Source organism: Catenulispora subtropica (assembly GCF_039531675.1).
GTDB classification, from domain to species: Bacteria; Actinomycetota; Actinomycetes; order Streptomycetales; family Catenulisporaceae; genus Catenulispora; species Catenulispora subtropica.
In genome coordinates, this window is the sequence record NZ_BAAAQM010000073.1 from 1 (window position 1) to 50,095 (window position 50,095).

Annotated in this window: 55 protein-coding genes; 29 read left to right on the forward strand and 26 right to left on the reverse strand. The window is 71.8% G+C overall.

What is annotated here, in order from left to right; translation table 11 throughout:
- Window positions 1–51: 51 nt before the first annotated feature.
- Together ABD466_RS39400 and ABD466_RS39405 are read right to left on the reverse strand one after the other, a co-directional pair.
- The gene (locus tag ABD466_RS39400; RefSeq protein WP_344662403.1) at window positions 52–840 is read right to left on the reverse strand and encodes a DNA-formamidopyrimidine glycosylase family protein; all 789 of its coding nucleotides are present in this window, start codon (window positions 838–840) and stop codon (window positions 52–54) included.
- A gap of 74 nt (window positions 841–914) precedes the next feature.
- Window positions 915–1,157, reverse strand: coding sequence for a hypothetical protein (locus ABD466_RS39405; RefSeq protein WP_344662404.1), 243 nt, complete (start codon window positions 1,155–1,157; stop codon window positions 915–917).
- Window positions 1,158–1,327: 170 nt separating this feature from the next.
- On the opposite strand from ABD466_RS39405, the gene ABD466_RS39410 reads away from it, so the two are divergent.
- Window positions 1,328–1,753, forward strand: a complete 426-nt coding sequence (locus ABD466_RS39410) for a low affinity iron permease family protein (protein ID WP_344662405.1) — start codon at window positions 1,328–1,330, stop codon at window positions 1,751–1,753.
- Here ABD466_RS39410 and ABD466_RS39415 read toward each other — a convergent pair.
- A complete protein-coding gene (locus tag ABD466_RS39415; RefSeq protein WP_344662406.1) occupies window positions 1,750–2,223 on the reverse strand; it encodes a DUF6328 family protein in 474 nt (157 codons plus the stop codon). The two genes, ABD466_RS39410 and ABD466_RS39415, sit on opposite strands and share 4 nt — an antisense overlap.
- A gap of 306 nt (window positions 2,224–2,529) precedes the next feature.
- Between ABD466_RS39415 and ABD466_RS39420 the strand changes: the two genes are divergently transcribed.
- Complete coding sequence (locus tag ABD466_RS39420) at window positions 2,530–2,823, forward strand: STAS domain-containing protein (RefSeq protein ID WP_344662407.1); 294 nt, start codon at window positions 2,530–2,532, stop codon at window positions 2,821–2,823.
- A gap of 36 nt (window positions 2,824–2,859) precedes the next feature.
- Here ABD466_RS39420 and ABD466_RS39425 read toward each other — a convergent pair whose 3' ends face one another.
- Entirely contained in the window at window positions 2,860–3,123 is a 264-nt protein-coding gene (locus tag ABD466_RS39425) for a hypothetical protein (protein ID WP_344662408.1), read from the reverse strand.
- Between the two features lie 14 nt (window positions 3,124–3,137).
- Between ABD466_RS39425 and ABD466_RS39430 the strand changes: the two genes are divergently transcribed.
- Window positions 3,138–3,641 (forward strand): hypothetical protein, encoded by a 504-nt coding sequence (locus ABD466_RS39430; protein WP_344662409.1) that lies wholly within the window; start codon window positions 3,138–3,140, stop codon window positions 3,639–3,641.
- A gap of 41 nt (window positions 3,642–3,682) precedes the next feature.
- On the forward strand, window positions 3,683–4,012 hold the full coding sequence (locus ABD466_RS39435) for a plasmid stabilization protein (protein WP_344662410.1): 330 nt from the start codon (window positions 3,683–3,685) through the stop codon (window positions 4,010–4,012).
- 47 nt (window positions 4,013–4,059) lie between these two features.
- On the opposite strand, the gene ABD466_RS39440 is transcribed toward ABD466_RS39435, so the two are convergent.
- A complete protein-coding gene (locus tag ABD466_RS39440; RefSeq protein ID WP_425558855.1) occupies window positions 4,060–4,284 on the reverse strand; it encodes a hypothetical protein in 225 nt (74 codons plus the stop codon).
- Between the two features lie 166 nt (window positions 4,285–4,450).
- Between ABD466_RS39440 and ABD466_RS39445 the strand changes: the two genes are divergently transcribed.
- From ABD466_RS39445 to ABD466_RS39455, 3 genes are all read left to right on the forward strand, one after another.
- On the forward strand, window positions 4,451–6,055 hold the full coding sequence (locus ABD466_RS39445; RefSeq protein WP_344662411.1) for an FMN-binding glutamate synthase family protein: 1,605 nt from the start codon (window positions 4,451–4,453) through the stop codon (window positions 6,053–6,055).
- A 120-nt stretch (window positions 6,056–6,175) separates the two neighbouring features.
- Entirely contained in the window at window positions 6,176–6,349 is a 174-nt protein-coding gene (locus tag ABD466_RS39450) for a hydrophobic protein (RefSeq protein ID WP_344662412.1), read from the forward strand.
- A 28-nt stretch (window positions 6,350–6,377) separates the two neighbouring features.
- Window positions 6,378–6,674 (forward strand): CsbD family protein, encoded by a 297-nt coding sequence (locus tag ABD466_RS39455; protein WP_344662413.1) that lies wholly within the window; start codon window positions 6,378–6,380, stop codon window positions 6,672–6,674.
- 117 nt (window positions 6,675–6,791) lie between these two features.
- Here ABD466_RS39455 and ku read toward each other — a convergent pair whose 3' ends face one another.
- The 6 genes from ku to ABD466_RS39485 form a co-directional block, all read right to left on the reverse strand.
- Window positions 6,792–7,781, reverse strand: a complete 990-nt coding sequence (gene ku, locus ABD466_RS39460) for a non-homologous end joining protein Ku (protein WP_344662414.1) — start codon at window positions 7,779–7,781, stop codon at window positions 6,792–6,794.
- A gap of 160 nt (window positions 7,782–7,941) precedes the next feature.
- Complete coding sequence (locus ABD466_RS39465; protein WP_425558856.1) at window positions 7,942–8,142, reverse strand: CDGSH iron-sulfur domain-containing protein; 201 nt, start codon at window positions 8,140–8,142, stop codon at window positions 7,942–7,944.
- Entirely contained in the window at window positions 8,129–8,782 is a 654-nt protein-coding gene (locus ABD466_RS39470; RefSeq protein ID WP_344662415.1) for a HemK2/MTQ2 family protein methyltransferase, read from the reverse strand. The genes ABD466_RS39465 and ABD466_RS39470 overlap by 14 nt, the downstream gene beginning before the upstream one ends.
- Before the next feature lie 102 nt (window positions 8,783–8,884).
- A complete protein-coding gene (locus tag ABD466_RS39475; protein WP_344662416.1) occupies window positions 8,885–10,006 on the reverse strand; it encodes a carboxylate-amine ligase in 1,122 nt (373 codons plus the stop codon).
- 175 nt (window positions 10,007–10,181) lie between these two features.
- A complete protein-coding gene (locus ABD466_RS39480) occupies window positions 10,182–10,700 on the reverse strand; it encodes an ATP-binding protein (protein WP_344662417.1) in 519 nt (172 codons plus the stop codon).
- A gap of 141 nt (window positions 10,701–10,841) precedes the next feature.
- On the reverse strand, window positions 10,842–11,336 hold the full coding sequence (locus ABD466_RS39485; RefSeq protein WP_344662418.1) for an ATP-binding protein: 495 nt from the start codon (window positions 11,334–11,336) through the stop codon (window positions 10,842–10,844).
- Window positions 11,337–11,638: 302 nt separating this feature from the next.
- Between ABD466_RS39485 and ABD466_RS39490 the strand changes: the two genes are divergently transcribed.
- The gene (locus ABD466_RS39490; RefSeq protein ID WP_344662419.1) at window positions 11,639–12,289 is read left to right on the forward strand and encodes an Hsp20/alpha crystallin family protein; all 651 of its coding nucleotides are present in this window, start codon (window positions 11,639–11,641) and stop codon (window positions 12,287–12,289) included.
- Between the two features lie 99 nt (window positions 12,290–12,388).
- On the opposite strand, the gene ABD466_RS39495 is transcribed toward ABD466_RS39490, so the two are convergent.
- From ABD466_RS39495 to ABD466_RS39515, 5 genes are all read right to left on the reverse strand, one after another.
- Window positions 12,389–13,105 (reverse strand): GNAT family N-acetyltransferase, encoded by a 717-nt coding sequence (locus tag ABD466_RS39495; protein ID WP_344662420.1) that lies wholly within the window; start codon window positions 13,103–13,105, stop codon window positions 12,389–12,391.
- A gap of 147 nt (window positions 13,106–13,252) precedes the next feature.
- The gene (locus tag ABD466_RS39500) at window positions 13,253–14,392 is read right to left on the reverse strand and encodes a transaldolase family protein (protein WP_344662421.1); all 1,140 of its coding nucleotides are present in this window, start codon (window positions 14,390–14,392) and stop codon (window positions 13,253–13,255) included.
- Between the two features lie 41 nt (window positions 14,393–14,433).
- Window positions 14,434–14,988, reverse strand: a complete 555-nt coding sequence (locus ABD466_RS39505) for a response regulator transcription factor (protein WP_344662422.1) — start codon at window positions 14,986–14,988, stop codon at window positions 14,434–14,436.
- A 163-nt stretch (window positions 14,989–15,151) separates the two neighbouring features.
- Window positions 15,152–16,168 (reverse strand): 1-acyl-sn-glycerol-3-phosphate acyltransferase, encoded by a 1,017-nt coding sequence (locus ABD466_RS39510; RefSeq protein WP_344662423.1) that lies wholly within the window; start codon window positions 16,166–16,168, stop codon window positions 15,152–15,154.
- Window positions 16,165–17,022, reverse strand: coding sequence for a patatin-like phospholipase family protein (locus ABD466_RS39515; RefSeq protein ID WP_425558857.1), 858 nt, complete (start codon window positions 17,020–17,022; stop codon window positions 16,165–16,167). The genes ABD466_RS39510 and ABD466_RS39515 overlap by 4 nt, the downstream gene beginning before the upstream one ends.
- 162 nt (window positions 17,023–17,184) lie before the next feature.
- Here ABD466_RS39515 and ABD466_RS39520 point away from each other — a divergent pair, with 162 nt between their 5' ends.
- The 3 genes from ABD466_RS39520 (at window position 17,185) to ABD466_RS39530 (ending at window position 18,720) form a co-directional block, all read left to right on the forward strand.
- A complete protein-coding gene (locus tag ABD466_RS39520) occupies window positions 17,185–17,565 on the forward strand; it encodes a hypothetical protein (RefSeq protein WP_344662425.1) in 381 nt (126 codons plus the stop codon).
- 99 nt (window positions 17,566–17,664) lie between these two features.
- Window positions 17,665–18,105 carry a large conductance mechanosensitive channel protein MscL gene (gene mscL, locus ABD466_RS39525; protein WP_344662426.1) on the forward strand — a complete coding sequence of 147 codons (441 nt, stop codon included), beginning with the start codon at window positions 17,665–17,667 and terminating at the stop codon, window positions 18,103–18,105.
- A 90-nt stretch (window positions 18,106–18,195) separates the two neighbouring features.
- A complete protein-coding gene (locus ABD466_RS39530) occupies window positions 18,196–18,720 on the forward strand; it encodes a hypothetical protein (protein ID WP_344662427.1) in 525 nt (174 codons plus the stop codon).
- Here ABD466_RS39530 and ABD466_RS39535 read toward each other — a convergent pair whose 3' ends face one another.
- Window positions 18,721–19,038 carry a CsbD family protein gene (locus tag ABD466_RS39535; RefSeq protein WP_344662428.1) on the reverse strand — a complete coding sequence of 106 codons (318 nt, stop codon included), beginning with the start codon at window positions 19,036–19,038 and terminating at the stop codon, window positions 18,721–18,723.
- Complete coding sequence (locus ABD466_RS39540) at window positions 19,025–19,474, reverse strand: hypothetical protein (RefSeq protein WP_344662429.1); 450 nt, start codon at window positions 19,472–19,474, stop codon at window positions 19,025–19,027. Before ABD466_RS39540 ends, ABD466_RS39535 begins: the two co-directional genes overlap by 14 nt.
- 154 nt (window positions 19,475–19,628) lie before the next feature.
- Here ABD466_RS39540 and ABD466_RS39545 point away from each other — a divergent pair, with 154 nt between their 5' ends.
- The 3 genes from ABD466_RS39545 (at window position 19,629) to ABD466_RS39555 (ending at window position 21,151) form a co-directional block, all read left to right on the forward strand.
- Window positions 19,629–20,324, forward strand: a complete 696-nt coding sequence (locus ABD466_RS39545; RefSeq protein ID WP_344662430.1) for a hypothetical protein — start codon at window positions 19,629–19,631, stop codon at window positions 20,322–20,324.
- Window positions 20,325–20,436: 112 nt separating this feature from the next.
- Entirely contained in the window at window positions 20,437–20,877 is a 441-nt protein-coding gene (locus ABD466_RS39550; RefSeq protein WP_344662431.1) for a sugar:proton symporter, read from the forward strand.
- Between the two features lie 25 nt (window positions 20,878–20,902).
- Window positions 20,903–21,151 (forward strand): hypothetical protein, encoded by a 249-nt coding sequence (locus ABD466_RS39555; protein WP_344662432.1) that lies wholly within the window; start codon window positions 20,903–20,905, stop codon window positions 21,149–21,151.
- Window positions 21,152–21,208: 57 nt separating this feature from the next.
- Here the strand turns inward: ABD466_RS39555 and ABD466_RS39560 are convergent, their stop codons facing one another.
- The 4 genes from ABD466_RS39560 to ABD466_RS39575 form a co-directional block, all read right to left on the reverse strand.
- On the reverse strand, window positions 21,209–21,640 hold the full coding sequence (locus ABD466_RS39560; RefSeq protein WP_344662433.1) for a DoxX family protein: 432 nt from the start codon (window positions 21,638–21,640) through the stop codon (window positions 21,209–21,211).
- A 93-nt stretch (window positions 21,641–21,733) separates the two neighbouring features.
- Window positions 21,734–22,876 (reverse strand): glycosyltransferase, encoded by a 1,143-nt coding sequence (locus tag ABD466_RS39565; protein ID WP_344662434.1) that lies wholly within the window; start codon window positions 22,874–22,876, stop codon window positions 21,734–21,736.
- Window positions 22,877–22,960: 84 nt separating this feature from the next.
- Complete coding sequence (locus ABD466_RS39570; RefSeq protein ID WP_344662435.1) at window positions 22,961–24,895, reverse strand: acyl-CoA dehydrogenase family protein; 1,935 nt, start codon at window positions 24,893–24,895, stop codon at window positions 22,961–22,963.
- Window positions 24,892–25,185 (reverse strand): hypothetical protein, encoded by a 294-nt coding sequence (locus tag ABD466_RS39575; protein WP_344662456.1) that lies wholly within the window; start codon window positions 25,183–25,185, stop codon window positions 24,892–24,894. Before ABD466_RS39575 ends, ABD466_RS39570 begins: the two co-directional genes overlap by 4 nt.
- Before the next feature lie 98 nt (window positions 25,186–25,283).
- Here ABD466_RS39575 and ABD466_RS39580 point away from each other — a divergent pair, with 98 nt between their 5' ends.
- On the forward strand, window positions 25,284–26,384 hold the full coding sequence (locus tag ABD466_RS39580; protein WP_344662436.1) for a transaldolase: 1,101 nt from the start codon (window positions 25,284–25,286) through the stop codon (window positions 26,382–26,384).
- Window positions 26,385–26,549: 165 nt separating this feature from the next.
- On the opposite strand, the gene ABD466_RS39585 is transcribed toward ABD466_RS39580, so the two are convergent.
- A complete protein-coding gene (locus tag ABD466_RS39585; protein ID WP_344662437.1) occupies window positions 26,550–28,073 on the reverse strand; it encodes an FAD-dependent oxidoreductase in 1,524 nt (507 codons plus the stop codon).
- Window positions 28,074–28,204: 131 nt separating this feature from the next.
- Between ABD466_RS39585 and ABD466_RS39590 the strand changes: the two genes are divergently transcribed.
- Window positions 28,205–28,873 carry a hypothetical protein gene (locus ABD466_RS39590; protein ID WP_344662438.1) on the forward strand — a complete coding sequence of 223 codons (669 nt, stop codon included), beginning with the start codon at window positions 28,205–28,207 and terminating at the stop codon, window positions 28,871–28,873.
- A 98-nt stretch (window positions 28,874–28,971) separates the two neighbouring features.
- Window positions 28,972–33,636 (forward strand): HAMP domain-containing protein, encoded by a 4,665-nt coding sequence (locus tag ABD466_RS39595; protein ID WP_344662439.1) that lies wholly within the window; start codon window positions 28,972–28,974, stop codon window positions 33,634–33,636.
- 142 nt (window positions 33,637–33,778) lie between these two features.
- On the opposite strand, the gene ABD466_RS39600 is transcribed toward ABD466_RS39595, so the two are convergent.
- Together ABD466_RS39600 and ABD466_RS39605 are read right to left on the reverse strand one after the other, a co-directional pair.
- Entirely contained in the window at window positions 33,779–33,967 is a 189-nt protein-coding gene (locus ABD466_RS39600) for a hypothetical protein (RefSeq protein ID WP_344662440.1), read from the reverse strand.
- A gap of 94 nt (window positions 33,968–34,061) precedes the next feature.
- Window positions 34,062–34,385, reverse strand: a complete 324-nt coding sequence (locus ABD466_RS39605) for an STAS domain-containing protein (protein ID WP_344662441.1) — start codon at window positions 34,383–34,385, stop codon at window positions 34,062–34,064.
- A gap of 141 nt (window positions 34,386–34,526) precedes the next feature.
- Between ABD466_RS39605 and ABD466_RS39610 the strand changes: the two genes are divergently transcribed.
- The 5 genes from ABD466_RS39610 to ABD466_RS39630 all read left to right on the forward strand — a co-directional run bounded on the left by ABD466_RS39610 (window position 34,527) and on the right by ABD466_RS39630 (window position 40,290).
- Window positions 34,527–35,351, forward strand: a complete 825-nt coding sequence (locus ABD466_RS39610) for an ATP-binding protein (protein WP_344662442.1) — start codon at window positions 34,527–34,529, stop codon at window positions 35,349–35,351.
- Window positions 35,348–37,783, forward strand: a complete 2,436-nt coding sequence (locus ABD466_RS39615; RefSeq protein ID WP_344662443.1) for a SpoIIE family protein phosphatase — start codon at window positions 35,348–35,350, stop codon at window positions 37,781–37,783. Before ABD466_RS39610 ends, ABD466_RS39615 begins: the two co-directional genes overlap by 4 nt.
- Before the next feature lie 97 nt (window positions 37,784–37,880).
- Window positions 37,881–38,318 (forward strand): ATP-binding protein, encoded by a 438-nt coding sequence (locus ABD466_RS39620; protein ID WP_344662444.1) that lies wholly within the window; start codon window positions 37,881–37,883, stop codon window positions 38,316–38,318.
- A gap of 10 nt (window positions 38,319–38,328) precedes the next feature.
- Window positions 38,329–39,150: a SigB/SigF/SigG family RNA polymerase sigma factor gene (locus tag ABD466_RS39625; RefSeq protein WP_344662445.1), complete on the forward strand. Its 822-nt coding sequence runs from the start codon at window positions 38,329–38,331 to the stop codon at window positions 39,148–39,150.
- Between the two features lie 195 nt (window positions 39,151–39,345).
- Window positions 39,346–40,290, forward strand: a complete 945-nt coding sequence (locus ABD466_RS39630; protein WP_344662446.1) for a LysR family transcriptional regulator — start codon at window positions 39,346–39,348, stop codon at window positions 40,288–40,290.
- 148 nt (window positions 40,291–40,438) lie between these two features.
- Here ABD466_RS39630 and ABD466_RS39635 read toward each other — a convergent pair whose 3' ends face one another.
- A complete protein-coding gene (locus tag ABD466_RS39635; RefSeq protein ID WP_344662447.1) occupies window positions 40,439–41,296 on the reverse strand; it encodes a hypothetical protein in 858 nt (285 codons plus the stop codon).
- A gap of 223 nt (window positions 41,297–41,519) precedes the next feature.
- Here ABD466_RS39635 and ABD466_RS39640 point away from each other — a divergent pair, with 223 nt between their 5' ends.
- The 7 genes from ABD466_RS39640 (at window position 41,520) to ABD466_RS39670 (ending at window position 49,919) form a co-directional block, all read left to right on the forward strand.
- The gene (locus tag ABD466_RS39640; RefSeq protein ID WP_344662448.1) at window positions 41,520–42,803 is read left to right on the forward strand and encodes an alpha/beta fold hydrolase; all 1,284 of its coding nucleotides are present in this window, start codon (window positions 41,520–41,522) and stop codon (window positions 42,801–42,803) included.
- 80 nt (window positions 42,804–42,883) lie between these two features.
- Window positions 42,884–43,846, forward strand: coding sequence for a LysR family transcriptional regulator (locus ABD466_RS39645; RefSeq protein ID WP_344662449.1), 963 nt, complete (start codon window positions 42,884–42,886; stop codon window positions 43,844–43,846).
- 198 nt (window positions 43,847–44,044) lie between these two features.
- Window positions 44,045–45,025: an ABC transporter permease gene (locus ABD466_RS39650; protein ID WP_344662450.1), complete on the forward strand. Its 981-nt coding sequence runs from the start codon at window positions 44,045–44,047 to the stop codon at window positions 45,023–45,025.
- A 99-nt stretch (window positions 45,026–45,124) separates the two neighbouring features.
- Window positions 45,125–46,885, forward strand: a complete 1,761-nt coding sequence (locus tag ABD466_RS39655) for an ABC transporter substrate-binding protein (RefSeq protein WP_344662451.1) — start codon at window positions 45,125–45,127, stop codon at window positions 46,883–46,885.
- A gap of 12 nt (window positions 46,886–46,897) precedes the next feature.
- Window positions 46,898–47,872, forward strand: a complete 975-nt coding sequence (locus ABD466_RS39660; RefSeq protein ID WP_344662452.1) for an ABC transporter permease — start codon at window positions 46,898–46,900, stop codon at window positions 47,870–47,872.
- Window positions 47,872–48,864, forward strand: a complete 993-nt coding sequence (locus ABD466_RS39665) for an ABC transporter ATP-binding protein (protein WP_344662453.1) — start codon at window positions 47,872–47,874, stop codon at window positions 48,862–48,864. Before ABD466_RS39660 ends, ABD466_RS39665 begins: the two co-directional genes overlap by 1 nt.
- A complete protein-coding gene (locus ABD466_RS39670) occupies window positions 48,861–49,919 on the forward strand; it encodes an ABC transporter ATP-binding protein (RefSeq protein ID WP_344662454.1) in 1,059 nt (352 codons plus the stop codon). Before ABD466_RS39665 ends, ABD466_RS39670 begins: the two co-directional genes overlap by 4 nt.
- The last annotated feature ends 176 nt before the right edge of the window (window positions 49,920–50,095 follow it).

A 50,095-nucleotide genomic window follows, 5' to 3' on the forward strand; every position in this document is an offset into this window, starting at 1 on the left:
CCCGGACAGCCGGGACACTCCAGGCTGCCCGTACTCACCTGCATTTTCCGGTTAGGGCTCCGGCTGACAGGCCGGGCACCAGTACACGACGCGGTCCTGCGGCGGCGTCCCCAGGCTCGACGTCCGAATCCGCGCGCCGCAGCGCCGGCACGGCTGCCGGGCCCGGCCGTAGACCCAGTTCCGGCGGTCCGGGTGGCTGTCACCGGTGGTCACGTGGCCGTGGCGGAGGCGGTTGACCGTCAGGAGCCGGTGCGCGGTGTCCACCACCTTCTCGGGGCGCGGCACCTCGCCGATCGGCCGCCAGGGTGGGACGCGGGCCAGGAAACTGAGCTCGTTGGCGTAGACGTTGCCGACGCCTGCCAGGTTGCGCTGGTCGAGCAGAGCCAGGGCGAGGGGGCGGGAGGGATCCGCGGTCAGGCGGCGCAGGGCCTCCTCGGCGTCCCAGTCCGGGCCCAGCAGGTCCGGGCCGAGGTGGCCGACGACGCTCGCCTCGTCGGCTGTGGGCAGCAGGTCCATCACGGGCAGGCGGTACCCGACGGCGGTGTTCCGGGCCGTGCCCAGGACGGCGCGGATCTGCCAGCCGGGACCGCCGGTCCAGCGCTCGCCGGCGGGGTAGACGGTCCAGCGGCCGTCCATGCGCAGGTGGGTGTGCAGGGTCAGGCCGCCGTCGAGCCTGGTCAGAAGGTGCTTTCCGCGGGAGGCGACCTCCAGGACGCGGCGGCCGGCCAGGTCCGACGTCGCGAGCGCCGGGACCCGCAGGTCGGCGACGACGAGCTCGTCTCCGGCCAGCGCCTGGTGAAGTCGGGTCGCCGTCCGGAAGATGGAATCACCCTCGGGCACCAGACCTCCCTGGGTGCGTGGAAACGCCCGACCGGGCCAGTTTAACGGCGCGCGCCGTCAGGGCTCGGTCTGGATCACGGTGCCGCGAGGAAGCGCCGGATTTCGGCGGCGAGGCGGGTCGGCTGGTCGAGGGGGGCGACGTCGCGCAGGCCGACGGCGTCCAGGAACTCGGCGACCAGTGCGGCGAGGCCGTGCGGCGACAGGTCCGCCTCGGCGCGCACACCCCTTCGGTGCGCGCCGAGCGGCAGGACCGGGACCACACAGCAGTGGTCCGCCGCCAGGTTGTCGCCGACGGCGCTCCACAGCGTCTCGTCCATCAGGACTCCGGCATGACGGCCTCCTGGTCGGTGCGACCACGGTCGCCCAAAAGTGAACCATCTGGTTCGCATTATCGTCCACTCGGGCGTTTGCCCCGCACGGCGTCGGGTACCCGGGCGCGGCGCAGGGCGCTGATGCGATGCGTATCGGAACGGCACAGGAGGTACCTATGACGACCACGCCGTCGAAGGCCAAGCGACCGCACATGCCGAGCGATGTGACGCCGGACCTGTCGTTGTTCGACCGGTTCGCCACCGGTGCGGCCCACTTCGCCTCGCGGGCGTGGTTCTTCGCCTTCTGCGTCGCCCTCGTGGTGCTCTGGGCGCCCACGTACTTCCTGGTCGGGACCGTGGACACCTGGCAGCTGATCATCAACACGATCACCACCATCGTCACCTTCCTGCTGGTGGCGCTGTTGCAGAACACCGAGACCCGCACCGACGCGGCCACCCAGGACAAGCTGAACGCGCTGGCGCAGGGGCTCAGCGAGCTGATGACGCACATCGCCGACATCCACGACCGGGAGGATCTGCGGGACGAGGTGGAGGAGCTGCGGATGTCCGTCGGACTGGAGGACACCGAGAGCGCCGACTAGCGGCGGCGCCGTACCGGCAGGCAGAACCACAGGACGGCGAACACCACCGCCACCGCGACGGTGATCGCGACGGCATAGGCCCGGCCGACCGCGATGTCGATGGCGAGCAGGATGCTGCTGAGTGCGGCGATCATCAGGGTCGTCATGCCGAGCAGGGTGAGCCGCACCGAGACCCGGATGACATCGGGCAGGTCCTCGGTGCGGTCGCCGAGGTGGTGGTGGCGGCGGTGATAGCTGACCGGGGCCAGGACCAGGGCCGTGGTCACCACGGCGGCGACCAGGCTCACCACGTAGACCGCCTTCTCGAAGCCGGTGGTCGACGTGAAGCGGTTGGTGAAGGGCAGGGTCAGCAGGAAGGCTGAGAGGATCTGGACCCCGGTCTGGACCACACGCAGCTCCTGGAGCGTCTGCTCCAGCTTGTGTTCCAGGTCGCGGCGTTCTTCCTCTTCGGGGTCGGTCTTCTCAGGCATCCAAAGCTCCTGGGGGTTCCGCTCCTTGTAGCCGGGGCCGGCCGGGGTAAACGCGGCGCCCGTCACATCAGCTGAAGCACGATTCAGGAAAAAAATGCCATCTCCGGTTGACAGGCGGACCGCGGGGGGTGAAGGCTTGCCGTAGGCGAAATGCGCGACGACGCCGGGCTCCGGCGGCAGCGATCTTGCGGGCTCAGACCCGATCGATTCATCCGTGCGCGATGTGATCAGCCTGGCGCCGTGCCATGACAGCAGGCTCTTTTTGTCGCCCCGTTCAGGGAGAAGGACATTGTGGAGTGCTGTTTCGTGGTCAGATGCCGGGACGGCCGCCAGGTCGTGAAGCTGCGCGGGGACTTCGATCTGGCCGTCGCCGACGACGTGCGTGCCGCGTTGCAGAGGCAGATCGCCTCGGGGGCCGTGCTGGTGGACTGCTCGGACGTCGACTTCATCGACTCACGCGGCCTGAGCGCCTTGATCTGCGCGCGCTACTCGGCCGTCAAGGCGGCGGTCAGCTTCCAGCTTCTGGACGTCCCCGAGCGGATGCACCGCACGATGCGCGCGGCCGGGATCGACGACCTGTTCGCCCTCGCCACGGGGTGAGGAGCGACCTCGACGCGCAGTCGAGGAACAACACTTTCACGACGCGGTCTCTGAGTCGTCCGCGCGGAGCCGGGGCAGGATCCGCTCGCCGTAGGCGGTGAAGAAGTCCTTGTACCGTGGTCCGATCTGGCTGATGTAGACCTCGTCGAAGCCGGCGTCGACGTACCGCTGGATGGCGGCCACGTGCCGGCCGGGGTCGTCGCCGCAGGTGAAGTTCTCCGCCGCCTGGAATGCGACAATCCGGCACTCGGAGATCCTCTTGTTTGGTCGCGGGCCGGTCGGGCACACGGAGCTCCTCAAGATCGGAGACCGTGATGAGCAGCACCCCTGTCCGCAGTCATGCCCGCCCGACACCGACGGCGCCTTGGATCCTGGTCGCGGCGGTCATCGCGGGGGCCGTGATCCTCGGTGCCGCCCTCATCGCGGGGAGCGTGCCGCTCCTGGCCGTCGGGGCGGTGGTGATCCTCGCCGCCGGCGTGTGCGCCGTCGCGCTCACCCGCCGTGGCGCGGCACCGTTCTCCTTCACCGAGGAGTTTCCGGAGCACACCTATGGCCCGCGCGCGACGGAGCACGGGGACTCCAGCCCGCCGATCGACACCGAGCCGCACCGCCCTCCGGGCCCGCCGCACTACCGGACCATGGAGGAAGTGGACGCCGGGCAGATGAGCGCACCGCCCGACGACCAGCGGGTCTTCCCGCAGTACAGCAACCTCCGTCCGGACGAACGGCTGCGCAACGTCGGAGGCCGGGAAGTCATCGAGCGCGCGGAGGTTCCGGAGCCGGACGAGAACGTCCGTGACACCGAGCCCGATTCCTGATCCCTGATTCCAGGAAACGTTCAAGGAGGAAGGAGGCCGCCATGCCTCGCGGCCAGTGGAGCAAGAAGCGCGAGCGCCAGTATGAACACATCAAGGAAAGCGCGATGGACCGCGGAGAGTCCGAGGACACCGCCGAGGAGATCGCCGCCCGGACGGTGAACAAGGAGCGCGCCCGGCACGGCGAGTCCAAGGAGTCCAGCAAGCTCTCGAAGCAGGACATCTCCTCCAGCCGACGGGGCGGTCTGCGCTCGCACAAGGGCGCTGGCGGCCGTACCTACGACCAGCTGTATGAGGAAGCCAAGGACCGGAACATCCACGGCCGGTCCAAGATGACCAAGAGCGAGCTGCAGAAGGCGCTCGGCGGACGGTGAGCTCCGGCCGGTGAACCGGAATCCCGCGGGCCGCCGCGATCTCGAATTCAGGTTTGGGACGCGGCGGCCTGCGCGTGCAGGTCCGCGAGCGCGAGTGGGCGGGCCGGCGGGTCGGGCAGTGCCACCTGGCTGGTGACACGCAGGTCGGGACCGACGCGGAGGAGCTCGCCGGGCAGCATCAGCCGCCACTGCGGATGCTCGTCGAGGCGCTCGCTGGCCACCACCACGGAGGGCAGGTCGGCGAGGGCCTCGGCCCGCGGCCCACTCGTCATGCCGAACAACCGACACATACGTGATCCTCCCCGGTCGTGGGCTCTTGTCGTGCCCGCGGACGCCGGGGCCAAACGCGGCCGGACATCGTTTCGCCCCCCGTGATCGCGGTTACGAGGGGCGCGGTCGTGCCGGTACCGGTCGCCGATGCGGAAAGAGGACGTGCTCATGCGTGTGCGCTTGTCGGTCTTCAGTGTCCCCACGATCCTGATCCTGGCCACGGCGGCCTGCGCGGGGGCGATGGCGGCGTGGTCGCTGTGGTGGCTGATCGCTGTCGTGGTGTTCGGGGCGCTGGCCCTCGTCGCCGCCTTCGACGTCGCCCAGCGGCGCCATTCGGTGCTGCGGAACTATCCGCTGCTCGGACACCTGCGCTATCTCCTGGAGACCATCCGCCCGGAGATGCAGCAGTACTTCGTCGAGCGCGACTACGACGGCCGCCCCTTCGACCGTGACACCCGCACCGTCGTGTACGAGCAGGCCAAGGGTATCCACGAGGAGACGTCCTTCGGCACCGAGCTGGACGTGATGGAGCCCGGTTACGAGTTCGTCGAACAAGCCACCGTCCCTCTCACACCCGGCGAGGACCAGCCGCGGGTGCGGGTGGGCGGTCCAGACTGCACCCAGCCCTACGACATGGCGATGCTGAACGTGTCCGCGATGAGTTTCGGCTCGCTGAGTGCGAACGCGATCCGTGCTCTGAACGCCGGCGCCGCGAAGGGCGGGTTCGCGCAGGACACCGGGGAGGGCGGCCTGACGCCGTACCACCTCGAAGGCGGCGGCGATCTGATCTGGGAGATCGGCAGCGGGTATTTCAGCGTCCGTACCCCCGAGGGCGACTTCGACCCGGCGCAGTTCCGGGACAAGGTGGCGCATCCGCACGTCAAGGCCGCGGAGCTGAAACTGAGCCAGGGCGCCAAACCGGGGCTCGGAGGAGTGCTGCCGGCCGCCAAGGTGAGCTCGGAGATCGCCCGGATCCGCGAGGTGCCGGAAGGTGAGAAGTGCATCAGCCCGCCGGCTCACCGGGTCTTCAGCACCCCGCGTGAGCTGGTGCTGTTCCTGGCGCGGATGCGTCAGCTGGCCGACGGCAAGCCGGTCGGGTTCAAGCTGTGCGTGGGGCGGCGCCGGGAGTTCCTGGCGATCTGCAAGGCCATGGCCGCCGAGGGCGTCACCCCGGACTTCATCGTCGTCGACGGTTCCGAGGGCGGGACCGGCGCCGCGCCGCTGGAGTTCCAGGACAGTGTCGGGATGGCCCTGACGCCGGGGCTCATGACGGTGCACAACGCCCTGGTCGGCACCGGACTCCGGGACCGGATCCGGATCGGCGTCGGCGGCAAGGTCGCCACCGGCATGGACATCGTCAAGCGCGTCGCACAGGGCGCGGACTACACCAACTCGGCCCGCGCGATGATGATGGCCGCCGGCTGCATCCAGGCCCGTCTGTGCCACACCAACCGCTGCCCGGTCGGCGTGGCCACCCAGGACCCGGCCCGCGCGCGGGCGCTGGACGTGGCGGACAAGACCGAGCGGGTGTGCCGCTACCAGCAGAACACCGTCGCCCAGGCGCAGCAGATCATCGCCGCGATGGGGCTGCGGACGCCGGACGAACTCCGGCCGGGGCACCTGCTGCAGCGCATCGACCACAACACCGTGAAGACCTACGCCCAGCTGTTCGACTGGCTGGAACCCGGCGAGCTGCTCGCCGAGCCGCCGCAGGACTGGGCCGACGACTGGCGCGCCGCTGACCCGGACCACTTTTCGGCCGCTCACAAATGATCCGAGAAGAAACATCTGTTTCATATGGTCCGTATCGGGTTAGGAGGACGCCTCAAGACGAAGTACCGGGCTCCGGGATCAAGTCCGACTCCCCACGCAGCCCGTGGAAAGGAGTGCGACATGGGCGTCATCTTGTTGGTCCTGCTAGTGGCCCTGGTACTGGGCGGCCTCGGCTTTGCTGTACACGCCCTGTGGTGGATCGCGATCGTCGTGTTCATCGCGTGGCTCATCGGCTTCGGCATCAGCCGCGGCGAGAGCGTCGGTGGCAGGCGCCGCTGGTACGGCCGCTGGTAAGTCGAGAACGTCGAAGAAGGGATCCACCATGGGTGTCGGCAACAAGACCAAGTACGCGGCGCAGGACGCCAAGGGCAAGGTCAAGGAAGCTGCTGGCAAGGTCAGCGGTAACGACCGTCTGCGGGCCGAGGGCCGGGGCGACCAGGTCGAGGCCCACGCCAAGCACGCCGCCGACAAGGCCAAGGACACGGCGAAGAACGTCGGCAAGGAAGCGAAGGGCAAGGCCAAGGAGGTCGCCGGCGCGGTGACCGGCAAGCAGGGCATGGAAGCCAAGGGCAAGGCCGAGCAAGTGGCCGCGCATGCCAAGCAGAAGGCGAACAAGTAGCAGTGGAGCCGCTCCGGGGCCGGCGGGCGCCGTGTCGCCCCGCCGGCCCCGGAGCCGGTCCGGGTGCGGCGGATGCCGCGTGGCGAGCGCGCCGACGGCCGGGTCAAGCAGCCATCGTCAAGCAGCCATCTCGGACTCGACGGCTTCGCGGAGCTCGTCGCGGTCCATCTTCGAACGGCCCCGGACGCCCAGCTCGGTGGCCCGTTCGTAGAGCTCGGCCTTGGTGAGGTCCGCCAACTTCCCCCGCTCGCCCTCGGCGGTGGCGGACTGCTTGTGGGCCTTGCCGTGCCGCGGCGTCGCCGGCTTCGGCTTCGAGCGTCCGGCACGGGCGTCGGCCACGCTGCGCTTCAGCGCGTCCAGCAGGTCCACCACGTTCGTCGCCTCGGCCTGCGGCTGCTGCGCCACGACGATCTCGTGCCCGGCGGCCTTCTCCTTGACGAGGTGCATGACCTGCTCGTTGTAGCTGTCGTGGTAATCCTCCGGGTTCCAATCCAGGGCCATGGTGGCGATCAACTGCTCCGCCATCTCGCGTTCCTGGGCCGAGACCGTCGTATGCCCGGTCGGCAGGTCCTTCACCTCCGCGCGGGGATCGCGGATCTCGTCGGCGTAGTGCATGGTCTGCAGCACCAGCGTGCCGTCCTGCGGCAGGACCGCGGTGACCCGGGTCCGGCCGCGCATCGTGAACGACGCGATCCCCGCGCGGCCTGAGTGCTCCAGCGCTTCGGTGATCAGCTTGTAGATCTTGGCGTAGGCCTCCTCGGCGGGCCCGAGGTAGTAGGTCCGGTCGAAGAAGATCGGCTCCACGTCCGCCAGGTCGACGAAGCCGTCGACCTCGATGGTCTTGGACCGTGTGGGTGACATCTCCTCCAGCTCGTCCGGATCGACCACCACGTACTCCCCGGGCGCGACCTCGTAGCCCTTCACGATGTCGTCGTAGTCGACGTCGTCGCCGGTGCGCTCGTTCACCCGCCGGTTCCGGACCCGGTCCGAGGTCCCGCGCTCCAGCTGGTGGAACCGCACGGAATGGTCCTCGACCGCCGTGTAGAGGCCCACGGGCAGCGCTACCAGGCCGAAGGTCAGCACGCCTGTCCAGACAGGTCTGGCCATGATCGCTCCTTTGTCCAGCCACCCTCATGACCTGGAAGGAAACCGACAAACGGGTGGATATCGACGGTTCGCTCCGGTTGGCGGGCCGACGCGCCGCCGACCACACAGTGGAGGCCCTGCGGGTCGTGCGCGAGAACTGAAGTTGGAGCCCTGGTGTTTCCTAGGACGGCCGGACACGCCGTCGGTGGCTGGTGTCGCAGAACGGATAGCGTTCGCTCATCCGGCACGTGCACAACGCCACGGTCGGGCGCTCACTGCGCACCACCGTGCCGTCGGGCAGCCGGACCGTCACCGGACCGCGGACCAGGATCGGGCCCTTGCCCCGCGGCATCGTGACATCAGCGTCCTCATTCGCGGGCACCGCGCACCACCACCAGATCCTCTTCGCGGGTGCCGGGGCCGATGAGACCCTGCTGTTCCAGCCACGGCGCGCGCCCCCGCATGACCGGCCCGAACCCGCCCCGGGAGCGGGCCACGACCTCCGCGCGCAGCCCGGACCGCCGCAACAGCGTGCACGTTCTCGCCACATCGGCCACCGAGGACTGCGCGATCAGCACGACACCGCCGGGGGCCAGCATCCGCCGGCTCTGGCGGCACAGCCGGTCCAGGACGTCGCGTCCCGCCGGTCCCGCGTCCCAGGACCGTGACCGGTCACCCAGAGTGGCGGATGGTGCGCCCGGGGCGGGGATGTAGGGCGGGTTGGAGACGATGAGGTCGAAGCTCCGGTCGCGTACCGGGGCGAACAGGTCGCCGCGGCGCACCTGGATGCGGCGGCCCCTCAGCAGACCGTTCAGGAACGCCGAGCACAAGGCTCTGCGGGAGACGTCCACCGCGGTCACGGCCGCGCCCCGAGCGGCGGCGGCCACCGCCAGGGCGCCGGTGCCCGTACCGAGGTCCAGCACGCGGGCGCCGGAGGGGACGTGCTCCGCTTCGAGGCTCGCCAGGAGGATCTCTGTATCCGGCCGGACCGCGTAGACGCCGGGCAGACAGACGAACATCATTTTCCCCGCTCCTTATTGTCGGTGTGCGTCGCAGCGTGCTGGTGGTGAACGGGTCCCCGAACTCCGCCCCGCGGTCTGTGCGCCTGCGCGGTCATGGTGCGATCACGCCAGCATCGTCCGCGCGGCGAGGTCGTCCACGACGTCCGTGAGGCGCCGCCGCCGCCGGTAGATCTCGCGCTGGCGGCGGTCGCCGGTGCCGCTCCGGGTCAGCCGGCGCAACAGGGTTCCGGTGAGCCGGGCCTCGCCGAGCGCCTCCAGGGCCGGCAGTGCCTGCTCGACGAGCGCCCGCAGAGCGGCGGACAACGGCATCGCGCGGCGCGTGAACGGGTGGGTCCACCTCCCGGCCAGGCCGTGCACGGCCGCCTGGCGGTGGGCCTCGCGGACGTCGGCCTCGCCCAGCCGCGGGCCCGGCTCGCCCCGCCGGGCCTCGGGGAGGAACACGGTCGCGAGCGCCCGGGTGAGCACCGCGACCAGCAGCGCGGTGTCGACGTCCGCGTTGACGTCGGGGACGCGGATCTCCAGGGTCGGCAGGTGTTCCGACGGTCGGGCGTACCAATAGATCATCTTCCGGTCCATCAGCACGCCCGACAGGACGAGGTCGTCGGCCAGGGTCTCGTACGTCTCGCCGGTGATCAGCGGGGCGGGGCCCACGGTCGGCCAGGCCTGCTGCTGGTAGTGCCGCCAGCTCGCGCAGTTCCGGAACTCGCCCGCGGCGAACGGCGAGTTGGTGGCCAGCGCCTGCAGAACGGGAAGCCACGGCCGCAGATGCCCGGCGAGCGCCATGGCCTCGCCGCGGTCCAGGTCGCCGAGGTGGATGTGGCAGCCGCTGGGCTCGCTGTCGATGTGGGCGGCGGCACCGGAGTAGCGCCGCCACATCCGCTCGTAGCGCGCACCTTCGCTGATGGGGAACGGCTTGCTGGTCAGGACCGCGGACCCGGAGGCGACCAGCAGACAGTCGGAGCGCGTGGCGGCCTCGGCCAGCACCAGCCGGTCCTCCACCAGGTCCCGGCGCAGCTCCGCGGCCCGGCGCGCGGGCCGGGTGTGGGCCTCGATCTGGCTGGCGTAGAGCTCGCGGGCCACCCGTTCGCCCAGCCGGTCGGCGGCACGTTTGCAGACGTCGGGGCCCAGCGGCACGGTGCTGCGGCTCGCTGGGTCGGTGAGGACGAACTCCTCCTCGACCCCGAGCGTCAGCGTCTCGAATCGGTGGGGGCTTGTCCGTGCCATGGCCCGTCTCCGTCCTTCACGGTGCTCCTCGGCACCGGTCGGTGGTGTTCCCACCGTGGTGCCGCCCGTGTGCCCAGGTCGGCCGGCGACAAACAGCCGCCACAGTGCGGCGGCCCGCCGGGGCCACGCGTCCACCTGCGCGAACGCCGTGCTCGTTCCGCTCGGCGAGAGGGGCTCAGCGGATGCCGGTCTGATGGCGGAGCGTCCGGTCCCGCACCGCGTTCCGCCGCCCCACCACGAACGAGACGGTCTTGCCGAGCCCCCCGGTCGCCACTCGCAGCCGGTCCACGGTGTGCCGTACCAGCTCCAGGCCGCGGCCGCCCACGTCGTCCGTGGCGGCGCGGCGTGCTTTGGGGAGCTGCGACGAACGGTCGGCGATCTCGCAGCGCGCGCCGGTGGGCGAGATCCGGGTGGCCACCGACACCGGGCCGACGCCGTGCACCACCGCGTTGGTCGCCAGTTCGCTGTAGGCGAGCACGAGACGGTCGGTGTCCTCGCCCTCGCCCCACATCTCGGTCGCGGCCGCTTCGAGCCAGCGCCGGGAAAAGGAGACGTCGGCGGGGGTGCCGGGGAACGACCAGGACAGGGAGCTGACACCGGGCGGTTCGGCCGGGGGGCGTTCGTGCCGGGTGGCGACGCTCCGCGGGTCCGCCGCGTGCGGTGCGATCGGACCGGTGGAACGGGACTGCTGCATGATGCGGCCTCGCAAGGTCGGGGATCCGGATGCGGCGGCCCAGCTGTGCGGTCCGTTTCGCGCAGCGGCGCTGACCCCCCTGGTGGGGACGGTCCGGCGTTCGCCGTCGTCAGTCGTTCGGAATGTCCCGGATCCGTGGGGCTAAACGCACCAGGTCGGTGGTTCCTGACCCACAGTGGTCTCCGGCCCACGGTGAGCCGGTCCGCCGCCGGGACGGCGCTTGAGGAGGCGCACCTCGGCCCGGCCCGCCTCCACGCTCCACCACAGCCTGTCCACCAGGGACTCCAGCAGCGACCAGCCGAACGTCCCGACCTGCTGCCCGGCGAAGTCGCCCGCGACCGGGGCCGAGACGCTGACCGCGACGGCGTCGGGCGACTCGGCGAACTCGCAGATCAGGGTCCGTCCGGCGTCCTGCCCGCGACCCACGACCAGGCAGCACGCCTCGTCGACGGCGAGCCGGAAGTCCTCGACGGCCTCCACCGACAGGCCGAGCCACGCCGCCAGATGCGCGGCGGCCGAGCGGGCCAGGACGATGTGGTCGCGGTCCGCCGGGAGGGCGAGCCGCACTGGTTCCTGCCGCGGGCCGGCCGGCGCGAACCGTTCGAGCACCGTCCCGTCCGCTGATTGTTCGAGCATTGATTCCTCGCCTCCGGTCACCGTCGCCGACGGGATCGCGGGGATACCCGGGCCCGGCGGGCCCAAACGGTCCGAACGGTGGCGGGGAAAGGGGGACGGAGGTGGCAGGGCCTCCGTCCCCCTTTCCTCCCCGGCCGATGCGGACCACCCCACGAGGCCCGGCCCCGGCCGGTGCACGCACAGTGACCCGGATCCGGATTCTCAAACGTCTCCCGGCCCGGGTTCCGTCCGGAATCCGGACTGTTTGGTGCGAGACGAACCGGATATACCGGGCCGGAACCCGGAAACGAGGGGAGCCTCCCATGAACGACATGTCTTCCAGCCGCCGGATCCCGGGCCTCGACCTGCCCGGCGGAGCGTGGGGCCTGCCCCGGGAGCTCGACGACCTCCTGGACCGCTTCGGCCGGTGGGCCGGCTGGGATGTCGGCGGGCGGGCCCAGCCCGCACACTGGATGCCGATCGCGGAGGAGGACGAGACCGCCGACGCCTACCGCGTCCGCCTGGAGCTGCCCGGGATACCGCGAGACCGGGTCCGCGTCGAGATCGAAGGCCGCCAGCTGTGCGTGCGCGGCGATCTCGGCGAGACCACCACACAGCAGGACAGCTACCTCACCCACCGCTCCGGCAGCTTCCTCTACCGCACCTCGCTGCCCGCCGACGCCGACAGCGACACCGTGCGGGCCGACCTGAGGGACGGGGTTCTGACGGTGCTGGTGCCGCGTTCGAGCTCGGCGGGCCGCCGGTCGGTGCCGATCGGCGGCGCGGCGGGGGAGGGGGAAGTGATCGCGGGGCAGACGATCGGCGCTTCCGGCAGCGGCGGTGACGTCGGCACTGGTACGGGAGCTGGCGGCACTAGGGCCGGTACCGGCGCACCGGGTACCGATGCGTCCGGCACCGCCGATGACTCGCGAATCGCCGGCCCGCCGATGGGTCAGCAGGTGGACGGCACGTGACCGCGCGCGGGCAGCCGCCAGGCAGGCGCCGTTCCAGGCGCCGCACGCCTGGAGCCGCGCCTGGAGCCCATGCCCTCCCGCCGGGGAATGCTCCGCCGATCAGCGTTGAGGGCCTTCCGCGCCACTCACCCGATAGGCGCTCGCGAAGGCGGTATGGGTCCGCCAGCCCAGCGCCTCGTACAGCGCCCGGCCCTGCGTCGTCGCGCCGAGAACGGCACGGCGCGCGCCGGCGGCGTGGGCGTGCTGTTGCAGGGCCCGCATGACGGCGGAGCCGAGGCCGCGGCGCTGGTGGGCCGGGGTGGTGATGATCTGGTCCGGAACGGCGACGTTCCCGGCCAGGCCCGCCTGCCCGCGGGCCGCGAGGGAGCCGTCCGGCGCGGCGATGAGGGCGCGGAGGACGCCGCCGCGCTCCCACGTACGCAGCTCGTAGCCGGGTGGCAGGGCGCCCGGCTCGGTCGGCGCGAGTTCGGTCGTCATCAGGAAGCCGGCGTCGTCGAACGCCCATTCCGGGCCGAGCCAGCTGCCGACCACGGCCTCGGGTCCGTCGTGGACCTCGGGCAGGAACACCTTCAGCCACCAGCCGTCCGCCCGCGCGAGGTCGGCGGCGGCGCGGACGCGTGCCTGGTCGGCGTCGACGATCACGTGGCGGGCCACGTGGGCCGGCTGGCCGACGTCGATCGTCCAGCCCCACGGCCGGGGTGCGGGCTCGGCGGCGCCCCGGGACGCCACCCAGCCGGAGATCCAGTCGGCGACGATGTCGGTGAGGTTCTCCGCGGGCTTCGCAGCGGCCGGCGATGTAATAGATGAGGTCGACATGGGCTCATTACATCAGCTGACGCTGACAGTGGCCACGGGGTATCGGCTTCCTCGTCGGCCTTCGGCCCGGCGCGCCGGGGCCTCCCGATGGGGGGAACCACGCCCCGGGCGAAGCCACGCCGAAGAGGTCTGTGCCTGAGGACCGCGCTACCACCGCAGCGCGGCCCCGGTCCCCAACAACGCCCGCTTGTCGTCGATCACGGCCCGCACATCGCGGAACGCCTCCACCCCGCGCCGAACGTTCTCCCGTTCCAACGCGTCCACGATCATCTTCGGGCTCACCCCGGCCCTGACATGCGCCGCGAGCGTCCGTCGCGCCGCCGGTACCCGCAGGTCCAGCGTCGCGCGCACCCGTCCGCCGGCCAGGAACGCCTCGGCGGTGTGCGGGCTCAGCAGTGCGACGGTGTCCGGCCCGACCAGTTCCTCCACGTACCGCACGTCCGACTGCCGGCCGTCGGTCACGGTGAGGCTGGACCACAGGCAGCGCTGAGGCGTCGCGCCCTGCGCCGCCAGCCGGCTCCAGCTGTCTCCGCTGAAGACCGACAGGTACTCCGCGCGGATCAGCTTGGCCGTGGCCAGGGCCAGGGTGCCGACCAGTTCGGGGTGCTCGCCCACGCAGCGCAGGCGCAGGTCCGCCTTCTCATCCAGCGCCGACATCGGTACCGAGGCCACCGAGCTCACGGTTCCCGGGTCGCCGCCCGCGTTCAGCAGCCGTTCCACGCCGCGCCGGTACGCCAGCGCCGTCTCGCGGTACCGGCCCGGCGAGTACACCGCCGTGGCCATCACCGACAGCCCGCGCGCCGTCGCCTCCTCGATCGCGGTCGGCCCGGCCTCGCCGGCGGTGATGCCGACCAGCAGGTTCGGGCGGGCGACGGCGTCGGCCAGCCGCTGCGCCTGGCTCACGGTCGCCGCCGGGTCGGCGGCGCAGTGCGGATCCACCTCCACCCCGACCCAGCCGTCCATGGGTCCCCAACCGTTCAGCGGGCGCGTCCCCTCCGCCGTCTCCAGCAGCAGGTCGCAGGCCTGTTGGGCGTCGACCCGGACCAGCTGGCGGCGGATGTCCTCGGCGTCGTCCAGCAGGGGGACCAGGGTGCGGATCTGCGCGTCGTAGGCGGAGGTGTGGGCCAGCGCCGTGGCCAGTGCCGCCGGGTTGGCCACGGCGCCGGAGACCCCGCTCCGGACGAGGCGGGGCAGGCCGTGCCGGTCGTCGAGGATCCAGTCGCGCGCCAGGTAGTGGATCCACGGGCTCTGTCCATGGTCGGCGAGTTGCTGAAGCGCTGTTCGCACCGTCATCTCCTCACGGATCGGCCGATGGGGGAGCGTGTCGCTCAGGCCCTCGGCCGGATGGGGCGGCCGCCCGTGTCGACGACCACGGCGAGCAGACGGCGGCGGATGGCCGCGTCCACGGCGTTCGCCCGGCAGCTGACCTCCAGCTTCCGGTAGATGCGCTGCAAGTGGGTCTTGACCGTCTCGCTGGACAGCGACAGGCACCAGGCCACCTGCGCCGAGGTCAGCCCGTGCGCCAGGCCGGCCAGCACCTGCCGCTCCCGCCGCGAGACGAACGGCCCCGGCGGCTGGAGCCGGGACGGGATCGCGCCGGAACCGTGCGCCAGCGCCACCGCGTGCGCGGCGTTGCGCGCCCCGAGCGCGCGGTAGATCCGCGACATGTGGCTGGCCACGGTGCGCGGCGCTATCCCCAGCTGACGGGACACCTCGTACTTGGTGCCGCCCGCCGCGACGAGCGTCAGCACCTGGATCTCCCGGAGTGTCAGCTCGCGCCGCTGGCTGTCGTCCGCCGCGACACGGAGACGGACGACCCCGGGCCGCAGATGCATGATCTGGGCGGGTCCGCCGTTCAGGCGTTCGGCACTCGTGATGGTCATCGCAGCGGGCTCCAGTTCTCGAGAAGGCGCGGGGTTTCCCGGCGTAAGTGCCGCGCCCTCATGTCCCGGTTGCCGTGGATCATGCACGCCGGTCATCGCGGACCACCGCCGGCCGGTGCCGGTCGGCATTGAGCGCCACCCGGCCGCCGCCGGTCGGCACACGTCACCCCGGAACCCGGTGCCGCGCGACCCACCGGTCGATCCGGGACCAGTTGTCCTCCAGCCAGCCGATCCGCGCCTCCTCCTGGCGCGGCACCTCCGTCGCGGGCACCCCCCACCAGGTCAGCACCACCGGTTCCCGCAGCGGCAGCGCGCGCCACACGTCCATCGCGGTCTGCAGGTGGTCCAGTCCGGTGTGCGCCACGAAGACCACGTCGGCCTCCGGCGCCGCGTCGAGCGCCGCGAACAGCCCGTCGGGGTGCGGCGGCAGCACGTGCTGCCGCCGCTCGGCGCGCGCCCCGGCCAGGGCCAGCCCGCGCCGGTGCAGCCGCCGGATCGCCCGCATCCGGCGGCGCGGGGTGAAGTTCCCGCCTTCGGGGAAGATCAGCAGCGCGTCGTCGGCGGCCATCCCCTCGGCGAGCGCGCCGATCCGGGCGGCGGTGGCGCCGCTGTCACCGGGCTGGGGGTCGATGTAGGCGTGTGGGATCCCGCTGAGCAGGGCGTCTATCAGCGGGTCCCAGGCGAGGGTCTGTTTCAGGACGACCCGCGGTAGACGGCCGTACTCGGTCAGCAGGAGATGGGTCAGCAGGAAGGCCCCGCCGACGCCGCCGTGGCGTCCGCACACGATCACCGGGCCGGGAGGCAGAATCGGTGGGCTCGTCTCGCGTCCCTCCACGGAGTCGGCGGCGAGCGCGACGTCGAGCCCGCCGAAGCGCTGCGTCGCCGTGCGCAGTGTGCGCAGCGACTTGTCCAGCGCGCGGACGCGGTCGCGCCGGTCCCGCGGCGCGTCGCGGTCGACGAGGTATCGGATCCGTCGCCCGGCCGCGGCCACCAGCCCGGATATCTCGATCGACGAGTAGACCACCGCGACGGCCAGGACCCGGCGGTAGCGGCCCAGCCGCGGACGCCAGGGCGCGGTGAGAAGGGTGAAGAGCGCGGCGCCGATCGCCAGCAGGTACACCACGACCGCGATGAGCAGGAGCGCACAGACCCCGAGGAAGCGACGTCCGATTCTCCTCACCGCTCGCGCCCCTGTTCATCCCCCTGTTCAAGCCCCTGCTCGTGCTTCGCGAGATACGCCGACGAAGCTTGGTACGCCCGCTCGATGCGCTCCCGCACCAGCCCCAGGCCGCGCCGTCCGTACCGGGGCCGCAGGTCCGTCGACGAGCCCGGCGTGCCGGTGGGCAGGACGTGCACCTCGACGCCCGCCACCGGGTTGTTCAGCGCGTGCACGAACCGGTGCCGGCGCGCGATCTCGAACGCCACCACGGCGACCTCCCGCGGCGTGCGCGGGGCCTGCAGAGGGTGGTCGATGCGGCCGACGTGCAGCACGTAGACCGTGGTGGCGCCGGACGCCAGCGCCCGCCCCACCGGCACGCTGTCCACCAGGCCGCCGTCCAGGTAGTGCTCGCCGCCGACCAGGACCGGCGGCAGCAGCCCGGGCACGGCCGAGGACGCCAGCACCGCCTCGACCAGCGGACCCCGGGTGAACCAGTGCTCCGAGGCCCGCTCGATCGACGCCGCGACGCACTCGTAGGGCACCGCCAGGTCCTCGATCCGCGTGCCGCCGAACTCGCGTTCCAGCAGCCCACGCAGGGCGGCGTTGGAGAACAGATGGGTCCGGCTCCGCAGCGCGGTCCCCATCTGCGCGAACAACGTGTCCGCGAAGACGCCGCGCTCGCGTAGCGAGACCCACAGGTGCTCCAGGCGGGCGACCGCCTCAAGCTGCGGGTCGGCGGCGACCATGGCTCCGTTGAGCGCTCCGACCGAGGAGCCGAGGACCAGGTCAGGCTGAATTCCCCGCTCCATCAGGGCTTTGAGCATGCCCACCTCGTACGCGCCCAGCGGGCCGCCGCCGCCCAGGACGAAAGCCACAGGTCCACTCACCGGCTCCGCCTACCCAGAGTCGCCGGAAACATGCGGAGGGTGCCGCTGGGGGTGCCGGGGACGGGTGCCGCGGGCCCGGCGTCCCGTGCCAACCCGTTTGGATCCCCGCTCCCGGGTATCAGGAAGCAGATCCCAAGGAGGTGCGGAACCATGGTGACCGTCCTTATGGTGATAGTCGTGGTCGGGCTCGCCGTGCTGCTCATCGGCGGTGCGGTGAAGGCGGGGAGGCTGGAGCGATCGGCCGCCCGCGCCCCGGAGACGAACGATCACCGCGAGCGTCTGACCGATGAGGACCGGCAGTACATCCAGGAGTCCCTGAGGCACGCCGAAGGTGTCTTCCCGCAGAATCCCGCCGTCGCCGTCGACATGGCCCACCACTCGGTGGCCACCGTGCTGCACGCCCGCGGCGTGGACGCGCGGATCCCGGCGCGCCGCGACGAGGACGAGGCGTCGCCGGAGGAGCTGCGCCGGCAGCTGCTCCAGTACGAGGACATCGTGGGCGAGCTGATCGGCGCCGGGCCGCGGGCGTGACGCCTGAAAGCACCGTTTGATTCCAGAACACCGGGTTACCAGGTGCATCGGCCCGCCGGCGTCCCCTGAGCCGGCGGGCCCCGTCTGGGAGGGCGTGGGGTGAAGAACAAAGGGTTCCGGCAGTTCATCCTGCGGGGCAACGTCGTCGACCTGGCGGTCGGCATCGTCATCGGGGCGGCGTTCTCCACGGTGGTGAACAATTTCGTGAAGGCGTTCCTGACGCCGCTGATCGGCGTCGCGACCGGGAACGTCGGCGATTTCAGCAACCGCACGATGCGGATCGGCAAGACCGACTTCCCCTACGGGGCCTTCATCAACGGCCTGATCGCCTTCATCCTCACGGCGGTGGTGCTGTACTACCTCGTGGTCATGCCGGCCAACCGGCTGATGACCCGTTTCCAGGGCGAGCCGGACGCCGCCCCGCCGCCCGAGGCGGAGTGTCCGGAGTGCCTGAGCTCGATACCCGCCGGAGCGCGGCGTTGTGCTTACTGCACCGCCGTCCTTCCGGAGGCGTTCGAGTCACAGCGCTCTGCGACCTGAGGGGTATCGGCTCTCTCCGCCGCCGGCATGATCGCGATCCCGCCCCGCGGCTGACGCGGGCGCGCGCACCCGTCCGCGAGGATCGGTGCCATGCACCGGATCTCCACTCTGCCCACCGTCGCGAACGTCCCGAACTGGGCCCGGACCGCGGCCTTCGTGGCCGTCCTGACCCCGCTGCCGTCCAGTCTGTGGCGGCTTCCGATGTCCTGGGGCTGGATGATGGGCTTCGCCGAGTCGGCCAAGCAGGAGCTGCACGTCCCCGGTTGGGGATCGCTCTACATCGTCGGCCTGACCGTCTTCTCCGAGCTCTTCGCCTTCCTGACGCTCGGCCTGATCCAGCCCTGGGGCGAGACCTGGCCGCGCTGGGTGCCCCGCGTCGGCGGCCGCCGGATCCCGATCAAGGCCGCGGCGATCCCGGCCCTGATCGGGGCCTTCCTGGTCATGTTCTACTCAGCGGGCCTGGTCCACAACATGTTCGTGAACCCGGCCCCCGACGCGCCGCACGGCGTGGCCGTGTTCGTCCTCGACCTCTGCTACGCGCCGATCGTGCTGTGGGGGCCGCTGTTGGTGGCGGTCACCGTCCACTACTGCCGGCGGCGCCGGGCCGCGGGATGATCACTTCGGGCGGCGCTCCTGGGCATTCGAGCGCTCCCGGACATTCGAGTCCTGCTTCGCCCTCTTCGCCTCGTCGGAGGCCTCGTGCAGCCGCTCGTGGAGCTCTCCGAGCTTCCGCATCGCCCGCTCCTTGAGCTGCTGCCCGACGTGGCGGGCGGCCTCGCCGGTCTTCGTCGCGGCCTGCTTGGCGTGGGCGGCGATCTGGTCGGCCTTGCCGCGGGCGACGAGGTCGTCGTCGCCGAAGACCTTGCCGGCGGTCTCCTCGACGTGGCCCTTCAGTTCCTGCGTGTCGTGTTCCAGGTTGCTATCGGTGTTCATGGGTCCTTTCCTCTTCCATTCCGGCGGCGCGGGCCGCCTCGGCGAGCCGGTCGCGGTCGGCGAGCACCTCCAGGGCGCGCGTCCGCTCCGCCTCGAACCAGGCCGCGCGCTCGCGTTCGGCGAAGCGGCGCAGGCCTTCGTGCCGCTCGCGGACGCGGCACAGGGCCTGTTGCGAGGCGGCCAGTTCCCGGTAGCTCTCGGAGAGGCGCTGGGCGTCGGACCCGGCCTTGGCCGAGCGGTAGACCTCGTAAGCGCTGTCGCGCATGTGCGTGCAGACCCGGCGGGCCGTGGCGGCCTGCCCTTCGGCCTCGACGAGGCCCGCCATCCAGGCCGCGCCGACTATCTCCTCGGCTTCGTGGACGGCTTCGCGTTCGGATATCTGCCGCACCAGCTGCCGGTACGCAGCCTGCCGTTTCCTGATCCACCGCTGTCCCATGGCCGCTCCTGATCGTCGCTCCGGTGGCCCCCGGGTACCCGGGCCGGTGATCGACTAACGCGGGCTGTTCCCGCGCCTGCCGCGCCCGCCTGCCGTTTGTCCGTCCCGGTCTTGGAGATACGTGGTGCTTACGACGGATGGAGAGGATTCCGAGATGCAGGACACCCTCGAATACGTGATCGGCAGCCGCGTCCGGTGCGCCGGGGACGAGTGCGGCGAACTCGACTTCGTGGTCGTCGACCCGGTGGCCGACAAGTTGACCCATCTCGTGGTGCGCCCGGACGATGCCGGCGGCAAGGCTCGGCTGGTGCCCGTGCACATCGCCGTGCCGGGACCGGACGGCATCGACCTGAACTGCACGCCCGCCCGGTTCGAGGAGTTCGAACCCGCGCTGCGGACCCGGTTTCTGCCCGGTGCCGAGGATCCGGCCGGGCCCGTCGGCCGCGACCGGGTGCTGGAGTGGCCGTTCTACGGGCTCGCGCTGACGCCCGCGCTGACCGGGATGGCGCCCGGCATCGATTTGCGGCCCGCCACGGTGACCCTGGAGCGGATCCCGGTGGGCGAGGTGAGCGTCCGGCGCGGTGAGCGGGTGCACGCCGCCGACGGCGAGATCGGCCGGGTCCGCGGTCTGGTCGTGGTGCCGCCGGACAGCGCGGTCACGCATTTTCTGCTGGACGAGGGCCACTTGTGGGGCCGCAAGCGGGTCGCCATCCCGATCCGCGCGGTGACCGGGATCGACGAGCGCGGCGTCGCCGTGAGCCTGACGAAGGACGAGATCAAGGATCTCCCGCCGGTGGATGTCGAAGGCCTGGAGGCCGAGCCGGCCGGCGCCGACGGCGAACCCGACTGACCGGGCGCCACCCCGTTTGGATCCCGGCAGAACGGCAAATCGTGATGAGCGGCGCTTTCCGGCCGATGGGAAGTCCCATCAGCCGTAAGGAGCCACATGGAGGTGACAACACATGGTGATGCACCATACGACGTCCCGCGTCGGACCGACCGGCGTGACATCCCGGATCCTGCTCACGGTGGTGGGCGCGGCCGGACTGATCGTCGGCGCGTTCCTGAACTGGACACGGGACCTGCAGGGCACGCACGTGTCCTGGCGGTCCGTCTACCAGGACACGTTCGGCAGCACGGACAACATCGTGCAGTCGATCGGCGGGGCCTCGATCCTCGTCGGCCTGATCGCCGTCCTCGGCCTGGCCGACGCCAGCGGCTGGCTGGTCCGGTTCGCCGGCGCGGTGGGGATCGTGGGCTCGGTCCTGTTCATCATCCAGGTCCAGCGTTCGTCGGACCACAGCCTGCAGACCGGTCTGTGGTTCGCCCTCGTGGGCTCGGTGCTGTGCGTGGCCGCCGGCCTGACCGGCTACCGCGGCGGAACCGTGATCGTGGACGAGTGACGCGCAATCAGAGGAGGGCTACGAGATGAACCACAGCATCAATGAGGGCGTCCAGGCCGTCCGTCACACCGGTCAGCGAGTGTTGGATCGCGTCGAGGCCGCGGCGGGCGAGGTCGCCCAGGAAGCACGCGAGATGGGCGGCCGTCTTACGCACCACGACGCCAAGGCCGGCAAGTCCCGCCACAAGACCGGCCGCATAGCAGGGGCTGCGGCCTCGGCGGTGGCGTTCATCGTCGCCCTGGTGGTGCGACGGCGGCACAAGCATGAGAGCTGATACGCGGCTGTGAACGACGGCTCCCGCAGACCTTGAACGGTCTGCGGGAGCCGGTCGTCACGAGCAACTCCACCGCGAGCGTTTCGTGCGCTTCTTCCGGTGCTCCGTCGCTGCGAACAGCAGGCCGCCGAACATCGCGAGGTTCTTCAGGAAGTGGATGCGTTGCTGCGCGCGATCCGCCGGATCCTTGATTTCCCAGAACGGGTGCCCGGCATACGTCGTCGGGACCAGCGTGCCGGCCAACGCCAGGGCGCTGGCCCGCGGCATGAGGCCGAGGGCCAGCGCCACGCCCGCGCCGAGTTGGACGGCGCCGTTCAGGCGTATCGCCGTCTCGGCGTCTTTCGGCACCCCGGGCACCCGGTCGGCGACGGCACCGACCACCGGCTCCGCCTTGGCCGCGACGCGCTTCGGGTCGACGACCGAGTTGAAGCCGCCGGCGACGAACATCGCCGCGAGCATGGGACGGGCCGCCGCTCTGATCATGGTCATGGTCACCACCGCCTTGCTGGTGCTGCTTCGCCTGTTGTGCCCGCTGAGGTCCTCCGGCTCCGGATCCGCACTGTCAGCCTCACACGGCCCGCCTCATGCGGCGAGCCGAGCCGCCGCTCCCGCCAGGTCGCCGGCCAGCGCGCGGTACCGCTGGGCCACCGCCGGCCACGCGAAGGCCGGCGCGACCCGCGCGCCCTGGGCCGTCATGTCGGCCGCGACACCGGGGACCGTCAGCACGTGGCGCAGCGCCCTGGCCATGGCCACCGGATCCCGGTGCGGCACCAGGGCGCCCGCACCGTCGCCGAGCAGCTCCACGGCGTGCGGGAACTCGGTCGCCACGATCGGGCGGCGGGCGGCCACGGCCTCGATGAGGACGCCGGAGGTCACCTGTTCCCTGCTGTCGTACGGCAGCAGCACCACGTCGGAGGCGTCGATGATCTGGTGCAGCCGCCGGTCGCCCTCGTATGCCGCGTCGAACTCGACCAGGTCCTCCACGCCGCGCTGGACGGCCCGCTCCTTCAGGGAGTCCCGGTACGCCTCGCCCTGGCGCTCCAGCACCTTCGGGTGAGTGCGCCCCACCACCAGGTAGCGCGGCTCCACGCCCACGGCGCGCAGCTCCGCCAGCGCGTCGATCGCCCACTCGATGCCCTTGCCCGGGCCGATGAGGCCCCAGGTGAGGATGGTCGGACGCTTCATGTGGTGAAGTGCCTGAGCGAGCTTGTGCGGCCGCGAGGCCACCCGGGCTCCGTGCGGGATGACCTCGACGTTCTCCGGCGGCACGCGGTAGACCTTCGTCAGCCGCCGCGCGGCCGTGCGGGACAGCACGACGACGCGGTCGGCGCGCTCCACGATGTTCTCCAGCACGTCCCGCTGATGCTCGCTGGGCTCGGTGAGCACGGTGTGCAGGACGACGATCACCGGCCGGCGCACCGCGTCCAGGACGTCCGTGACGTTCTCGCCGTCGCGGCCCCCGTAGATCCCGTATTCGTGCTGGACGATGACCGTGTCGTAGCGGTTGAGCGCCTCGGCCGCCGCCTCGGTCCGGACCCCTTCGGCGTCGAGGGCCGCCACCACCTCCAAGCGGCGTCCGTCCTCCTGCGTCCCGTCGAGGACCTGGACCACACCGACATCGCAGCTCGGATCGCCGGCGATGAGATGGTCGCGGAGCGACTGGCTGAAAGTCGCCAGCCCACAGGCAGCTGGGGGATACGTACTGAGCACGCCGAATGTAGCCATTGTTCGTCCTTCCTACGGGAAGGCCCCTGTGTAGCCCGATGCCGCGGCGGCTAAACAGGCGTGCGCTCTCACCAGCGAGTTCGGTCAGGAGATCGTTCTATGGACGTCGTCCACCATTGAGATCCCCCCTCCGTGCTCGGCGATCCACGGCAGGTCCGAGGCCCGCGCCAGATCCAGGACACCCTCCTCCTGCCAGGTGTGGACGCCGGCCAGGACGTCCTTGGCGAGCCCGCGATCGGAGGCGTCGGTGTTCTCCCACAGGCGCCGGAACAACTCGTCGACGCGCAGGTGAGCCTGCTTGCAGAAAGCGTCCGCCAGCGCGACGGCCGAGCGTTCCCCGGCACGGCCCTGCTCGGCGAGCATCCGGGCCCTGACACACGCGGCCGTCATCGCGAACAGCTCGGCGCCGATGTCCACGGCCCGACCCAGGAACACCTGCCGGTGCTCCAGTCCGCCCTGCCATCGCGCCATGGCCTTGAACAGGGCCCGGGCCAGCCGCCGGGAGCGCCGTTCCACGAACCGCAGGTGCTTGGCGAGCCTGCCGAACTCCTCGCGGTACGCCGTCGGCACCATGCCGGGTCCCGCGACCAGGGTCGGCAGCCAGCGGCCGTAGAACGCGGCGGCGCGCACCGCCGCTGCCGCCTTGCGGCGCGGCCCGGCCTCGGGATCCACGAGGTCCCCGGCCGCCTCCAGGTGGACGTCCACCGCCTCGCGGGCGATCAGCAGGCGCATGATCTCCGAGGAGCCCTCGAAGATGCGGTTGATGCGCATGTCCCGCAGGGCCTGCTCGGCCGGCACCGGCCGCTCGCCGCGGGCCTTGAGCGAGGCGGCGGTCTCGTAGCCGCGGCCACCGCGCACCTGGACCAGGTCGTCGACGATGCGCCAGCCCATCTCCGAACCGTAGAGCTTGGCCAGCGCCGCCTCGATGCGGATGTCGTTGCGGTCCTCGTCGGCCATGAAGGAGGCGAGGTCCACCATCGCCTCCAGACCGAAGCTGGTGGCGGCCATGAACGCCAGCTGGGAGGCGACGGCCTCGTGCTCGCCGACCGGCCGGCCCCACTGCACCCGTACTCCCGACCACTGGCGCGCCGTGCGCACACTCCACTTCGCCGCGCCGACGCACGACGCCGGAAGGGAGAGCCGCCCGGTGTTGAGCGTGGTGAGCGCGATCTTCAGCCCCTGGCCCTCGGCGCCGATGAGATTGCCGGCCGGCACCCGGACGCGGTGGAAGCGGGTGACACCGTTCTCGATGCCGCGCAGACCCATGAACGCGTTGCGGTGCTCGACGGTGATCCCGGGCGTGGCGGCGTCGACCACGAACGCCGAGATGCCGCCCTTGTGTCCCTCGCCCGCCGGGACGCGCGCCATCACCACCAGCAGATCGGCGACGACGCCGTTGGTGGTCCACAGCTTCACACCGTCCAGGACGTACTCCGAGCCGTCCGCGGACGGCTCGGCGGTGGCCGCCAGCCGTGCCGGGTCCGAGCCGACGTCCGGTTCGGTGAGCAGGAACGCCGAGATGCACTTCACACAGCGCGGCAGGAACTCGCGCTTCTGGTCCTCGGTCCCGAACAGCTTCAGCGGCTGCGGCACCCCGATGGACTGGTGCGCCGACAGCATCGCGCCCAACGCCGGGCTCACCGAGCCGACGAGCATCAGGGCCCTGTTGTAGGAGACCTGGCTCAGGCCCAGGCCGCCGTACTCCTCGTCGATCTTCATGCCGAACGCGCCGAGGTCCATCAGGCCCCGGACGACCTCGTCGGGGATCCGGGCCTCGCGCTCGATGACCTCCGGGTCGACCTGCTCGGTGAGGAAGGCCTCCAGCTTCGCCAGGAACGCCTCGCCCTTGGCCGCGTCGCCCTCCGCCGCCGTCGGATGCGGATGGACCAGGTCCAGGCGGAACCGGCCCAGGAAGAGCTCCTTGGCGAAGCTGGGCTTACGCCAGCCCGCCTCGCGCGCGGCTTCGGCGACTCGGCGGGCTTCCCGTTCGGTGGCGTGCCGGGCTGTGGTGGTGGTCATCGCGTCACTTCCTCCGGTCGACGGCTTGGGGGCGGTGCGTTCTTCGAGTGTTCGGCGATCCGGTGCAGGCCGCCCTTCACGCCGTGGCGGCGAGGCATCTCCAAGATCACGTCCTCGGCGCTCGCCCATTCGGGGAGGCGGCCGGTCGGCCGGACACCCCAGACCCGCGGCATGGTCAGGCCGCCCACGCCGATCGGGTCCACGCGCGGCGCGCTTTCCCGCCCGGGCGTCGTCCCGCCTTCGACGAGGTGCGCCGCGGGCAGCTCGCATGCCAGGTTCTGGCCGGTCATGGGCCCTGAGTGCCCACCGGCCACGTGCCCAAACGCCGCATCCGACCGTGTGGGACCGGTGCGACGGGGTAGCCGGAGTGCGGAAAGGCGGTGGTGGGATGAAGACCGCGCTGGACGATCTGGCGGACCTGGGCCAGAGCCCCTGGCTGGACGGCATCGGCCGCGGCGCCCTCATGAGCGGCGGCCTGGTCGACCTGGTGGCGCGGGGTGTGCGCGGGCTGACGACGAATTCCGCGCTCGTTCGAGGAGCGATCACGGACGGTGATCACACGGACGCTCAACGGCAGAGGCTGCGCGACGTGGTGGCCGGGGCCAAGGACTCGAAACAGGCCTACCTCGATCTCGCCGTGGCAGACGCCCGGCAGGCGTGCGCGATGCTGGAGGGCACTGTGACGGGTCCCGGGCCCCGGGACGCCTGGGTGTCGCTGGAGGTGGACCCGCGGTTCGCGCACGACGTGCGGTCGACGGTGGAGGAGGCGTACCTGCTCCACCGGGCGGTGGACCACCCCCGGTTCCTCGTGAAGATCCCCGGCACGGTCCAGGGCCTGGTCGCCGTTGAAGAGGCGACGGCGCTCGGCGTCCGGGTCGACGTGAGCCTGCTGTTCTCGGTCTTCCGTCACCGGCAGGCCGCCGAGGCTTACGTGCGAGGCTTGCGCAGGCTGCGCGACAACGGCGGCAACCTGCGGACGATGTCCTCGGTCGCTTCCTTCTCCGTGTCCCACGTCGACGCGGCCGGCGACGAGGCGCTGCGTGCCGTCGGCGGCGATCCGGACCTGGCCGGCCGCCTGGCGGTCGCCAACGCGAAGATCGCCTATCGCACCTACAAGGAGGTCTTCTCGGGCATGGCGTGGGAGGAGCTGTCCCGCGCCGGCGCCCAGCCCCAATGGCCGCTGTGGGCCTCGACGTCCACCAAGGACCCGACCTTCTCCGATGTGAAATACGTCGAGAGCCTGATCGGTCCGGACACGGTCATCACGATGTCCCGGTCCACCATCGAGGCCTTCCTCGACCACGGCCGCGTCGGCCCCACGCTGGAGGACGGCGTCGAGGAGGCCGGCGCGGTCCTCGACGGCTTCCGCCGGGCGGGCGTCGACTACGACACGCTCACCGGCCACCTGGAGAAGGCCGGGATCCGGGACTTCAACCGGTCGTTCACCGAGATGCTCAAGGAGCTGGCAGCGCTCGGCCCCGGCCGGTGAGGTCGAGCTGGTACCACGTACCCTGCTTTCCGCCCAGATCGGCCGGGCCGGCCGGGCCGACCGCGACGAATCCCGCCTTGACCAGCACCCTCTGCGACGCGATGCCCGCCGTGGCAGCAGCGCAACAGCGCGGCGATCGCCCAGGTTCCACGGCTTCGGGCTGACTCAGTGCGCCGCGACCCCCAAGTGCGTCGTCACCGGCGCGAGCGGCCGCACCGCCGGCCCTTGAAGAACCGAGCCGTCCGGCGCGAACCGCGATCCGTGGCACGGACACTCCCACGTCTTCTCCGCGTCGTTGAACCCCACCGTGCCGCCCAGATGAGAGCACACCGCCGACACCAGGTGCAGGATCCCTGAGAGGTCCCGGTAGGCCGCGCAGTGCTCCCCGCCGACGTCCACCACCGCGCCCTCGCCCGGCTGGATCGCGGCCACCGCGGCTCTTTCGCCGGGCTCGATGCGGTGCCGGACCACCGAGCGGCCGCCGCCGGTCCGTGCGGCGCCGTCGTTGTCGGTGTCCTCCAGGCGGCCGGGGGAGAACGGGGCGGCCCAGTCCGGGAGGCCGCCGCCCGCGATGCCGGTGGTGATCAGCTGTCCGGCGGCGACGGCGTTGGTCAGGCCCCAGCCGCCGAAGCCGGTGGCGATCCAGGTGTGGGCGTGATCGGGGGACTGGGACGCCTTTCCTATCAGGGGGACGCGGTCCTCGGTCTCGTAGTCCTGGGCCGACCAGCGGTGGGTCACCTGGCGCAGACCCACGTGGGCGGCCGCCCAGCTCGACAGGGTCTCGTAGCGCTCCCCGACGCCGCCCGCCCCCGGCGTGAACTTCTCCCCGGCCACGATCAGCAACCGGTGCGAGGTGTCCAGCGGCGCGGTGCGGACCGAGCGCACCGAGTCCTCCAGGGTGATGTACATGCCTTCCGGGACGCTCTCGGCCGGCACCGGGCCGGCCACCACCAGCTCCCGGCGCGGTCGCAGCGCCCGGCGCGGACCCGGGGTGCTGGTGATCGGGAAGCCGGTGGCGATGACCAGGTGTTCGGCGGTCACCGACGCCCCGTCCTCGGTCACCGCCACGCACGGCTCGCCGTCGTCGACGGCCACCACGCGGCTGTCCTCGTAGACCACCGAGCCGCGGCGGACCAGGTCCTGGGCCAGGCCGAGCAGCAGCTTGCGGGGGTGGAACTGGATCTGGCCGTCCAGGCGCAGCGCCCCGGCGACCGGGAAGGGCAGGTCGATCGCGTCCCGGAACACCGCCGGGACGCCGGCCGCGACCGCCGCGGTGAGCTCCTCGCGCAGCTCCGGCAGCGTGTGCTCCAGCGTCACGTACAGGTACGCCGGACGCCGCTCCAGGTCGCAGTCGAGGGAGAGGGCCGCGCTCACCTCCGCGACCCTCTCCACCGCCAGCAGCTGCGCCTGCCCGTACCGCCGGGCCGCGTCCTGCCCGGCGGTACGGGCGATCGCGCTGAAGTTCAGTGACTGCAGGGCCGTGGCCTTGCCCGTCGTGTTCCCCGTGGAGGCGGCCCCGATGCGCCCGGCCTCGATCACCGCGACGCGCCGGCCCGCCTGGGCCAGCTCCCATGCGGTCCACAGGCCGGCCAGTCCGCCCCCGACCACGGCGACGTCGGCCGTGGTGCGGGCGTCCAGGGCCGGGTACCTGGTGGTCCCGCTGGTGCCGGTCCAATACGACTCGTTCATGGGCGTCCGGTAACCGCGCTCGGGAAGTTGAAACGTCGGTCGGGCAGGCGCACGATCGAAAGGGGGTGATCGTATACCCCGCCGCTGGCCGCCCACACGGTCCGGCCACGGCGAGCGGAAGGAGCCCCAGCATGACCGCCGCCCGGAAATACGAGATCGGAAGCAGCGTGCGCTGCTCCGACGGCGAGTGCGGAGAGCTCGTGTGCGTCGTGGTGGACCCCGTGGCCGACCGGCTCGCCCACCTGATCGTGGTGCCGCACGGCTCGGGCCAGTCGCGGCTGGTCCCGGTCGAGCGGGCCGGGGTCGAGGGCGGCGCCGTCGTCCTGGACTGCACCCGCGACGAGTTCTCGCACTTCGAGACCGCCGTCCGGACCCACTTCATGAACGCCGAGGACGAGGAGGAGGACCGTTACGGCTACCGCGGCGACGAGATCATGGCGTGGCCCTACTTCGGCCTCGGCCCGGCGCGCCCGGCGATGGGCCTGAGCGCCCCGGAGCCGGTGCTGACGCCCTGGATCGAGCTGGAGGACCGGGTCCCGGTCGGCGAGGTGCGGATCCGCCGCGGCGAGCGCGTGCACGCCACCGACGGCCGGATCGGCCACGTCCGCGGCCTCATCGTGGACCCGGCCGACGAGACGGTGACCCACGTGCTGCTCGACGAGGGCCACCTGTGGGGCCACAAGCAGGTCGCCATCCCGATCGTCGCCGTGGGGAAGATCACCGAGGAGGAGGTCGAGGTCCGGCTGACCAAGCACGAGATCAAGGACCTGCCGGCGGTCGACGTCGGCGCCGGGAACTGAGGTCGTGTCGCGGGCCGACTTCCTGAGGCCGCCCGTTCGGTACAGGATGGGACTGTGGGCGTGGCCGGCGCGCCCAAGTCGCATGAACGGCGGAATCGATGGACTCCCCCCAGCACCGGCCTGACCGGCCGGGTGTCTCGGACGCACGTCTCGGACGGCTCCTCGGCGCGCTGCGCGCCCTGCGCGACGGCGACTTCCGCCGCCGCGTCGTGGTCAGCGGCGACGACGACCTCGCGCAGGTGTGCGCCCTGGTCAACGACATCGCCGCGGCCAACCAGGCCTATCTGGTGGAGCTGGAACGGGTCGGCGCGGCCGTCGGGCGCGACGGTGTGATCAGCGAGCGGCTGGGCGGTGTCGGGAACGGCCTCGGCGCCGGCGACGGCGGCGCGAACGGCGGTCTCGGCAACGGTGGTCTCGGCAACGGCGGGTCCGCGCACGGCGGCTTCGGGACCGGCGCGGGCGGCGTCGTGTGGTCCGGGATCGGCTCCGTCGGCCCCGGTCTCAGCGGCGGCGACTGGGACCGCCAGCGCGTCGCGGTCAACGCCCTGCTCGAGGACCTGGCCCGCCCGCTGCAGGACACCGGGAGGGTGCTGGCCGCGATCGCCGAGGGCGACCTGTCCCAGGAGGTGGTCGTGGACGGCCGCGGCGAGCTCGCCGAGCTCGGCCGCACCCTCGACGACATGCGCCTCACCCTGCGCACCTTCGCCTCCGAGGTCACCCGGGTGGTCGGGGAGATCGGCAGCGACGGCCGCCTCGGAGGCCAGGCCGAGGTGCCCGGGGCCGCCGGGACCTGGAAGGACCTCACCGACGCGGTGAACCTGATGGCCGGCAACCTCACCGCCCAGGTGCGCGACATCGCCCAGGTGGCGACCGCGGTGGCGCAGGGCGACCTGTCCCACAAGATCACCGTCGACGTGCGGGGCGAGCTGCTGGAGCTCAAGACCACCCTGAACACCATGGTGGACCAGCTGTCCGGCTTCGCCGACGAGGTCACGCGGGTGGCCCGTGAGGTCGGCAGCGAGGGCATCCTGGGCGGCCAGGCCCGGGTGCCCGGCGTGGCCGGCACCTGGAAGGACCTCACCGACTCGGTGAACCGGATGGCCGGGAACCTGACGGCGCAGGTCCGCAGCATCGCGAAGGTGGCCACCGCGGTGGCCTCCGGCGACCTGACCCAGACCATCGACGTCGACGTGCGCGGCGAGATCCTGGAGCTCAAGGACACCCTCAACACGATGGTGGACCAGCTCTCCGGCTTCGCCTCCGAGGTCATCCGGGTGTCCCGCGAGGTGGGCACCGAGGGCCGGCTGGGCGGCCAGGCGCAGGTGCCGGGCGTGGCCGGCAGCTGGCGCGACCTCACCGACTCGGTGAACTCGATGGCCAACAACCTCACCGACCAGGTCCGCAACATCGCGCAGGTGACGACCGCGGTGGCGCAGGGCGACCTGACCAAGAAGATCGACGTCGACGCCCGCGGCGAGATCCTGGAGCTCAAGACCACCATCAACACGATGGTCGACCAGCTCTCCGGCTTCGCCGACGAGGTCACCCGGGTGGCACGCGAGGTCGGCACCGAGGGCAACCTGGGCGGCCAGGCGCAGGTGCGCGGCGCGTCCGGCACCTGGAAGGACCTCACCGACAACGTCAACGTCATGGCGAACAACCTCACCGGCCAGGTGCGCAGCATCGCGCGGGTGGCCACCGCGGTGGCCCAGGGCGACCTGACCAAGAAGATCACCGTCGAGGCCAAGGGCGAGGTCGCGGCCCTGGCCGAGACCTTCAACGGCATGGTCGACACGCTGTCGGCGTTCGCCTCCGAGGTCACCCGGGTGGCGCGCGAGGTGGGCACCGAGGGCATGCTCGGCGGCCAGGCCCGGGTGCCCGGCGTGGCCGGCACCTGGAAGGAGCTCACCGACCGCGTGAACGTCATGGCCGACAACCTGACCGGCCAGGTGCGCAACATCGCGCAGGTGACCACCGCGGTCGCGAACGGCGACCTGACCAAGAAGATCGACGTCGACGCCCGCGGCGAGATCCTGGAGCTCAAGACCACCCTGAACACCATGGTGGACCGGCTGTCGGCGTTCGCCTCCGAGGTCACCCGGGTGGCCCGCGAGGTCGGCACCGAGGGCAAGCTGGGCGGCCAGGCCACGGTCGAGGACGTCTCCGGGACCTGGCAGCGGCTCACCGAGTCGGTGAACCAGCTGGCCGGCAACCTGACCACCCAGGTGCGCGCGATCGCCGAGGTGGCCACCGCCGTGACCACCGGCGACCTGACCCGGGCGATCACCGTCGACGCCTCGGGGGAGGTGGCCGAGCTCAAGGACAACATCAACCAGATGATCGGCAACCTGCGCGCCACCACCCGGGCCAACCAGGAGCAGGACTGGCTGAACACCAACCTGGCCCGGATCGCCGGCCTGCTGCAGGGCCGCCGCGACCTGGCCAGCGTCGCCGGGCTGATCCTGGACGAGCTGGCGCCGCTGGTCTCGGCGCACAGCGCGGCCTTCTTCCTGGCCGAGACCGACGACGGACCGGTGGGGGCCGGCGAGGACGCCCAGGCGGTGCGGCTGCGGATGATCGCCGGGTTCGGCTACGCCGCCGCCCCCGGCTCCGAGCCGGTCTTCGCCCCCGGCCAGGGCCTGGTCGGCCAGGTCGCGGTGGGCAAGAAGACCATCGCCCTGACCGGCGCCCCGGCCGGCTACGTCCGCGTGCGCTCCGGCCTCGGCGAGACCGGCGCGACCAACGTCATCGTGCTGCCGGTGCCGTTCGAGGGCCAGACCCTCGGCGTCATCGAGCTGGCCTCGGTCAACGAGTTCACGCAGGTGCACCGGGACTTCCTGGAGGCCCTGAAGGAGACCATCGGCGTCGCGGTCAACACCATCACCACCAACGCCCGCACCGACGCGCTGCTGCGGGAGTCGCAGCGGCTGACCGGCGAGCTGCAGTCCCGGCAGGAGGACCTGCAGGAGTCGAACAACGAGCTGGAGGACAAGGCCGCGCAGCTGGCCAAGCAGAACAAGGACATCGAGATCAAGAACGCCGAGATCGAGCAGGCGCGCCTGACGCTGGAGGAGCGGGCGCAGCAGCTGGCGCTGGCCTCGAAGGTGAAGTCCGAGTTCATGGCCAACATGTCGCACGAGCTGCGCACGCCGCTGAACAGCCTGCTGATCCTGGCCCGGCTGCTGGCCGACAACGCCGAGCAGAACCTGACGCCGCGCCAGGTGGACTTCGCGCAGACCATCCACTCGGCCGGCTCGGACCTGCTCGGCCTGATCAACGACATCCTCGACCTGAGCAAGATCGAGGCCGGCCGGATGGAGATCCAGAACGAGTCCTGGCCGGTCGCCGACCTGGTCGAGGCCCTGGCCGCGACCTTCGAGCCGCTGGCCGCCGACAAGGGCCTGACGCTCCAGGTCGACGTGCGGGCCGACGCCCCGGCCATGGTCACCGCGGACAACCAGCGCGTCCAGCAGATCCTGCGCAACCTGCTGTCCAACGCGGTGAAGTTCACCGACGCCGGCGAGGTCCGGCTCCGGGTCTCGGCCGCGCACGGGTCGCGGGGCGAGTCCGCGGTGGCGTTCGCCGTCACCGACACCGGCATCGGCATCGCCGAGGACAAGCTGGAGCTCATCTTCGAGGCCTTCCAGCAGGCCGACGGGACGACGAGCCGCCAGTACGGCGGCACCGGCCTGGGCCTGTCGATCAGCCGCGAGCTGACCCGCCTGCTCGGCGCCGAGCTGCGGGTGGAGAGCGCGCCGGGCCGGGGGAGCACGTTCACGCTGCTGCTGCCGACGGTGCCGACGGCCCCCGACAGCGAGTACGTGCCGCGGGGCCGTGCCGGGGCACCGCACCTGCCGTCCCAGGCCGAGGCCGAGGCCGAAGTCGGGTTCGGGCCGGGGCCCGGGACGGGGACGACGACCGGCACGGGGCCCGGAGGCCCCGCCACCGCGATCGTGGTCATGGAACCGCTCGGCACCACGGTGCTGGCCGACGCCGCGGGGTCGGCGCTGGAGAGCCTGGCCGGGGTCAAGGACCAGGTCGAGGTGGTCTCCCTGACCAGCGCCGCCGACCTGCGCGGCACCCTGGCGACCGCGCGCCCGATCTGCGTGGTCGTCGACGCCGGCTGCCCCGCGCCGCAGGTGCGCGAGCTCCTGGACGCGGTCGCCGCGGCCGCGGCGAGCACCCCGGTGATGCTCTACGAGTCGGCGGCGAACGACGGCGTGGCCGACTCGCTGCGCCGCGCCGAGCGCGATCCGGCCCGTCTGGAGGTCGCGCACTCCATCCCGCAGGTCGCCGAGCGCCTGACCCTGCACGTGCTCACCGGCGGCCCGCGCCCCACCGGCCCGGCCGGCGAGAGCGGCCGCACCGGCCGCGAGCTGCCGCGCTTCGACGGCGAGAAGGTCCTGGTCATCGACGACGACATCCGCAACGTCTTCGCCCTGACCAGCGCCCTGGAGCTGCAGGGCCTGAACGTCGTCTACGCCGGCAACGGCCGCGAGGGCATCGAGCTGCTGAAGCAGAACCACGACGTGGCCCTGGTCCTGGTGGACATCATGATGCCCGGCATGGACGGCTACGCCACCACCGCGCGCATCCGCGCGCTGGAGCCGTTCCGCGACCTGCCGATCGTCGCGGTCAGTGCCAAGGCGATGAAGGGGGACCGGGAGAAGAGCCTGGCGGCCGGCACGAACGAGCACGTCACCAAGCCGGTGGACGTGGACCTGCTGCTCCTGCTGATCAAGGATCTGATCAACAAGGACTGAGCCTGAGACGGTGCCCCTGAGACGGTGCCCCTGAGATGGTGCCCCTGAGATGGTGCCCGGCGGGCGGGTGGTGCCGCCCGCCGGGCGGGTTCGTCGGTCACCGGCCGTCGCCGGTCACCGGTCAGCCGTCACTCGCCGGTCGTCAGCGCCGCTTCCCGCGCTGGCGCTCACGCTGCTTGCCGTCGTCCGAGCGTGCGGCGGACATCGCCACCGCCACTAGCAGGAATGTCACCACGACCATCGTGCCGTTGCCCGACGTGATGGCACCGATCAACAACAGCGCCCCGCCCAGCAGGATGCCCGGCACGATCCAACCGGAGTTCTTGAACATGGCAGCCTCCCTCAGCTCACAGCTGACGGGTCGGCACTGCTTGTGCCCGTGCAGATCCAGGGTAAACGCCGGTTCGAATTCGCGACAGCGCAGGTCACGACACCGCAGGTGGGCGCAGGGCGAACAGCCCCGCGACCCCGGCCAGGTCCAGGATCCGCACGACGACCTCGGACGGCGCCACCAGCACCAGGCCGCCCCCGGCCTCCCGGGCGGTGCGGTTCAGCTCCAGCAGGACGCGCACCCCGGCCGAATCCAGGAAACTGACGCCGGAGCAGTCCAGATCCACCCGGACACCCGGGCGGACCTCGGACGTCACCGCCTCCCGGAGCCGCTCGGCGGTGGCCAGGTCGACGTCGCCGGCCACCGTGGCCCGCACCGCGGAGTCCGACGCCGTCGCCGATACAGTGAACTCGTCCATGCCGCGGCCTCCCGCCTGGCTCCAAGGCGTACCTGTCGACCCTAACCGGCGGAGGTTTCTCGTGCTTTCCGAATGTGCGGCCCCACCTGGCGTGGGACCATGGGTGCCCGGGAAGTGGTCCGGCCGGAGTCGGGAGGCCGAGTGAGCGGCAGCGGTGGTCTGGCGACGGGCCGCCAGGTCTCGGAAGCGGTGCTGGTCCCCGACGCGGACGCGCCGCGCGCGGCGCGCGACTTCGCGGCGCTCACGTTGCGGCGCTGGGGAGTGCCGCAGTGGGGCGAGCCGGTGGGCCTGGTGGTGAGCGAGCTCGTCACCAACGCGGTGCGCCATGCCCGGACCCCGGCCACGCTGCGGCTGATCCCGGCCGAGGCCGGGGTCGTCGTCGAGGTCGACGATGCCGCGGACGGGGTGCCCCGGCTGCTGCCGCCCGCCGGGCGCAGCTCCGCCGGCGGGCTGGGCCTGGCGATCGTGGACCGGCTCGCGGAGGCGTGGGGCACCACCCCGCGGGCCGCCGGCGGCGGCAAGACGGTGTGGGCGCGCCTGCGCATGCCGGACGCGCCGGCGTGGCGCGAGGCCGAGCGAGCCGCGGACGACCAGATCGTCCTCGAACTGCCGTGGGACAAGGACATGGTCGGCATGGTGCGCTCCGCGGCCGGCCACCTCGCGGTGCGCGCCGGCTTCGAGCGGCGCGATCTGGAGGATCTGCGGCTGGCCGCCGACGAGATCTACTCGCTGCTCTACGCGCAGCGTCCGGACCGGCCGGCGGGCACCGGGATCAGCTGCCGGTTCGTGGTGGGCCCGGGGCGGGTGGGGCTGGAGATGACCGCGCCGGTGGCGGCCCGCCGGCCGCCGGGCGTCGACGACTTCGGATGGCATCTGCTGCAGGCCCTGGTGGACGAGATCGAGTGGCGGGCCGGCGACCGGAGCTGCGGGGTGCGGGCGGAGAAGCGGAAGGGGACGCAGGCGTGAGCGAGGATTTCGCCGCCCACCGCGACCGCCTCGCCCGGGAGCGCCGGGAGCACCGCTGGGACGCCCTGGTCGACCAGGCCGTCGGCGTCGTCATGGCCCGCTCCGGCTGCGGTTCCGCCGAGGCCGTCGCCCAGCTCGCGGCCATCGCCCGGCGCTCCGGCCGGCCGTTGCGCGCGGTCGCCGCCGACGTCGTCGCCGAGGCGGCCGGCCTGGCGGCCGACGCCCCGCCGGACCCGGACGTCGTCCGCCTGCACCCGGAGGTCGCGGCGCTGGACCGCTCCGCCGACGGCGACGAGCTTGCGCGCAGCCTGGTCACCGAGGCGCTGGGCTACTCGCGGCCGTCCGGCGCGGTCATCGGCGTGCTCGACGACGACGGCACCGTCGCGATCCTGGGTTCCACCGGCTTCCCGGCCCGGGAGATCCGCCGCTGGCGCCGGATCCCGCCGGCCGTCGACACCCTGATCAACCGGGCCGTGCGGTCCGGCGCGCCGGTCTGGATCGACGACGACTCCGAGGACCGGCCGGTGGTCATCGGGCAGAGCGGCACGGGCCCGCACGGCACCCGGGTGGCCGTCCCGCTGCGGTCCGGGCGGATGCTCATCGGGGTGGTGCTGCTGGCGTGGCGTCCGATGCCCGCTTCCGGACACGGCTCCGGCCCGGGGTCCGGGGGCGCCGCCGGCGCTCTGGACGACCGCGCCCGCCGCGAGGTCGAGGCCGTGGTCCAAGCCGCCGGTCCGGCGCTGCTCCGGATGCTCGGCGAGGACCTCCACGGCGCCGAGTCCGCCGCGGCCGGGGTCGCGGGCGGCACGACCGGAGCCGTGGCCGAGTCCCCGTGGCAGGACGTCGTGGACCTGCTCGATGTCCCCGCGCTGGTCGTGACCGGCCTGGAAGCCATGCCGGTCACCGCAGACCGGCTCCACGTCACCGCCCGTAACGAGGCCGCCGCGGACCTGATGCTCCCCGGCGCCGACAGGAGCCTGGAGGCGGCGGCACCCTGGCTGGCCACCGACGACGTCGTGGAGGCCCTCGCGGTCGTGGCGCGGACCGGCACGCCGAGGCGGCACCCGGTCAAGACCGGGCGGCTCGGCGTCGAGGCGGTCTCGGCGGTGCGCGCCGGCGGCGTGACCTCGGTGCTGGTCGTCGCCCACTCCACCGCCGAGCCGGCCACCGAGGTCGACGCCACCCTGGAGCGCCTGGGCCGGTTCGGCACCTGGACCTGGGACGCGGCCGGCGACCGGGTCCGCTGGTCGCCGGAGGCGCTGCGGATCATGGGCGCCCCGGCGCTCGGCGACCCGACCGGGATCAACCGGCCGCCGTACACGGTGCACCCCGACGACGCCGAGGCCGAGCGCCGCTTCATCAAGACCCTGACCACCGAGGGGCGGCCCGCCGAGGTCGAGTTCCGGATCGTCCACTACGGCGGGGAGCCGACGCGCGTGCGGCTGGCGGCCGAGCCGGTGCCGGGGCGGCACGGCGCGGGCTCCGGCGGCTCCGGCGGCTCCGACACCCTCGACCGGGCCCATGGCGCCGACCGCGCCGACACCGACCGCGCAGAAAGCGACCGCGCCGACCGCGCGGCCGGCTCCACCGCCCCCTCCCGCCCGGCTACTGCCCCCGAGCGCATCGTGGGCGTGATCCAGGACGTCACCGATTGGCGCCGCTCCGAGACCGCGCTGGAGGTCGCCCGCGTGCAGCTCGCGGCCCAGCGCTCCCGCGCCGACGCCGAACGCAACCTGGCCTCCGCCCTCCAGCAGGCGATCGTCCCCGGCGCCGCCCGCAACGAGCCGCCCCACACCGGTGTGGAGGTCGCCGCCCGCTACCGCCCGGCCAGCGCGGCGGCCGGCGTCGGCGGCGACTGGTACTCCGTCTTCCCGCTGCGCGACGCCCAGCTGCTGCTGGCCATCGGCGACGTCGCGGGCCACGGCCTGCCGGCCGCCTCGGCCATGGCCGACGTGCACCACGGCCTGCGCGGCATGGCGCTCGCCGAGAACCGGCCCGGCCGCCTGCTCACCCTGCTCAACGAGCTGGTCGACTCCATGCCCGAGTTCACCATCGCCAGCGCCTGCTGCCTGCTGTGGGACCCGGCTCGGCGGGTGGTGCGGTGGGGCAACGCCGGGCATCCGGCCCCGATCCGGGTCCGGGGCGGCGCGGCCGAGACGATCGAGGACCACGTCGGGCCGATGCTCGGCGCCGACTCCCAGGCCGTTTACGAGGACTGCGACCTGGCGGTGGAGAGCGGGGACGTGCTGCTGCTCTACACCGACGGCCTGGTGGAGCGGCGCCGCGCCGGAGACGACGAGACCACCGCCTACCTGCTCGGCCAGGCCCGCGACCCGGATCCGGACCTCGGCCGCTACCTCGACCGGATCCTGGCCGGGGCCCGCTCCGACACCGACGACGACGTCTGCGTGCTGGCCGTCCGCTTCGAGTGAGGGTTTGATCCGCCGCTCACGGGTCAAGCGGAGGCGGAGAACGCGCCCGGCGCACCGGGGAGGGGTCCGTCGGGCCGGGGACCGCGGGAGAGGTGCGATGGTGCAACGGGTCGAGACGACACGGGCGAACGGAAGCGCCGCGGGCGAGGTCGAGTCGGTGCTGATCAGGGTGCCGGCCCACAAGGACTACCTCGTCGTCGTCCGCTCGGCCCTGGCCCAGCTCGGCGCCCGCCTCGGCTACACGGTCGCGGAGATCATCGACCTCCGCCTGGCCGTGGACGAGACCTGCTGCCTGCTGATCGGCGAAAATCCCCCGGACGGCCCACCCCGGGGCGATCTGGAGTGCCGCGTCCGCGTCGGTCCGGGCACGCTGCGAATCATGGTGTGCGCTTCGGCCGCCGACGTGCGGCCTCCCGACCGCGACGGCTTCGGATGGAAGGTGCTGACCGCCCTGGTGGACTCCCTGACCTGGGTGCGGGACGGCTCCATCGCACGCGTCGAGATGGAGAAGCGCCACAGCCCGCTCCTGCGCTGAGGCGAGTGCCATGCCTGGTAGAAGTGCACGTCCCGAGTCCGTGGGCCCTCCCGAGTCCGCGGACCGCCCCGACCGCGGCCGTGAGCGCGCCGCGGCCCTGGACGGGCTTCGCCGGCTTGCCGCCCTGGAGCGGGACCATCCCGAGCGTTCTGCGCTGCGCGAGTATGTCATCGGCGAGTACATGTCCTACGCCCGCTACATAGCCGGTCGCTTCCAGCACCGCGGCGAGTCCCCCGAGGACCTGGAGCAGGTCGCCTACGTCGGCCTGGTGAAGGCGGTCGACAACTACGATCCCGCCTACCGCACCTCGTTCCTCACTTACGCCACTCCGATGATCGCCGGCGAGATCAAGCGGCACTTCCGCGACACCACCTGGGACGTCCACGTCCCGCGTCGTCTCCAGGAACTTTCCGCGGCCCTGCGCCCCGCCGAGGAACATCTGAACCAGACGCTGGGCCGCGACCCGACGATGACCGAGCTCGCCGAGCACCTGGAAGCCACCCCCGAGGAGATCGTCGACGCCCTGGAGGCGGCCGCGGTCTACAGCACCGCGTCGCTGGACGTCCCGGTCACCCAATCCGACGGCGAGGGCGCGACCCTCGGCGAACTGCTCGGAGCCGACGACCCCGCCTTCGGCATGGTGGTCGACCGGGAGACCCTCAAACCGCTGCTCGCCGATCTCGGCGAACGCGACAAGCGCATCCTGCTGATGCGGTTCTTCCGCGGGATGTCGCAGGCCGATATCGGGGACGAGCTCGGGGTGTCGCAGATGCAGATCTCGCGGCTGCTGACGCAGATCCTCGGACGGCTGCGGGAGGCGGTCGAGCGCTAGGTGTACTGCCCCGAGAGGTCGTGGAACGTCCCCATCGAGACCGGCGTCCGAAGAAGCCCTGCGCGAGCGTCAGCAGCGACAGTTCGTTCGCCTGCACGAAGATCGCCCCGTAGTGCACCTTAGCCTCCACCCCTAGCCTCCACCCCGGCCGGTCCCCGATCATGGTGACCGGCCGGTCGCACGGGAGGGCACCACATGGATCTGGAACTCCGCCACCTCCGCATCCTGTGCGCCATCGCAGACGCCGGCAGCGTGGCACGCGCCGCGGCCACGCTCGGCTACTCGCAGCAGGCGCTCAGCGCGCAGCTGCAACGCATCGAGCAGTACTTCGGCCGCGTGGTCTTCGACCGGAGCCCGTCCGGCGTCCGGCCGACCGGCTACGGCGTCGAGGTCCTGTCCCGCGCCCGCGACATCCTCGTCCGTGCCGACACCCTCCGCGACGTCCCCGACCGGACCGGCGGCGGCCGCCGGGCGATCCGCCTGGGCGCCACCAACTCCCCGGTCCTGGCCGGCATGGTGGCCCGCGTGAGCGAGCAGGTCCCGGACGTGTCGCTGATCGTCAGCAGCGTCTACTCCTCGGCGGCCATGGTCGACCGCCTGGAGGGCGGCGACCTGGACGTCGCGATCGCCGCCGACTACCCGGGCCTGGAACTGCGCCACTCCGACGCCGTGACCCACCGCGGCATCGCCACCGAGCCCACGTTCATCGCCCTCCCGGCCCGCCACGGCATGCGCCACCGCCTCCAGGTCACCCTCGCCGAACTGGCCGACGAGGCCTGGTTCCTGACCCCGGACGACGGCGCGGGCTGGCCCGGCGTCTTCTACGCGGCCTGCGAGGCGGCGGGCTTCACACCGCAGCAGGTGCACGAGTTCCTGGGCGACCAGACACAGCTGCAGGCCATGGTGGCCACCGGGCTCGGGGTGTCGCCGGTGCAGGCGACGTGCCGCCCGGCGCCCGGCGTGGTCATCAAGGCGCTGACCGGCACGCCGCTGTGGTGCCGGTACGTCCTGGCGTGGCGGCGCGACTCGGTCACGGAGGCGCGCGCCGAGGTGCTTTTCGCCGCGGCCCACGCCGCTTACCGGGATTTGATCGGGCGGGCTGAGCACTATCAGGCGTGGGCCCGTGGTCTGCGGCGGTGACAGTGCCTCTGGCGCCGCTGGCCTGGGACGCGAGAGCATCGCAGGTGGCTGGCACGCCATAACACGAACTCTGACGGCCAGCATTTGACGGATGACGGCGCCCCCCCCCGCGGGCCAGTGGCCCTGCGCCTGCCACCGCAGCTTCTTGTTACGCCGGCACGCAGACCGCGTATGCCGTCACGGTCTGCGGGGAGCGGCTGGTGTTGCCGTACCGGACGATCCAGCGGGAGTCGCTCGGCTCCGACGCGCGGAGGTAGGTGAAGTCGCCCGCCAGGCCTCCTCCGCCGGCGGCGACCATGCCGCTCGGGCAGAACACGTCCACCTCGTCGCTGGTCGCCTGCGGCACGACCTTGCTCTGGGTGGCGATGGTGCGGGGGCCGCTGGGGCCGCACACGGCGTACGCCCCGGCGTCGGCCGGCGCGGAGGTTTCGTTGGTGGCCGTGACGTGCCACCAGTTCGGGGCGTCGCCGGTGTCGGGGTAGGAGCTGTTGAAACGGAGGGGCTGGCCCGTCCCCGTGTCGTAGCTCTCGAAGGCACCGCCGGTCGCGGGGTTCACTCCTGGACAGGCGGCGAACCAGGATTTCGCCGTGCCGGGAGCCACGGTCTCCTGGGCGCCGAGGGATAGGAAGTGGTATGCCGGGGAGCAGACGACAGTGGCCCAGACCTGTTCGACGTTCGGTCCGGTGTTGAACCACTCGACGCTCCAGCCGCGGTTGTCCCCGATGTTGTAATAAGGCTCGCTGCGGACCATGGTCAGCGAATTGCTGGTGGCGGAGGTGTCGGACCCTCCGCCTCCACTGGCCGGATACCAGCCGGTGGGACACGCGACGCTCGCCCCTCCATACTGTCCCGCGTTGATGGTGGCGGTATTGCCTGTGAAGTCGGAGTACGTGGTCTGCAAGCGGGGCTGTGCGGGTCTCCCGCGGTCCGCCTCGGCGGATGCGGTCGCCGTGCCGGCGGCGAGGAGGGCGGTCGCCGTCAAGGCGAGGATCCGGGCGTGTCTCATGAGGGCCTCTCTGCTGGTCCAGGGGGATGGGATCATGGCGAGGGCTTCGTTCCCTGACAACCCCTGCCCATGTTCCGCATCACCCGTATGGCAGACGCGCGGCGCCGATGTTGTAACCACCCCCGCAAGGTGCTGTAGCGCAACCTGTTGCCCCGCGTACCCCTCAATGCAATGTTACGTACCACGCATCGCGTCATCCGCGCTGGAAAACCGAGGGAGCCCCATGCACAACCCGCTGCCGGTCCTGACCGACCACGTGTTCACCGTCCCGCTCGACCACGACGAACCCCACGGGCCGACCATCGAGGTGTTCGCGCGCGAAGCGGTCGACCCGGTGCGCGCCGCCGACCGGGAGGGCCTGGAGGGCATGCCCTGGCTCGTCTTCCTCCAGGGCGGGCCCGGCGGCAAGTCGCCGCGTCCCAGCGGCCGCTTCCCGGGATGGCTCTCCCGCGCCCTGCGCACGCACCGTGTCCTGCTGCTCGACCAGCGCGGCACCGGACGCTCGACCCCGGTCACGCCCGGCTTCGCCAGCCGCTTCAGCTCCGGCAAGGACCTCGCCCGATACCTCTCGCTGCACCGCGCCGACGCGATCGTCCGCGACGCGGAGCTGATACGGCGCACGCTGTGCGGGGACCGGCCCTGGGACACCCTGGGCCAGAGCTACGGCGGCTTCATCACCCTGACCTACCTCTCGCTCGCCCCCGAGGGCCTGAACTCCTGCCACGTCACCGGCGGCATCCCCGGCCTCCAGGCCACTCCCGACGATGTCTACCGCCGCACCTATCCCCGCGTCGCGGCCAAGAACCGCGAGTTCTACGCCCGCTATCCCGGCGACGTGGAGACTGTGCGGCGCATCGCCGACCTCGCCGAGACCGGTCGTGTACTGCTGCCAGACGGCTCCAAGCTCACCGCGTCCCGGCTGCGCAGCCTCGGCCTCGCCTTCGGCATGAGCGACGGCTTCGAGCGCGTGCACTGGCTCCTCGACGAGGCCTTCGACTCCGCCGGGGAGCTCAGCGACACCTTCCTGCTCCAGGTCATGCAGCAGACCGGCTTCACCGACAACCCGCTGTTCACCATCCTGCAGGAGCCGTGCTTCGCCCAGGGCCCGGAGCCGACCGCGTGGGCCGCGCAGCGCATCATGGCCGAGCACCCGCGCTTCGCCGCCGACGCCGACCCGCTGCTGTTCACCGGCGAGATGATCTACCCCTGGATGTTCGAGGAGCTCACCTCCCTGCGGCCGTTCGCCGAAGCCGCCGAGATCCTCGCCGGGTGGACCGAGTGGCCGCGGCTCTACGACCCGCAGCGGCTGGCCGCGAACACGGTCCCGCTGGCGGCCGTCGTCTACCACGACGACATGTACGTCGACGCCGAGCTGTCGCTGCGCACGCTCGACCGCGTGGGCGCGGCGCGCGCCTGGGTGACGAACGAGTGGGAGCACGACGGCGTCAACGCCTCCGGCGAGGGCGTGCTGTCGCGGCTGATGGACATGACCACCGGACGCATATAGCCGCGTCGGCCGGGGCCGATCGGCCGATAACACGTGCGGCGTCACGCCATAACACTTCTCCCGCCACCTGAGAGGACCGGATGGAGCGCCTGGAACTCCGTCATCTGCGGACGCTGTGTGCCATCGCCGACACCGGAAGCCTGCGCCGCGCCGCGGTGCGGCAGGGCTATTCGCAGCCCGCGATGACCACCCAGCTGCAGCGCATCGAGCACTTCTTCGGCGAGCCGCTGTTCGACCGCAGCAGCACCGGCGTGGCGCCGACCCCGTTCGGCACGGAGGTGGTGGCCCAGGCGCGCGAGGTGCTGGCGCGGGTGGACGCCATGGGCCCGCGCGACGTGCGGCCGGCCTCGGCCCCCGGCCGCACGCTGCGGCTGGCCGCCACCAACACGCCGATGCTGTCCGGTCTGGTCGTCCGCTTCCGCGGCGCCGCGCCGGACCACGCGTTGACCGTCACCAGCGTCTACTCCAGCGCCGAGATCGTGGCGCTGCTGGAGGACGGGGCCGTGGACGTCGCGGTCGGTGTCGACTACCCGGGACAGGAGCTGCGCCACTCGGCGGCCGTGGCGCACCGCGGCATCGTCACCGAGCCGACGTTCGTCGCCCTGCCCACCGGCCACCGCCTGGCCGGGCGCTCCGAGATCTCACTCGCCGACCTGGCCGACGACGCCTGGTTCGTCACCCCGGACGACGGCGCCGGCTGGCCGGGCGTCTTCTTCACGGCCTGCCAGGTCGCGGGCTTCCACCCCGCCACCGTCCACGAGTTCTTCGGCGATCGCAGCCAACTGCATGCGATGATCGCCGAGGGTCTGGGCGTCGCGGCGGTCCAGGCGACGTTCGCCCCCACCGCCGGCGTGGCCGTGAAACCCCTGATGGGTACCCCGCTGTGGTGCCGCTACCTGCTGGCCTGGAGGGTCGGCGCGGTCGGGGACGACGTCGTCGACTCGATCTACCGCTCGGCCGCCGCGGCCTACCGCGACCTGATCGTCTACGCGCCGCACCTCCAGGATTGGGCCGCGCGCACATATAGCAGTTCGCAGATGTGACAATTCATTCGCTGTTATAGCCCCGCGCTGATACTGCTATCGCCAGCCGCGCGGGGTCGGTTCCTCCTGCCTTCCCCCAGGTCGACGGGGTTATCACGAGACTGCAATTTCTCTATCGCCGTAATCATTGTCATGGCGCAAGGCCGGATGAGAGTTTTTCTTTCACTCCAGCCGTCGCCATCAGTTCCGGAGCTCCGCATGAGCCGTTCACCGACCACCTTCCTGAAAAGGGAGATCGACACGTCCACGCCCCGCACCCCCGCCGCGCTCGCCTGGCGGCGCTTCCGGTCCGACCGGACCGGTGTGGCGGCCGGGGTCGTGGTCGGCGTGTTCTTCGTCCTCGGGATGTGCGCCCCGTTGATCAGCGCGATCTACGGTAAGGACCCTTACACCACCTACGGGCAGAACGAGTCCGGCCTCCTCGACGACTACGGCTACCCGACCGGTGCCCTCGGCGGGGCCGGCGGCCGGTTCTGGCTCGGCCTGGAGCCGGGGCTCGGGCGCGACGTCTTCACCCAGCTGCTCTACGGGATCCGGACGTCGCTGCTGATCGCGCTGGTGGTGGTCCTCGTCGTCACCGTGGTGGGCACGGCCGTCGGGCTGGTCGCCGGGTACGCGGGCGGATGGCTGGACTTCGGCGTCAGCAGGGTCGTGGACATCGCGCTGTCGTTCCCGTCGACGCTGTTCATCATCGCGTTCGTGCCGGTGGTGCAGTCGCTGTTCGTGGGCGCCGACCAGCAGACGCCGACCTGGATGCGGGTCATGACGCTGGTCGTGGTGCTCTCCGCGTTCGGATGGGCGCCGGTGGCGCGGCTGCTGCGCGGGCAGGTCATCTCGCTGCGGACCCGGGAGTTCGTCGAGGCGGCGCGCATCGGGGGCGCCTCGCCGGCCCGGATCGTCACGCGGGAGCTGCTGCCCAACCTCTGGACGCCGATCCTGGTCTCGGCCTCGCTGTCGGTGCCCGCCTACGTCACCACCGAGGCGGCGCTGTCGTTCCTCGGCGCCGGCATCGTCGAGCCCACGCCGGACTGGGGCCGGATGATCCACCGCGGGGCCGAGGTGTACCTGTCCGACATCACCTACATGCTCGTCCCCGGCCTGGCGATCCTGGTCTTCGTCGTCGCCTTCAACCTGCTCGGGGACTCGGTGCGCGACGCCCTGGCGCCTTCGGACCGCTGACCGCCGACCGCGGCCTGCGGCCTGCGGCCTACGGCCCGCGCCCGGAGATATTCCGCACCTCTTATTCCCACCATCACCGCACCCTCGAAGGGAACACCCATGCCCATATCCGGACACCGCTCGCGGTCGGCCCTGGTCCTGGCCGTCGCCGGCACGCTCGCGGTCAGCACCGCCTGCTCCGGCTCCAGTTCCGGCAAGAAGACCGATCCCAGCAAGCCGGCCGCCAAGGCCGTGGCCAAACAGGCCGTCGCCCTCGGCACCGCCGCCGACTCCCAGGGCCCGGACCCCGCGGTTCCCGGCGCCAAGGCCGGCGGCACCGTCACCGTGCTCCAGCACTCCGACTTCAGCCACCTGGACCCGGCCCGCGTCTGGTCCTCCACCAACCAGACCGCCGACCTGCTGCTGACCCGCCAGCTCACCAGCTACCAGCAGGTCGGGAACACCACCAAGCTGGTCGGCGACCTGGCCACCGACACCGGCACCACCACCGACGGCAAGACCTTCACCTACACCCTGAAGGACGGCCTCAAATACGAGGACGGCAGCCCCATCACCGCGCAGGACGTCAAGTACGGCATCGAGCGCACCTTCCAGAAAGAGCTCTCCGGCGGCCCGCAGTACCTGCAGATGTGGCTGACCGGCAAGGCCGATCCGTCCACCGTCTACTCCGGGCCCTGGGGCGGCCAGGACCTGCCCGCGATCGAGACCCCGGACGCCAAGACCATCGTCTTCCACCTGGCCTCCGTACACGCCGACTTCCCGTTCGCCCTGGCCATGCAGTCCTACAGCCCGGTTCCCAAGGACAAGGACACCAAGGCCGCCTTCGACAAGCACCCCTTCTCCTCCGGCCCCTACAAGGTCGACAGCCACGACGTCGACAAGGGCATGGTGCTCTCCCGCAACCCCAACTGGGACCCGAACAGCGACCCGGTCCGCCACGCCTACCCCGACCAGTGGAAGTTCGAGTTCGGCGCGCAGGGCGTCGACATCAACCAGCGCCTGATGGCCGCCAACGGCGCCGACAAGACCGCGATGACGTTCAACGTCAAGGTCGGCGCCGACCTGGCCGGCCAGGTCGACTCGAACCCGGACCTCAAGGCCCGCCTGGTCAACCAGGTCACGCCGTTCTCCGAGTTCTTCAACATCAACACCAAGCGCGTCACCGACGTCAAGGTCCGCCAGGCCCTCGTGGACGCCTTCCCGCGCCAGCAGGTCCGCCAGCTGTTCGGCGGCCCGGTCTACGGCGACTTCACCCACACCATCATGTCGCCGGTGACCAACGGCTATCAGAACTACGACCTCTACGGGGTTCCCGACAACGGCGACCCGGACAAGGCCAAGGCCCTGCTCGCCCAGACCTCGAACCCGCACCCGACCATCGTGTTCGCCTACTCCGACGACGCGACCTGGCAGCAGGCCGCCGTCGCCGTCTCCCAGGCTCTCGGCAAGGCGGGCTTCACCGTCGTCACCAAGCCGCTCAGCGCCAAGAACTACTACGACGAGACGCAGAAGGTGGACAACCAGTTCGACGTCTACTGGGGCGGCTGGGGCCCGGACTGGCCCAGCGCCTCCTCCGTCATCCCGCCGGTGTTCGACGGCCGCCAGATCACCGACGGCGGCGGCAACAACTCGCTGTTCGACGACCCCGCGGTCAACGCCGAGATCGACCGGATCCAGGCCATGACCGACCTGTCCCAGCAGGACACAGCCTGGGCCGCCCTGGACAAGCAGATCATGCGGTCCGCCCCGATCATCCCCTGGGTCGACGGCCGCCAGGTCTCGCTCTACGGCCCGGGCCTCGGCGGCGTCCACACCGGCTTCATCGGGACCTGCTACCCGCTCGACGTCTACGTGAAGTAGGGGAGAGAAGCCTTGTTCGGATTCATCATCCGGCGAGGACTGGGAGCCGCGCTGATCCTGTTCGCGGTCAGCGCGGTCACCTTCTTCCTGTTCTTCGCCCTCCCGTCGGACCCGGCCCGCCTGTCCTGCGGCAAGACCTGCACCCCCGAGATCCTGGCCACCATCCGCCACAACCTCGGCGTCGACCGGCCGCTGCCGGACCAGTACTGGCAGTTCCTGCACGGCATCGTCGCCGGCCGGCACTACGGCGCCACCTGGTGCGCCGCACCGTGCCTGGGCTACTCCTTCGTGAACCAGCAGCCGGTCACCGCCACCCTCGCCGACCGCTTCCCGGCCACGCTCTCCCTGGCCGTCGGCGCCTCGGTGCTCATCCTGAGCATCGGAGTCGGCCTCGGTGTCATCGCCGCACTGCGCCGCGGGCAGAAGCTCGACAAGCGGCTCACCGCCGTCGCCCTGGTCGGCTCCTCCATGCAGGTCTACTTCGTCGGCATCGTCGCCCGCTACCTGCTCGTCGACGAGGCCGACCTGCTGCCGCAACCCGGCTACACCCCGATCACCGGCGACCCCGGCAAATGGTTCGGCGGCATGATCCTGCCCTGGCTCACCCTGGCCGTCGTCACCGCCGCCACCTACGTCCGGTTCACCCGGTCCTCCATGATCGAGGCCGAGTCGCAGGAGTACGTCCGCACGGCGCGCGCCCAGGGCCTGCCGCCGCGCGCCGTGCACCTGCGCTACGCCTGGCGCGGCGCGATGACGCTGGTCCTCACCCAGTTCGGCCTGGACCTCGGGGTGTTCCTGGGCAGCGCGGTGATCACCGAGACCACCTTCAACATCCACGGCATCGCGCAGCTCGCGGTGTCCTCGGTGACCAACCTCGACCTGCCGATGATCACCGGCACCGTGCTGGTCGCGGCCGCCTTCATCGTGCTCTGCAACGCCGCCGTCGACCTCTGCTACGCCTTCATCGACCCCCGAGTGAGGCTGTGATGCGCCCCCTGCTCACCGTCGAGGACCTCAGCGTCCGGTTCCGGACCGAGGGCGGGACCGTGCAGGCCGTCACCGGACTCGGCTTCGAGCTCCGGCGCGGCCGGACCCTCGCGGTCGTCGGCGAGTCCGGCTCCGGCAAGAGCGCGACCGGGCTGGCGCTGCTCGGCCTGCACAACAGACTGCGCACCGAGGTCACCGGCCGCGTCGAGTTCGACGGCGTCGACCTCGCCGCCCTGGACGAGCGCGGCGTCTCCGCCTACCGCGGCTCACGCATCGCCATGGTCTTCCAGGACGCGCTCACCGCGCTGTCGCCGTACCACACCGTCGAGCGGCAGCTGACCGACGGCTACCGGCGCCGCACCGGCGCGAGCCGCCCGCAGGCGCGCGCCCGCGCCGTCGAGATGCTGGCCCGCGTCGGCATCCCGGATCCGGCGCGGCGGGTCCAGGAGTACCCCCACGAGTTCTCCGGCGGCATGCGCCAGCGCGTCATGATCGCCATGGCGCTGATGGGGGAGCCGGACCTGGTGATCGCCGACGAGCCGACCACGGCGCTCGACGTCACCGTGCAGGCCCAGATCCTCGACCTGCTCGCCGACCTGCAGGCCGAGTCGCAGCTCGCGATCCTGCTGATCACCCACGACCTCGGCGTGGTCTCCGGCGTGGCCCACGACGTGATGGTGATGTATGCCGGACGCTGCGTGGAGTACGGGCCCGCCGCGCAGGTGCTCGCCGCCCCCGAGCACCCCTACACCGCGGGCCTGCTCCGGTCGGTGCCGACGCTGCACGGTCCGGCCGACTCCGAGCTCGTGCCGATCCCCGGCAGCCCGCCGAACCTGCTCGATCCGCCGAGCGGCTGCGCTTTCCACCCTCGCTGCGACGCCCGCTCCCGGGTCGGCGACCTGTGCACGACGGCCGTGCCGAGCCTTCTGCCCGGATCCGGCGGCCGCTCGCGGGCCTGCCACCTCGCCCTGGAACGGAGCACCGCCTCATGAACCCGCCGCGCACCCCGCACACCGCCACCGGCGTGGACCTCGACCTGCGCCCCGCCAAGATCGAGCCGCTGCTGGAGGTCGAGGGCCTGGCCAAGCACTTCCCGGTCCGTCGCGGCCTGCTGGTGCCGCGGCGGGTCGGCGCGGTGAAGGCGGTGGACGGCGTCACCTTCACCGTGGCCCGCGGCGAGAGCCTGGGCCTGGTCGGCGAGTCGGGGTGCGGCAAGTCGACCACCGGCCGGCTCGTCACCCGCCTGCTGGAGCCGACCGCGGGCACGATCCGCTACGACGGCCAGGACATCACCCACGCGGATCGCCGCGAGCTGACACCACTGCGCGGGAAGATCCAGATGGTCTTCCAGGACCCCTACGCCTCCCTCAACCCCCGCCACACAGTCGGCGAGATCATCGGCGCGCCCCTGGAGTCCCTGCGCGTCGGCACCAAGGCGAGCCGCCGGGAACGGATCCACGAGCTGCTGGAGACCGTCGGCCTCGACCCCGCACACGTCCACCGCTACCCCCACGAGTTCTCCGGCGGACAGCGGCAGCGGATCGGCGTGGCACGGGCACTGGCGACCGACCCGGCGCTGATCGTGGCGGACGAGCCGGTGTCGGCTCTGGACGTGTCGATCCAGGCGCAGATCGTCAACCTGCTGCGCCGACTGCAGCGCGACCTCGGCATCGCGTTCGTGTTCATCGCACACGACCTGGCCGTGGTGCGGCACGTCAGCCACCGGGTGGCGGTGATGTATCTGGGACGGATCGTCGAGGTCGCCGACCGGGACACGCTCTACGAGAGGTCCCAGCACCCTTATACGCAGGCGCTGCTGTCAGCCGTGCCGGAGGTCGACGACGGCCAGGCGAACGGATCCGGCCGGGAGCGGATCCGTCTGGTCGGGGACGTCCCCAGCCCGCTGGATCCGCCCTCGGGCTGCACCTTCCGGACCCGCTGCCCGAGGGCCGAGGGGATCTGCTCCGTGGAGGAGCCGCCGTTGCGGGCGCTTGGGGGCTCTGCTGCGGGGCATCTCGCGGCGTGTCATTTTCCGGGGATCGTTTAGGAGGAGGGGGAGACGGACGGTACTGAGGCTCTGCTGGGGCTCCGGCTCCGGCTCTGGTTGCGGTTGCTGGTGCGGTTGCTGGTTTCGGGGTGTTGCCGGTCTCGTGGGGTGGTGATGGATTCACCGGGACGGTCAAGGTCAAAAGCGCCTCCGGCGGCGCTTCCAGCGGGGGCCTC

Coding starts and splice junctions, on each gene's coding strand:
- ABD466_RS39405 (WP_344662404.1), bottom strand. CDS start 1,157: ATGGACGAGACGCTGTGGAGCGCCGTCGGCGACAACCTGGCGGCGGAC.
- ABD466_RS39410 (WP_344662405.1), top strand. CDS start 1,328: ATGACGACCACGCCGTCGAAGGCCAAGCGACCGCACATGCCGAGCGAT.
- ABD466_RS39415 (WP_344662406.1), bottom strand. CDS start 2,223: ATGCCTGAGAAGACCGACCCCGAAGAGGAAGAACGCCGCGACCTGGAA.
- ABD466_RS39430 (WP_344662409.1), top strand. CDS start 3,138: ATGAGCAGCACCCCTGTCCGCAGTCATGCCCGCCCGACACCGACGGCG.
- ABD466_RS39435 (WP_344662410.1), top strand. CDS start 3,683: ATGCCTCGCGGCCAGTGGAGCAAGAAGCGCGAGCGCCAGTATGAACAC.
- ABD466_RS39440 (WP_425558855.1), bottom strand. CDS start 4,284: ATGACGAGTGGGCCGCGGGCCGAGGCCCTCGCCGACCTGCCCTCCGTG.
- ABD466_RS39445 (WP_344662411.1), top strand. CDS start 4,451: ATGCGTGTGCGCTTGTCGGTCTTCAGTGTCCCCACGATCCTGATCCTG.
- ABD466_RS39450 (WP_344662412.1), top strand. CDS start 6,176: ATGGGCGTCATCTTGTTGGTCCTGCTAGTGGCCCTGGTACTGGGCGGC.
- ABD466_RS39455 (WP_344662413.1), top strand. CDS start 6,378: ATGGGTGTCGGCAACAAGACCAAGTACGCGGCGCAGGACGCCAAGGGC.
- ku (WP_344662414.1), bottom strand. CDS start 7,781: ATGGCCAGACCTGTCTGGACAGGCGTGCTGACCTTCGGCCTGGTAGCG.
- ABD466_RS39470 (WP_344662415.1), bottom strand. CDS start 8,782: ATGATGTTCGTCTGTCTGCCCGGCGTCTACGCGGTCCGGCCGGATACA.
- ABD466_RS39475 (WP_344662416.1), bottom strand. CDS start 10,006: ATGGCACGGACAAGCCCCCACCGATTCGAGACGCTGACGCTCGGGGTC.
- ABD466_RS39480 (WP_344662417.1), bottom strand. CDS start 10,700: ATGCAGCAGTCCCGTTCCACCGGTCCGATCGCACCGCACGCGGCGGAC.
- ABD466_RS39485 (WP_344662418.1), bottom strand. CDS start 11,336: ATGCTCGAACAATCAGCGGACGGGACGGTGCTCGAACGGTTCGCGCCG.
- ABD466_RS39490 (WP_344662419.1), top strand. CDS start 11,639: ATGAACGACATGTCTTCCAGCCGCCGGATCCCGGGCCTCGACCTGCCC.
- ABD466_RS39495 (WP_344662420.1), bottom strand. CDS start 13,105: ATGTCGACCTCATCTATTACATCGCCGGCCGCTGCGAAGCCCGCGGAG.
- ABD466_RS39505 (WP_344662422.1), bottom strand. CDS start 14,988: ATGACCATCACGAGTGCCGAACGCCTGAACGGCGGACCCGCCCAGATC.
- ABD466_RS39520 (WP_344662425.1), top strand. CDS start 17,185: ATGGTGACCGTCCTTATGGTGATAGTCGTGGTCGGGCTCGCCGTGCTG.
- ABD466_RS39530 (WP_344662427.1), top strand. CDS start 18,196: ATGCACCGGATCTCCACTCTGCCCACCGTCGCGAACGTCCCGAACTGG.
- ABD466_RS39535 (WP_344662428.1), bottom strand. CDS start 19,038: ATGAACACCGATAGCAACCTGGAACACGACACGCAGGAACTGAAGGGC.
- ABD466_RS39540 (WP_344662429.1), bottom strand. CDS start 19,474: ATGGGACAGCGGTGGATCAGGAAACGGCAGGCTGCGTACCGGCAGCTG.
- ABD466_RS39545 (WP_344662430.1), top strand. CDS start 19,629: ATGCAGGACACCCTCGAATACGTGATCGGCAGCCGCGTCCGGTGCGCC.
- ABD466_RS39550 (WP_344662431.1), top strand. CDS start 20,437: ATGGTGATGCACCATACGACGTCCCGCGTCGGACCGACCGGCGTGACA.
- ABD466_RS39555 (WP_344662432.1), top strand. CDS start 20,903: ATGAACCACAGCATCAATGAGGGCGTCCAGGCCGTCCGTCACACCGGT.
- ABD466_RS39560 (WP_344662433.1), bottom strand. CDS start 21,640: ATGACCATGATCAGAGCGGCGGCCCGTCCCATGCTCGCGGCGATGTTC.
- ABD466_RS39565 (WP_344662434.1), bottom strand. CDS start 22,876: ATGGCTACATTCGGCGTGCTCAGTACGTATCCCCCAGCTGCCTGTGGG.
- ABD466_RS39570 (WP_344662435.1), bottom strand. CDS start 24,895: ATGACCACCACCACAGCCCGGCACGCCACCGAACGGGAAGCCCGCCGA.
- ABD466_RS39575 (WP_344662456.1), bottom strand. CDS start 25,185: ATGACCGGCCAGAACCTGGCATGCGAGCTGCCCGCGGCGCACCTCGTC.
- ABD466_RS39580 (WP_344662436.1), top strand. CDS start 25,284: ATGAAGACCGCGCTGGACGATCTGGCGGACCTGGGCCAGAGCCCCTGG.
- ABD466_RS39585 (WP_344662437.1), bottom strand. CDS start 28,073: ATGAACGAGTCGTATTGGACCGGCACCAGCGGGACCACCAGGTACCCG.
- ABD466_RS39590 (WP_344662438.1), top strand. CDS start 28,205: ATGACCGCCGCCCGGAAATACGAGATCGGAAGCAGCGTGCGCTGCTCC.
- ABD466_RS39595 (WP_344662439.1), top strand. CDS start 28,972: ATGGACTCCCCCCAGCACCGGCCTGACCGGCCGGGTGTCTCGGACGCA.
- ABD466_RS39600 (WP_344662440.1), bottom strand. CDS start 33,967: ATGTTCAAGAACTCCGGTTGGATCGTGCCGGGCATCCTGCTGGGCGGG.
- ABD466_RS39605 (WP_344662441.1), bottom strand. CDS start 34,385: ATGGACGAGTTCACTGTATCGGCGACGGCGTCGGACTCCGCGGTGCGG.
- ABD466_RS39620 (WP_344662444.1), top strand. CDS start 37,881: ATGGTGCAACGGGTCGAGACGACACGGGCGAACGGAAGCGCCGCGGGC.
- ABD466_RS39625 (WP_344662445.1), top strand. CDS start 38,329: ATGCCTGGTAGAAGTGCACGTCCCGAGTCCGTGGGCCCTCCCGAGTCC.
- ABD466_RS39630 (WP_344662446.1), top strand. CDS start 39,346: ATGGATCTGGAACTCCGCCACCTCCGCATCCTGTGCGCCATCGCAGAC.
- ABD466_RS39635 (WP_344662447.1), bottom strand. CDS start 41,296: ATGAGACACGCCCGGATCCTCGCCTTGACGGCGACCGCCCTCCTCGCC.
- ABD466_RS39640 (WP_344662448.1), top strand. CDS start 41,520: ATGCACAACCCGCTGCCGGTCCTGACCGACCACGTGTTCACCGTCCCG.
- ABD466_RS39645 (WP_344662449.1), top strand. CDS start 42,884: ATGGAGCGCCTGGAACTCCGTCATCTGCGGACGCTGTGTGCCATCGCC.
- ABD466_RS39650 (WP_344662450.1), top strand. CDS start 44,045: ATGAGCCGTTCACCGACCACCTTCCTGAAAAGGGAGATCGACACGTCC.
- ABD466_RS39655 (WP_344662451.1), top strand. CDS start 45,125: ATGCCCATATCCGGACACCGCTCGCGGTCGGCCCTGGTCCTGGCCGTC.
- ABD466_RS39665 (WP_344662453.1), top strand. CDS start 47,872: ATGCGCCCCCTGCTCACCGTCGAGGACCTCAGCGTCCGGTTCCGGACC.
- ABD466_RS39670 (WP_344662454.1), top strand. CDS start 48,861: ATGAACCCGCCGCGCACCCCGCACACCGCCACCGGCGTGGACCTCGAC.